At 64.5% G+C, this 57,318-nt stretch carries 52 protein-coding genes (1 of these 52 only partly in view); 14 read left to right on the top strand and 38 right to left on the bottom strand.

The annotated features are described in order from the left end of the window. Window positions 1-898, bottom strand: the 5' portion of a protein-coding gene (locus H1B27_RS07010) for a catalase family peroxidase (protein WP_197965476.1). It extends 155 nt beyond the left edge of the window; 898 of the gene's 1,053 nt are visible here — the first part of the coding sequence; its start codon is at window positions 896-898; the stop codon falls past the left edge of the window. A gap of 416 nt (window positions 899-1,314) precedes the next feature. Between H1B27_RS07010 and H1B27_RS07005 the strand changes: the two genes are divergently transcribed. The 3 genes from H1B27_RS07005 (at window position 1,315) to H1B27_RS06995 (ending at window position 3,088) form a co-directional block, all read left to right on the top strand. Further along, window positions 1,315-1,557 carry a hypothetical protein gene (locus tag H1B27_RS07005; protein ID WP_061882075.1) on the top strand — a complete coding sequence of 81 codons (243 nt, stop codon included), beginning with the start codon at window positions 1,315-1,317 and terminating at the stop codon, window positions 1,555-1,557. Between the two features lie 232 nt (window positions 1,558-1,789). Further along, on the top strand, window positions 1,790-2,023 hold the full coding sequence (locus H1B27_RS07000) for a hypothetical protein (protein WP_082822188.1): 234 nt from the start codon (window positions 1,790-1,792) through the stop codon (window positions 2,021-2,023). A 423-nt stretch (window positions 2,024-2,446) separates the two neighbouring features. Continuing rightward, window positions 2,447-3,088: a hypothetical protein gene (locus H1B27_RS06995; protein ID WP_246515233.1), complete on the top strand. Its 642-nt coding sequence runs from the start codon at window positions 2,447-2,449 to the stop codon at window positions 3,086-3,088. On the opposite strand, the gene H1B27_RS06990 is transcribed toward H1B27_RS06995, so the two are convergent. From H1B27_RS06990 to H1B27_RS06965, 6 genes are all read right to left on the bottom strand, one after another. Continuing rightward, entirely contained in the window at window positions 3,045-4,331 is a 1,287-nt protein-coding gene (locus tag H1B27_RS06990) for an efflux RND transporter periplasmic adaptor subunit (protein WP_197965474.1), read from the bottom strand. The genes H1B27_RS06995 and H1B27_RS06990 overlap by 44 nt on opposite strands. Continuing rightward, complete coding sequence (locus tag H1B27_RS06985; RefSeq protein ID WP_197965473.1) at window positions 4,328-7,510, bottom strand: efflux RND transporter permease subunit; 3,183 nt, start codon at window positions 7,508-7,510, stop codon at window positions 4,328-4,330. Before H1B27_RS06985 ends, H1B27_RS06990 begins: the two co-directional genes overlap by 4 nt. 60 nt (window positions 7,511-7,570) lie before the next feature. Beyond that, window positions 7,571-8,605 carry an RNA polymerase sigma factor RpoH gene (rpoH, locus tag H1B27_RS06980; protein WP_376708975.1) on the bottom strand — a complete coding sequence of 345 codons (1,035 nt, stop codon included), beginning with the start codon at window positions 8,603-8,605 and terminating at the stop codon, window positions 7,571-7,573. Between the two features lie 147 nt (window positions 8,606-8,752). After that, a complete protein-coding gene (locus tag H1B27_RS06975) occupies window positions 8,753-10,177 on the bottom strand; it encodes a sensor histidine kinase (protein ID WP_197965472.1) in 1,425 nt (474 codons plus the stop codon). A 16-nt stretch (window positions 10,178-10,193) separates the two neighbouring features. Further along, entirely contained in the window at window positions 10,194-10,871 is a 678-nt protein-coding gene (locus H1B27_RS06970; protein ID WP_061882070.1) for a response regulator transcription factor, read from the bottom strand. 74 nt (window positions 10,872-10,945) lie between these two features. Further along, window positions 10,946-11,125 carry a hypothetical protein gene (locus H1B27_RS06965; RefSeq protein WP_197965471.1) on the bottom strand — a complete coding sequence of 60 codons (180 nt, stop codon included), beginning with the start codon at window positions 11,123-11,125 and terminating at the stop codon, window positions 10,946-10,948. Between the two features lie 230 nt (window positions 11,126-11,355). On the opposite strand from H1B27_RS06965, the gene H1B27_RS06960 reads away from it, so the two are divergent. Together H1B27_RS06960 and H1B27_RS06955 are read left to right on the top strand one after the other, a co-directional pair. After that, window positions 11,356-11,601, top strand: a complete 246-nt coding sequence (locus H1B27_RS06960; protein ID WP_197965470.1) for a hypothetical protein — start codon at window positions 11,356-11,358, stop codon at window positions 11,599-11,601. 268 nt (window positions 11,602-11,869) lie between these two features. Then, window positions 11,870-12,256: a hypothetical protein gene (locus H1B27_RS06955; RefSeq protein WP_197965469.1), complete on the top strand. Its 387-nt coding sequence runs from the start codon at window positions 11,870-11,872 to the stop codon at window positions 12,254-12,256. Window positions 12,257-12,407: 151 nt separating this feature from the next. Here the strand turns inward: H1B27_RS06955 and H1B27_RS06950 are convergent, their stop codons facing one another. The 6 genes from H1B27_RS06950 to H1B27_RS06925 all read right to left on the bottom strand — a co-directional run bounded on the left by H1B27_RS06950 (window position 12,408) and on the right by H1B27_RS06925 (window position 19,584). Continuing rightward, entirely contained in the window at window positions 12,408-14,462 is a 2,055-nt protein-coding gene (locus H1B27_RS06950) for an acetoacetate--CoA ligase (protein WP_197965635.1), read from the bottom strand. Window positions 14,463-14,558: 96 nt separating this feature from the next. Then, window positions 14,559-15,254 carry an ABC transporter ATP-binding protein gene (locus tag H1B27_RS06945; protein WP_061882067.1) on the bottom strand — a complete coding sequence of 232 codons (696 nt, stop codon included), beginning with the start codon at window positions 15,252-15,254 and terminating at the stop codon, window positions 14,559-14,561. Beyond that, window positions 15,254-16,003: an ABC transporter ATP-binding protein gene (locus H1B27_RS06940; protein WP_061882066.1), complete on the bottom strand. Its 750-nt coding sequence runs from the start codon at window positions 16,001-16,003 to the stop codon at window positions 15,254-15,256. The genes H1B27_RS06945 and H1B27_RS06940 overlap by 1 nt, the downstream gene beginning before the upstream one ends. After that, the gene (locus tag H1B27_RS06935; RefSeq protein ID WP_061882065.1) at window positions 16,000-17,298 is read right to left on the bottom strand and encodes a branched-chain amino acid ABC transporter permease; all 1,299 of its coding nucleotides are present in this window, start codon (window positions 17,296-17,298) and stop codon (window positions 16,000-16,002) included. The genes H1B27_RS06940 and H1B27_RS06935 overlap by 4 nt, the downstream gene beginning before the upstream one ends. Next, on the bottom strand, window positions 17,295-18,242 hold the full coding sequence (locus H1B27_RS06930) for a branched-chain amino acid ABC transporter permease (protein ID WP_197965468.1): 948 nt from the start codon (window positions 18,240-18,242) through the stop codon (window positions 17,295-17,297). The genes H1B27_RS06935 and H1B27_RS06930 overlap by 4 nt, the downstream gene beginning before the upstream one ends. A 109-nt stretch (window positions 18,243-18,351) precedes the next feature. Next, window positions 18,352-19,584, bottom strand: a complete 1,233-nt coding sequence (locus tag H1B27_RS06925; RefSeq protein WP_061882063.1) for a branched-chain amino acid ABC transporter substrate-binding protein — start codon at window positions 19,582-19,584, stop codon at window positions 18,352-18,354. A gap of 325 nt (window positions 19,585-19,909) precedes the next feature. Here H1B27_RS06925 and H1B27_RS06920 point away from each other — a divergent pair, with 325 nt between their 5' ends. Further along, complete coding sequence (locus H1B27_RS06920) at window positions 19,910-20,770, top strand: alpha/beta hydrolase (protein WP_197965467.1); 861 nt, start codon at window positions 19,910-19,912, stop codon at window positions 20,768-20,770. Between the two features lie 123 nt (window positions 20,771-20,893). Here the strand turns inward: H1B27_RS06920 and H1B27_RS06915 are convergent, their stop codons facing one another. The 10 genes from H1B27_RS06915 to H1B27_RS06870 all read right to left on the bottom strand — a co-directional run bounded on the left by H1B27_RS06915 (window position 20,894) and on the right by H1B27_RS06870 (window position 31,956). Continuing rightward, window positions 20,894-21,226 (bottom strand): Rieske (2Fe-2S) protein, encoded by a 333-nt coding sequence (locus H1B27_RS06915; protein ID WP_376708970.1) that lies wholly within the window; start codon window positions 21,224-21,226, stop codon window positions 20,894-20,896. Next, entirely contained in the window at window positions 21,219-21,923 is a 705-nt protein-coding gene (locus tag H1B27_RS06910; RefSeq protein ID WP_197965466.1) for an ABC transporter ATP-binding protein, read from the bottom strand. Before H1B27_RS06910 ends, H1B27_RS06915 begins: the two co-directional genes overlap by 8 nt. Then, a complete protein-coding gene (locus H1B27_RS06905; RefSeq protein WP_061882060.1) occupies window positions 21,916-22,698 on the bottom strand; it encodes an ABC transporter ATP-binding protein in 783 nt (260 codons plus the stop codon). The genes H1B27_RS06910 and H1B27_RS06905 overlap by 8 nt, the downstream gene beginning before the upstream one ends. After that, window positions 22,698-23,741: a branched-chain amino acid ABC transporter permease gene (locus H1B27_RS06900; protein WP_197965465.1), complete on the bottom strand. Its 1,044-nt coding sequence runs from the start codon at window positions 23,739-23,741 to the stop codon at window positions 22,698-22,700. Before H1B27_RS06900 ends, H1B27_RS06905 begins: the two co-directional genes overlap by 1 nt. After that, window positions 23,738-24,610 carry a branched-chain amino acid ABC transporter permease gene (locus H1B27_RS06895; protein WP_025035388.1) on the bottom strand — a complete coding sequence of 291 codons (873 nt, stop codon included), beginning with the start codon at window positions 24,608-24,610 and terminating at the stop codon, window positions 23,738-23,740. Before H1B27_RS06895 ends, H1B27_RS06900 begins: the two co-directional genes overlap by 4 nt. A gap of 420 nt (window positions 24,611-25,030) precedes the next feature. Then, entirely contained in the window at window positions 25,031-26,185 is a 1,155-nt protein-coding gene (locus H1B27_RS06890) for an ABC transporter substrate-binding protein (RefSeq protein ID WP_197965464.1), read from the bottom strand. A gap of 73 nt (window positions 26,186-26,258) precedes the next feature. Then, entirely contained in the window at window positions 26,259-27,446 is a 1,188-nt protein-coding gene (locus H1B27_RS06885) for a xanthine dehydrogenase family Fe-S subunit (protein ID WP_197965463.1), read from the bottom strand. Next, complete coding sequence (locus H1B27_RS06880) at window positions 27,443-28,279, bottom strand: FAD binding domain-containing protein (protein ID WP_197965462.1); 837 nt, start codon at window positions 28,277-28,279, stop codon at window positions 27,443-27,445. The genes H1B27_RS06885 and H1B27_RS06880 overlap by 4 nt, the downstream gene beginning before the upstream one ends. Continuing rightward, on the bottom strand, window positions 28,276-30,669 hold the full coding sequence (locus H1B27_RS06875) for a xanthine dehydrogenase family protein molybdopterin-binding subunit (protein WP_197965461.1): 2,394 nt from the start codon (window positions 30,667-30,669) through the stop codon (window positions 28,276-28,278). The genes H1B27_RS06880 and H1B27_RS06875 overlap by 4 nt, the downstream gene beginning before the upstream one ends. Before the next feature lie 9 nt (window positions 30,670-30,678). Continuing rightward, window positions 30,679-31,956: an amidohydrolase/deacetylase family metallohydrolase gene (locus tag H1B27_RS06870; protein ID WP_197965460.1), complete on the bottom strand. Its 1,278-nt coding sequence runs from the start codon at window positions 31,954-31,956 to the stop codon at window positions 30,679-30,681. 183 nt (window positions 31,957-32,139) lie between these two features. Between H1B27_RS06870 and H1B27_RS06865 the strand changes: the two genes are divergently transcribed. Both H1B27_RS06865 and H1B27_RS06860 read left to right on the top strand, forming a co-directional pair. After that, window positions 32,140-32,634: a MarR family winged helix-turn-helix transcriptional regulator gene (locus H1B27_RS06865; protein WP_246515231.1), complete on the top strand. Its 495-nt coding sequence runs from the start codon at window positions 32,140-32,142 to the stop codon at window positions 32,632-32,634. Window positions 32,635-32,900: 266 nt separating this feature from the next. Then, entirely contained in the window at window positions 32,901-34,319 is a 1,419-nt protein-coding gene (locus tag H1B27_RS06860) for a cytosine permease (protein WP_197965459.1), read from the top strand. A 27-nt stretch (window positions 34,320-34,346) separates the two neighbouring features. On the opposite strand, the gene treZ is transcribed toward H1B27_RS06860, so the two are convergent. Next, window positions 34,347-36,176: a malto-oligosyltrehalose trehalohydrolase gene (treZ, locus tag H1B27_RS06855; RefSeq protein ID WP_246515229.1), complete on the bottom strand. Its 1,830-nt coding sequence runs from the start codon at window positions 36,174-36,176 to the stop codon at window positions 34,347-34,349. Window positions 36,177-36,360: 184 nt separating this feature from the next. On the opposite strand from treZ, the gene H1B27_RS06850 reads away from it, so the two are divergent. From H1B27_RS06850 to H1B27_RS06835, 4 genes are all read left to right on the top strand, one after another. Beyond that, window positions 36,361-36,642 (top strand): DUF3606 domain-containing protein, encoded by a 282-nt coding sequence (locus H1B27_RS06850; RefSeq protein WP_061882051.1) that lies wholly within the window; start codon window positions 36,361-36,363, stop codon window positions 36,640-36,642. A 20-nt stretch (window positions 36,643-36,662) separates the two neighbouring features. Beyond that, window positions 36,663-38,900 (top strand): glycogen debranching protein GlgX, encoded by a 2,238-nt coding sequence (gene glgX, locus H1B27_RS06845; RefSeq protein WP_197965457.1) that lies wholly within the window; start codon window positions 36,663-36,665, stop codon window positions 38,898-38,900. 232 nt (window positions 38,901-39,132) lie between these two features. After that, window positions 39,133-39,366, top strand: a complete 234-nt coding sequence (locus tag H1B27_RS06840) for a DUF3551 domain-containing protein (RefSeq protein ID WP_061882049.1) — start codon at window positions 39,133-39,135, stop codon at window positions 39,364-39,366. Between the two features lie 36 nt (window positions 39,367-39,402). Next, window positions 39,403-40,413, top strand: coding sequence for a patatin-like phospholipase family protein (locus H1B27_RS06835; protein ID WP_245312162.1), 1,011 nt, complete (start codon window positions 39,403-39,405; stop codon window positions 40,411-40,413). Between the two features lie 34 nt (window positions 40,414-40,447). Here the strand turns inward: H1B27_RS06835 and H1B27_RS06830 are convergent, their stop codons facing one another. Further along, window positions 40,448-42,760, bottom strand: a complete 2,313-nt coding sequence (locus H1B27_RS06830; RefSeq protein ID WP_197965456.1) for a TonB-dependent receptor — start codon at window positions 42,758-42,760, stop codon at window positions 40,448-40,450. Between the two features lie 484 nt (window positions 42,761-43,244). Here H1B27_RS06830 and H1B27_RS06825 point away from each other — a divergent pair, with 484 nt between their 5' ends. Then, on the top strand, window positions 43,245-43,454 hold the full coding sequence (locus H1B27_RS06825; protein ID WP_061882046.1) for a hypothetical protein: 210 nt from the start codon (window positions 43,245-43,247) through the stop codon (window positions 43,452-43,454). Window positions 43,455-43,480: 26 nt separating this feature from the next. On the opposite strand, the gene H1B27_RS06820 is transcribed toward H1B27_RS06825, so the two are convergent. The 10 genes from H1B27_RS06820 to H1B27_RS06775 all read right to left on the bottom strand — a co-directional run bounded on the left by H1B27_RS06820 (window position 43,481) and on the right by H1B27_RS06775 (window position 52,610). After that, window positions 43,481-44,482 carry a formate dehydrogenase subunit gamma gene (locus tag H1B27_RS06820; RefSeq protein WP_197965455.1) on the bottom strand — a complete coding sequence of 334 codons (1,002 nt, stop codon included), beginning with the start codon at window positions 44,480-44,482 and terminating at the stop codon, window positions 43,481-43,483. Window positions 44,483-44,522: 40 nt separating this feature from the next. Next, window positions 44,523-45,119 (bottom strand): formate dehydrogenase FDH3 subunit beta, encoded by a 597-nt coding sequence (fdh3B, locus tag H1B27_RS06815; RefSeq protein WP_027571966.1) that lies wholly within the window; start codon window positions 45,117-45,119, stop codon window positions 44,523-44,525. A gap of 13 nt (window positions 45,120-45,132) precedes the next feature. Further along, window positions 45,133-48,075, bottom strand: a complete 2,943-nt coding sequence (locus tag H1B27_RS06810) for a formate dehydrogenase subunit alpha (RefSeq protein ID WP_197965454.1) — start codon at window positions 48,073-48,075, stop codon at window positions 45,133-45,135. 13 nt (window positions 48,076-48,088) lie between these two features. Continuing rightward, window positions 48,089-48,298 (bottom strand): twin-arginine translocation signal domain-containing protein, encoded by a 210-nt coding sequence (locus H1B27_RS06805; protein ID WP_061882044.1) that lies wholly within the window; start codon window positions 48,296-48,298, stop codon window positions 48,089-48,091. Between the two features lie 29 nt (window positions 48,299-48,327). Continuing rightward, the gene (locus tag H1B27_RS06800) at window positions 48,328-49,107 is read right to left on the bottom strand and encodes a molecular chaperone TorD family protein (protein WP_061882043.1); all 780 of its coding nucleotides are present in this window, start codon (window positions 49,105-49,107) and stop codon (window positions 48,328-48,330) included. A 129-nt stretch (window positions 49,108-49,236) separates the two neighbouring features. Then, window positions 49,237-49,845 (bottom strand): DUF3306 domain-containing protein, encoded by a 609-nt coding sequence (locus H1B27_RS06795; RefSeq protein WP_197965453.1) that lies wholly within the window; start codon window positions 49,843-49,845, stop codon window positions 49,237-49,239. After that, window positions 49,842-50,360 carry a DUF3305 domain-containing protein gene (locus H1B27_RS06790; RefSeq protein ID WP_197965452.1) on the bottom strand — a complete coding sequence of 173 codons (519 nt, stop codon included), beginning with the start codon at window positions 50,358-50,360 and terminating at the stop codon, window positions 49,842-49,844. Before H1B27_RS06790 ends, H1B27_RS06795 begins: the two co-directional genes overlap by 4 nt. Beyond that, on the bottom strand, window positions 50,357-51,364 hold the full coding sequence (locus H1B27_RS06785; RefSeq protein ID WP_197965451.1) for a DUF6352 family protein: 1,008 nt from the start codon (window positions 51,362-51,364) through the stop codon (window positions 50,357-50,359). The genes H1B27_RS06790 and H1B27_RS06785 overlap by 4 nt, the downstream gene beginning before the upstream one ends. Continuing rightward, the gene (locus H1B27_RS06780; RefSeq protein WP_197965450.1) at window positions 51,361-51,906 is read right to left on the bottom strand and encodes a DUF6505 family protein; all 546 of its coding nucleotides are present in this window, start codon (window positions 51,904-51,906) and stop codon (window positions 51,361-51,363) included. Before H1B27_RS06780 ends, H1B27_RS06785 begins: the two co-directional genes overlap by 4 nt. Further along, window positions 51,903-52,610 carry a biotin/lipoate--protein ligase family protein gene (locus H1B27_RS06775; protein ID WP_197965449.1) on the bottom strand — a complete coding sequence of 236 codons (708 nt, stop codon included), beginning with the start codon at window positions 52,608-52,610 and terminating at the stop codon, window positions 51,903-51,905. Before H1B27_RS06775 ends, H1B27_RS06780 begins: the two co-directional genes overlap by 4 nt. A gap of 197 nt (window positions 52,611-52,807) precedes the next feature. Between H1B27_RS06775 and H1B27_RS06770 the strand changes: the two genes are divergently transcribed. Then, entirely contained in the window at window positions 52,808-54,778 is a 1,971-nt protein-coding gene (locus tag H1B27_RS06770) for a 4Fe-4S binding protein (RefSeq protein WP_197965448.1), read from the top strand. A gap of 201 nt (window positions 54,779-54,979) precedes the next feature. On the opposite strand, the gene H1B27_RS06765 is transcribed toward H1B27_RS06770, so the two are convergent. The 3 genes from H1B27_RS06765 to H1B27_RS06755 form a co-directional block, all read right to left on the bottom strand. Continuing rightward, complete coding sequence (locus H1B27_RS06765; protein WP_061882036.1) at window positions 54,980-55,294, bottom strand: hypothetical protein; 315 nt, start codon at window positions 55,292-55,294, stop codon at window positions 54,980-54,982. A gap of 591 nt (window positions 55,295-55,885) precedes the next feature. Further along, the gene (locus H1B27_RS06760) at window positions 55,886-56,137 is read right to left on the bottom strand and encodes a hypothetical protein (protein ID WP_061878821.1); all 252 of its coding nucleotides are present in this window, start codon (window positions 56,135-56,137) and stop codon (window positions 55,886-55,888) included. A gap of 255 nt (window positions 56,138-56,392) precedes the next feature. After that, a partial coding sequence (locus H1B27_RS06755; RefSeq protein WP_197965447.1) for an IS110 family RNA-guided transposase occupies window positions 56,393-57,318 on the bottom strand: 926 nt, incomplete at its 5' end.

Here is a 57,318-nt window from a genome sequence, read left to right as displayed (position 1 = left end):
GGCATGGCCCATCCCGCTCGGGTTCAATTCGCTGCACGACCAGCGTTCCAACCTGGACCTTACGCCGGTTCTCCGGCCAGGCTTTGCTCGGATCTGCGGTGGGATCGCCCGGATCGGCCACCGTGGTGACCATGGTCCACCGTTGCGGCGCCGACCGCACCCGGTTCGTGATCTCCTGCTCGAGAAAATTCGGGCCGCGCTTCTCCAGCTCCGCCTGCGCGATGGAAGTCGGCGCTGCCGTGGGCACCAGCGACCACCGCACAGCGTGCTCGTCGCCCTTCGCGTTCGTGAAGACAAAGCTGTTGAGACTGTTATACGAGTCCTCCGCGTAGCTTCCGGTCCAGGGCGCCGCCTTGGCCCAGGCCGCGAAAGCGGCGAACTCCGGATTTGCGCTGATGAACGTCTTCATCGCCTCCGGATCCTTCTTGCCGGCCGCAACCAGCAGATCGTGAAACGCGTCAGGCGTGGACACCGCAAAGAATGGCGGGTTGATCATCGCCATTCGCCACTCCTCTCCGTCCGCCGCCGATATCTGGAGCCCCATGCCGCGCACGCGCACGGTCGCGTCCACCGCGTTCGGATCGGCCGTACCGAGATTGAAACGGCCCAGAGCCGGATAGCGGCCCTGCACGAACACCTTGGCGCGGGACAGCTCGACACCACTTCCGTTCGCTTCGAACATGCCGGTGAAGCAGATTCCCTTGGCATGATTCCGCCGGTGCCCCAGCGGCGGGCCGCTCGGAGGCGTCAATGCTGCAATCATGCGATCCGGCGTAAGACGCCCCGGCGTGAGCCATCCCGCGGTATACGCAAAGGCGGCGGCGCTGCCGCCGACCACGGCGGCAATCAGAACGAGCCATCCAAGGCTCGAACGCTCTACTCTGCCTGGCTGGTTCATCAAGTCCTCTCGCAACGCGGCGGCCGCCCGGCGCTTGAAAGCGCGCAGCTCACCGCTCAATGACAGGAAGCCAACTTAGCGGACCGTCGCTATTCCAATCTTCCCAAACGCACCGTCAATTTCGTGAAGGCACGGCGGGCCTATCCGATAAGGTCACCACCGATATCGCACGTGAAGCGGCTTCGGGCCTTCCCGGCATCAACCGACGTCGGGTCGCCGCGCGGTCGCGTGCAGTCTTCGCCGGCAAGTACCTGGCGAAAGCCATCGCCTTCTCGCAACAGTGATGCACAATCACGGGCTTTGCGAACAAAGCGGCCTATATATCTCAACATAGAATACAATTCTGGAAACGCCGTCAGCCGAGCAGCGATCCCCGCCAAGCGACTCTCCGCACGAGAAAGCAATGGAGACTCGCTATGAATGCATTCAAGATCCTAATCGCCTCGGTGCTGATCTCAGCTGCGACAGTGTCGTCGGCCTCCGCCGCCTGGTCCTTCGCCGACCAGGAGCCCGCAACCTTTGCCTCCATGTATCCCGACCGCGACGTGCTGAATGGTGGCGCGTTGACCCCGGCAGGACGAATGGGACTCGAGCGCCCCGGTGGCGCGGCTCCCGTGTTTGGCGCGGTTCAGGTTCGCAACCACCACTGGCGCCGATGACAAGCCGGACGAGCAATCAAGTACAACTACCAGATCCAGATGACCATCGTTCACGCCTCGAACGGAGTACGACCGCGCGATGCGGCGTACCCGCGGCGTGGATGTACATGCATCCCTTCGTGCAACGACGAAAATGATCGTTCAATTGATACTTCCGATCCGGCGCACGCATGCACATGTCTGACGCGCGAGCCGGGGCGTTCCCGGCGTCGCTTTGTCAAGGAGATGTGCGATGACTACACTGAAGCTGTTCTCGGCCGGGTTGATCGCTGCGGCCATGGTTGCTTCCCCGGCGATGGCGCGTGAAGGCAATACGAACGCGCGGCGGACGAATGCCGATGCCTACGCGTCGGCTCAACGTGTTCCGGTTACCTCCAAGCGCGGTTGCACGCGGGCTCCGGACGTCGGCGCCTATGCATCTGCCCCGTGGCGTCGCCCGCCCTGCGAGCCCAAGTCCGGCTATTGAGCGCACCGGCCGGACAATGCTGCTTCGGCAGAGCGCAATTGCGTGTGCTGAACTGAAGCAGGCCGCTGCGCGTCTCGGGTCCTTCTGGCTTACGCGAAAAAGAGGAATGGCAGCTCCTCATGCTGTCATTCCTGAAATTCGATCGACAACTCTCGAGTCGTCCGCTCTGTCACCGCCGCTGCACGGGCGATGGAGGTGCCGACATCAGGAATGATTGCCGCCGCCCGGCAGAGCGACGACGATCGTTTCGTATGACGCATCCATCCTCTGTCGCGATGGTCGCGACATGGCGATAAGGCGATCGGCGCTGCACGGCTGCCCCTTCAGCACCCCGGCGGCAAGATTGGCGAGACTCCGGGCGTTGGCGCCGCACCTGACGCGTTGGCCGGTAGCACTGTCGCAGGAGATGCCAGATTCATCGTCATGCTTTCCGCGCAGGTCGAGGTGTTGGGACTGGGCGCGACGACAGCATTTGGATCAATGCCCGTTCCGACATCGCCGCTGATGACGACCGGGATCGTACCCGGGGGCGGCCCGGCTTGCACTCGCGGGATCGAGAGCGGCAAACTCGCAGAGCTCGCCACCACCCCGCCTGGCGTTGAGCTGCACGCCACCGACACCCCAGTCCCTGACGGCGCGAACGCGGAAATTGTCCCGATCGAGCTCCCGTTTTGTCCCATCAGCGGTATGATTGGAGCAACATTGCCCGCCGTCGGCGATCCCGTAGTCGATGCAGTCGGCATTGTCGGCACCGACGTCGGAGATGTCGATGGTGGCGCACAGACGACCACTGTCCCCGGCGTCGTCGGATCCGAAGCGAGCGGAACGGGTGCCAGCGTGGTGTCGGGCACGCCTTGCACGGTCGTTGCGGAGAACGGACCCGGGCTATTGAGCGGTGAGGTGACGATCGCGCCCGGTACGGTCGGCAAGCTCATCGCCGTGCTGCCGGTTGTTGCGACCTGGGCTTTGCTCGCGGGGCAGCCGAGCAGCACGGCGGCGAGCGCTGCGCAAGCGATCCGGATCATGTCTGGCTCCCCTCGCTCGTCTCATTCTTGCGAATGGTGACCTGGCTGCCCTCCGCCAGATTGACTGCCGGATTGAGCACGACTTGCTCGCCGGGCTTCACGCCCTCGCGCACTTCCACCGATGTGCCGAGATCTCGCGCGATCGAGACCTTCTGCAAGTGAACGGTGCCGTTGCGCACGACTGCGACATGAAGGCCGTTCTGGTCGAAGACCAGCGCATCGGCGGGAACCGACATCGACGGCGTCTTGCGCGGGATCGACAGTTCGACCGTACAGTAGATGCCGGGACTCAACGCGCCGTCGGGATTGGGCACGTCGATCTCGGTCAGCAGCGTTCGGCTTCCCGGCTGCAACGCGGTCGCGATGCGCGTGACCTTCCCTGGAAATGCCCGGTCCGGGATCTCGGGAACGTGAATCTCCGCCTCGACGCCCGGCGCGATGCCGAAGGCCTCGTCCTGCGGCACGAACACTTGCGTTCGGATCACGTTCGAATGCATCAGCGTGAACATGAAGGTCGATCCCGCCTGAACGAGGCTGCCATTGTCCACGTTGCGTTGCGTGATCACACCGTCGAACGGTGCCACCACGCGCTGATAGGCCTTCTCCTGTTGAAGCACGCGAATCTGCGCCTCTTGTGCCGTTATGTTCGACTGGGCGACGCCCACGGCCGCCTGCTGGGCGCGCAAGGTAAGACGGTCGTTGTCGCCCTGCTGAGCCGTCAACCAGCCCTGCTTGACCAGATTACTGTCCCGCGTATTGGTGACGTCGGCAAGCTCCCGGCTCGCCTGTGCCTGCTGCAACGCCGCCTGGTTCTGCGCCAGCGTCGCCTGCGCCTGCGCGATCTGCTGGTCGAGTTCCGGCGCGGTGATCTCCGCCAGGAGATCGCCCTTCTTCACGTGATCGCCGATGTCGACATAGCGCTTCTCGATGTAGCCGCTGGCCCGTGCGAAGATGTTCGCCGCCTCGAATGCCGTCGTCGTCGCCGGCAGGGTGACCTTCGTGATCTCGGGGCTGGCGCGGACCGTCGCCACCCGAACCTCCGGAACGGCGGTCCTGATCTGCTTTGCCGATACAGCCAGATCGCGTGCGGCCTGATAATGCCGCCAGCCGCCCACGCCGAGACCGCCGGCAAGGAGCAGGACCATGGCGCCGCCGAGCCATACGCCGCCGTAGCGGCGGCGCGGTCGCGCCTCCTTGCCGGGCAGCTCCACGATGCGGCCGCTTTCCGCATCGGGCCGATCACTCACGTCGTGGCTGTTGGTCCGCACGCGAACATCGCTCATTCCGGTGACTCCTCGAACACGCCGTGGTGAGGCTTGCCGTCGTTGCGCTTGCGCAGCCAGGCGAAGAGATAGGGCACGATCAGCAATGTCGTCGGCGTTGCGAACAGCAGCCCGCCGATCACGGCACGGGCGAGCGCCGCGTTCTGCTCCTCGCCCGGGCCTCCGATCGCCATCGGGATCATGCCCACGATCATCGCGGCAGCCGTCATCAGCACGGGGCGGATTCGCGTGCGGCCCGCGCTCAGCGCGGCCTCGAACGCGGTGTGCCCGTCCAATTGCGCGTCACGCGCGAAGGTCACGAGCAGGATGGAATTGGCCGATGCAACGCCGACGGCCATGATCGCACCCATCAGCGAAGGCACGTTCAGGGTCGTCCCCGTGATGAACAGCATCGTCACGATACCGCATAAAGTCGCGGGCAGCGCCATGATGACGACAAAGGGGTCGCCGAAGTTCTGGTAGTTCACGACCATCAGCAGATAGACCAGGATGGCGGCAAACAGCAGCCCGATCCCGAGATCGCGGAACGATTGACGCATGCTCTGGATCTGCCCCAGAACCTCAATCGAATTTCCCGGCTGGAGCTGCTTCTGAAGCGTCGACGTGACCTTGTCGATATCGGCCGAGACGCTGCCGAGATCGCGCCCCTGCACGCTCGCATAGACGTCATACACCGGCTGAACGTTCGCCTGGTTCAAATTGGTGGGTACAGTCCCGCGCTTGAAGGTCGCAACATTGCTGAGCAGCCCCGGCACCGTCTGCCCGCTTGCAGCCGACGAGGCCGACACCGGCGTGTTCTCAAGTGCGTTGAGCGAGTTGGCCCTGTACTCCGGCGTCTGAACGGCAAGATAATAAGGGATGCCCGACGTCGGGTCGGTCCAGAAATTCGGCGAGACCTGGGCGGACGAGCTGAGGCTGACATTGATGTTGGTTGCCACCGTGCTGGCATTGAGCCCCAGCTGTGCGGCCCTTGTGCGGTCGATGTCGGCGTAGAACGCGGGAGCGTCGACCTCCTGTTGAAGATGCGCGTCGACGACTCCCGGAATGGCCGCCAGGCTCTTTTGCAGCTCTTTTGCCACGGACAGGTTGTTGGCGCCGTAACCGACTGTACGGACGTCAATCTGCGCCGGCAGGCCGAAATTCAGGATCTGGGTGACGATATCCGCCGCCTGGAAATAGAAGACGTCCTCGGGGAATGCCGCGGGCAGGACCTGGCGCAACTTCCTGACGTAATCCGCAGTCGGCCTGTGGCCGTCCTTGAGCGATACCAGGATCGTGCCGTCGTTCACTCCTATCGTCGATCCGTCGGTGAAGGCCAGATTGTAGGGACGCGCCGGCAAGCCGATATTGTCGACGATCAGCCCGCGATCCCGGTCCGGAATGACTTCGCGGATCTTGTCCTCGACCGCCTGGAAGATGGCCTCGGTGCGCTCGATCCGGGTCCCGGCTGGCGCACGAACATGGAGCTGGATCTGACCGCCGTCGATCAGGGGATAGAAATCCCTGCCCACGTAGACGAACATGACGGCCCCGAGCGCCAGCACGAGCACGGCAGCAATCGGCACGATGCTGCGGCTCCGGAGCAGGGTCGTCAGGAGTCCGGAATAGCCATCGCGCAGGCGCTCGAAGCCGCGCTCGAACGCGGCGGATGCGCGCGAAAACATGCCGGACGAGCTCGCGCCCTCGCCATGGCGCCGCTCGCCCTTCAGCAGCAGACCGATCGTGATCGGCGTGAGAGTCCGCGACAGCGCGTACGACGCCAGCATGGCAAACACCACCGCAAGGCCGAGTGGCGTGAAGAGGTATTGCGCCGGTCCTTCGAGGAATATGACCGAGGTGAAGACGCAGCTGATGGCAAGCGTGGAGACGAGCGTCGGTACGGCGATTTCGGCCGCACCGTGCAGCGTCGCTTCCGACAGCGGCATCCCCTCCTCGGTCCAGAGCCGATGCGTGTTCTCGATCGTCACCGTCGAATCGTCGACCAGAATGCCAACTGCGAGCGCCAGCCCACCCAGCGTCATGGTGTTGAGGGTCTCGCCGAGAAAATGGAGCACGATGAGCGAGGACAGCATCGCGAGCGGGATGGAGATCAGGACCACGAGCGTCGACCGCCACGATCCCAGAAATACCAGGATCATCAGCGCCGTGAGACCGGCCGCGATCGCGCCTTCGCGCAGCACACCGTCGACGGAGTGGGTGACGAAGACCGATTGGTCGAACAATTCGCTGATCTTCAGCCCGGCCGGCGCCGACGCCCGAATCGACTTCAAGGCCCGCTTGACCCCGTTGACGACGGCGAGCGTCGAGGCGTTGCCATTCTTGATCACGCTGAGCAGAACCGCGCGGTGACCGTCCTCGCGCACGATATTCTGCTGGACCTGCGATCCGTCCCGAACCTGGGCGACATCCTTCAGCAGGATCGTCGCTCCGTTCGCGAACTTGACCGGGATCATGTTGAGATCCTTGATCGAGGCCGGCGTCGCGTTGGTTCGCACGGTGTACTGGGTATCACCGATCTTCGCCGTTCCGGTCGGCAGCGTCAGGTTCTGGGTGTTCACCGCATTGACGATGTCGAGCGGCGTCAATCCGCGCGACGAGAGTTTGTTCGGGTCGATGTCGACCATGATCTGGCGATATTTGCCGCCCGCAGGCGTCGGCAGCGTTACCCCCGGAACGGGCGCCAATTGCTGCCGGATCCGATAGATGCCGAAGTCGTATAATTGCTGCTCGTTCAGTTTGTTGGACTCGAGGCTGAGCTGCAGGACCGGCACGCTCGACGCATTGAACTGCACGATCACGGGCGGCTGAATGCCCGGCGGCATCAGGGCGCGGATGGCGTTCGTTGCCGATACGATCTGCGAGATCGCGAGATCGAGATTGACGTCCGGCTGGAAGTAGATCTTTTGAACCGACAGGCCATTGAGCGTCTGCGCTTCGATGTTCTTGATACCGCTGACATTGGCGCTGATCGAATACTGGCTGTACGTGGAGACGCGCTGCTCCATCTCCGGCGTCGAGAGGCCGGTATAGCTCCAGATGACGGTGACGACGGGGATGCGGATCTCGGGAAAGATATCCGTCGGCATCGACCAGACCGAGATGCCGCCCAGAAACAGGATCAGCGCCGCTAGCACATAGAACGTGTGCGGAAACCGGAGCGCAAAGCGGACAATTCCCATGGAGACAACTACTTCGAGCAGGTTGCGGGAAATTTTCAGATGGCGACGATGCTTGACCGTTCAAATGAAATCGAGTTCAGCATCGTGACCTCTCGATCGTTCACGTCGATGCGAACGCCTCACGCTCGAGATAGTGTCGGGACGGGTGGGTGGCGACAGAGACGACGCCGCGCGCCGCCCCTGTCCGCGGGCGGCCGCGGGCTCCAGGGTGGCACGGATGGCGGCACGCCTGACCTTTGCAAAGGCGCGAATCTCGATCTGCCGAACGCGCTCGCTGGAGATCGAAAGCTCGCGGGCGAGCTGATCGAGCGTCGGGGGATGCTCCGCCAGCCGCCTTGCCTCCAGCACGCGCCGCTCGCGCCCCGTGAGGCCATTCAGCGCAATGCGCAGGGCATCGGTCCGATGTTCCATCTGATCCTGATCGGCAAGGATGGTCTCGGCGTCGCTCGCCTCGTCCACAAGCAAGGCCTCCCACTCGGTACCCTGCTCGTCGCCGCCAACCCACGCATTCAGCGACAGGTCGCCGTGCAGGCGGCAATCCATCTCCATCACTTCGCGCGCCGAAACTTCGAGCCTGGTGGCAATCGCCTCGGCGACATCGGGGGTTAGCCGCGCCATCCCGCTCTGGCCAGCCTTTCTCATCTCGCCGCGAAGCCGGAAGAACAGTTTCTTTTGAGCGGCCGTTGTTCCGATCTTGACCAGCGACCAGGAGCGCAGGATGTATTCGTGGATGGCGGCCTTGATCCACCACGTCGCATAGGTGGAAAATCGCGAGTTTCGGTCGGGCTCGAACCGCGACGCGGCAATCACCAGCCCGAGATTGGCCTCGGCCATGAGATCGGCGAACGGAAGGCCGTATCCCCTGTAGCTCCGCGCGACCTTGGCGGCGAGCCGGAGGTGGCTCGTGACGAGCGCGTTCGCGGCGTCGCCGTCCCTCGTCTCCTGCCAGCGACGCGCAAGCTGCTGCTCCTGCTCGCGTTCGAGCAGGTCGTACCGGCCGATGACCGAGGAATACGCATTGAACACAGCGGCCGCCGTACGCCTGCCCGGCTCAGCCGTATCGATCCTGCTCAAACCCGCATGTCGCATTGGCATCTTTTGCTCCCACATTCGAACCGGCAAGCGGAACGTAAGAAGCCTCCGACTGACGGCGCCAGTAAACTGCACTTAACAAGCCTGAATTCGCTTTCAGAGATCCCACCGCTCTTTCCGCTTCGCACGTCTCGCACGTGGCATCGGCGGTCACATCGGCGCGAGGCTCGCGTGAAGCGAACGAACCGGCGCCGATGCCGCGGCTTCGTGTGATATCGCGCCCGTCGTGGCGAGGATCTCCACCCGTCCGCCGGGTGCCGGGCAAATGGTCAGGCAGAAGCCGTGCAGCTTCAGAATCGCAGCGACGAGGCTCAGTCCCAGTCCCACTCCCGGCGTGTTGCGCATCTTGTCGGAGCGATAGAACCGACGCAGCACCGCCTCGCGCTCCGACTCGCCGATGCCAGGGCCGGTATCGCTCACGCGCACGAGCGCGGCCCTGTCGTCCGACATCAGCTCGAGCGTCACTCGTCCGCCCGCGGGGGTGAACTTGACGGCATTGTCCACGAGATTGGCAACCGCCTCGAACAGCAGGTCCCGATCACCCCGCACCTGCACTTTGCGGTCGATCTCGACGTCGATGTCGATATCCTTGTCTTCGGCAATGGGTTCGTAGACGTCGCACACCTGTCGCAGGATCTCGTCGAGCGCGACATCGCCGAAGCCGGCCGTACGGCTGCTGCTCTCGATTTCGGCCAGGCGCAGCAGCGCAGTGATGATTGCGAGCGATTGGTCGATTCCGGCCATTGCCTTGTCCACGATGTCCTGAAGGTCCTCCAGCGTGGCCGCATGTGTGCGCCCGCGCTCCAGCGCCAGGCGGGCTCGCGTGAGCGGTGTCCTGAGATCGTGAGCGATATCGTTGCCGACACCGGCCAGCGCGTTGATCGTGGTCTCCATCTCGTCGAGCATGCCGTTGACGATCCTGGCCAGCCGCGCGAACGGATCGTCCGCGTTGGTCTGTGGGAGCCGCTCGCGGAGATCGCCGGCCACGATACGCTGGACCCTCTGGTTCACCTGCTCCACGCGCCTCTGGGCGCGGACGCTCAGCCAGGCCCCGGCCAGCAGGCAGAGGCAGAATGCCGGCAGCAGGCCGAGCAGCAGCGCTTGTCCGACGACGATGGATATCTCGCGCGTCTCATCGACATTCCGCCCGATCACGAGGATGTGGCCGTCGCCGAGCCGCCTGCCCGCGGCCTTGACGACGGCATCGTGGACCGCCGACGGCCCGTCCCGTATGAGCCGCACGCTCCGGACCGGTCCGCCGAAATCGAGCTTTGATGGCAATCGCGCGATGTTGCCGGCAAGCCGGGTCCCTGCGGCATCGAACAGGCCGGCATATTGCACGCCTCGCGAATCCTGCTTGAGATGATCGGAGATCGCGTCGATGAGACGGCCGGGCGGCAGCTCGGCCATGAAGTTGAGCTGCGTTGCAATCATGCGGTCGGATCGCATGATCAGGTAGTCGTCGATCTTCCAGTAGATGAAGGCGAACAGGGCGGCGACGAACAACGCCAGCGTGGCTGCTATCGCCGCGGCCCACAGGAACGTGTTCGAACGAATGAACTGAATCTGGCGCATCGATCCGCCGAACCTGTTAACGAGTTCGCAGCACGAAGCCGGAGCCGCGAACGTTGTGGATCAGCTGCGTCTCGCCGGGGCCGTCGACCTTGTGACGAAGGCGGCCCATGTGCACGTCGATGAGATTGGTGGTTGCCGGAACGAATTTGTAGTTCCAGACCTCCTCGAGCAGCATCGCCCGGGTCAGCAGCTGATCGCTTCGGCGCATCATGTATTCGAGCAGGCGGAATTCGCGCGGCAGCAGATCGATCTCGCGCTCGCCTCGCCGCGCGGTCCGCTCGATCAGGTCGAGCTCCAGCGGCCCGGCGCACAACGTGGTCTCGCGGCTGTCGATCGGACGCCGCAGCAACGCCTCCACCCGGGCGACGAGCTCGATCAGCGCGAACGGCTTGGTGAGATAGTCGTCTCCGCCGACGCGCAACCCGCGCACCCTGTCGTCGACCGCGCCGAGCGCGCTCAGCACCAGGACGGGCGTCCTGACCTGGTCCTTGCGCAAGGCCTCGATGACGGTCAGCCCGTCCATTCCGGGCAGCATGCGATCGACGATCAGGGCATCGGGAGACGATTCACGCGCCCGATCGAGACCGCCGATTCCGTCGGGCGCCCATCGCACCTCGAACCCGCGCTCGGTGAGTTCGGCCACGATCGCGTCGGCGGTCTCGGCATCATCCTCGATCAGGAGAATCCGCGTCATTGTGCTGGTTCCACGTCCCGCGAGGCCTCGAGACCGGCGGCGAAGCATGGGCTCGGTGATCTGCGACGACATGTTCAATGCCCGCCCGGGCCGAACACGCGAGGCAGGACCGGCATGCCACGCACCGCTGTCTCGCGACAGAAGTAATCCTGCGTGGGATAAAGCACCATTAAATTGCATTTCAGAGCGCCCGGCAGCACGGTCACTGCTGGCGGCGGCGCGAAGGCGATCGAATGTGCTGTCGCAGTGATCATCTCTCATCTCCATGCAGCAGGACGCTCCAGCAGATATGTCTTCAGCGAGGCTGCTGTTACGCGCCAGGATCGAAACGTTGCGAGTTTGCACGATCGTGCTTGCCGGCAAGGACGGGATCACGGTCCATTGAACACGGGTGAGCAATTCGTGCGTTTTGCCGCCGCGCGTTCGTCCGCACCTCCTTCACAGGCCGGCTTGGACTGCCAGCTTTCATCAAAGGAGAAGCCAAATGACCACTCTCAAGCTCTTGTCGACCGGACTGATCGCAGTCGCCATGCTCGGTGGACCCGCCATGGCGCGGGAGCGCCAAACCGACGTCCGCCCATCCGCAATGCAAGCCGATCCGGTTGCATCGTACGGGTCGGTCTATCAGACCGGCCGCGCCTGCGTTCCAGCGCCCCGTGTCGGCGCGTTTGCGACGGCGCCGTGGACCGGCAACAACGTTCCCTGTGAGCCGGGCACCGGCAGCTTCTGATCCCGACGACGTCGCGGCCGGCCGGGCGGGTGCCTCGCTCGGCCGCCGCCTTTCACGATGGGGTCGAGCCTGACGTTGACCCCGTCCACGCTCGGTAGTCGCGTCGGCGGATCACCTCGCCGATGCGCAGCGCCCCGCTCCTGAAATCGAATTCAGTGGGATTGCCGCACGACCTTCCTATCTTCCCTTCAAGACAGGATTTGCTGGCGGCACGACGCTGAGGCGACGGCATTGGCCGCCGGGCATCCGGACACGAAAGGAATCCCTCATGAAACGCGCATTGATGATCATGGCGACAGCGGCGCTTGCCTCAGCACTGGCGGTCGGAACGGCCGAGGCACATGGCGGCGGTGGCGGTGGCCACGGCGGCGGTGGCTTCGGAGGCGGGCATATGGGCTTTGGCGGCGGCCACATGGGCTTCGGTGGCGGCGCGCATTTCGGCGGCATGGGACATGCTGGCGGATTCGGCGGCGGAGCCCGATTCGGCGGCGAGCACCTCGGCTTCGGCCATCATGTCGCAACCGGCGGCTTCCGGCAGCACGCGTTTCACCGTTTTGACCGCTTCCGGTCCGGATATGGATTCTACGGCTATCCGGATTGCTATGACTGGTACGAGCTGCATCCGGCCCAACCCTTGCCGCTGAGCTGCAGCTAGGTCCGCGTGCACCGCGCCGATTGGTCCGGACCACGCAAGCTCGCGGCCCGGATCGCTCGAACTGCGCGCGCGAAGTCCACACAGCACCCTACGGGTGGAACCACTCCTCGGCGTGCCTGCGCAGTGGTCGCAGATGCCGTACCCATCGCGGTCAAGCCGCTCCTGCGACCCTCTTCAGGTGCATCGCTGCGAAATCGAGATACCAATCCAGACAGCCGGGATTGGCCATCGCTTCCCTGTTGATGACCTTCTCCACGGACTGGCCGAGCAGCAGCTTCTTGATCGGCAGCTCCTGCTTCTTGCCGGACAGCGTCCGCGGAATCTCGGCGACGGCGAAAATCTCGTTCGGCAGAAAGCGCCGCGACAGGCCGGTCTCGATCGCCTTGTTGATCTTCGCCTGCATCGCCGCATCGAGCGCAATGCCGTCGCGCAACACAACGAACAGCGGCATGTAACTGTCGCGGCCGAGATATTCGAGATCCACGACGAGGGAGTCGAGCACCTCGGGCAGCGACTCGATTGCGGAATAGAGCTCGCTCGTACCCATGCGCAGGCCGTGCCGGTTGATGGTGGCATCACTGCGGCCATAGATGATACAGGAGCCATCCGGATTGACCTTGAGCCAGTCGCCGTGCCGCCACGCCGGACCGCGCCCGCTGCCGTCGAAATCGTCCGGATAGGTTTCGAAATAGCTCGCGCGATAGCGCGCCCCACCCTCGTCGTTCCAGAAATAGAGCGGCATCGACGGCATCGGCTCGGTACAGACGAGCTCGCCGACCTCGTCGATGACGGCGTGCCCCTGTTCGTTGAAAGCCTCCACGGCCGCGCCCAGCAGCCGGCACTGCATAGCGCCCGGCGTCTGCGGCAGCTCGCGGTTGCCGCCGATGAAGGCGCCGGCGAAGTCGGTCCCGCCGGAAATGTTCGCCCACCAGATGTCGGCCTGAGCTTTGCTGCCGTTCGTCCTCGACAACGCAGCGAAGCGCGCGTTGAACCAAGCCTGCGTGTCGGCGCTAAGGGGCGAGCCGGTCGAGCCGAGGCAACGCAGCTGCGAAAGATCGCCGGCGGCGGCAAGGTCGATCTCGGCCTTGGCGCAGTTCGCGAAGAACGCCGCGCCCGCCCCGAAGAAGGTCGACTTCGATCGCGCGACGAAGCGCCACAGCGTGGTCCAGTCCGGCTTGTCCTTCGCGCCGGCCGGGCTGCCGTCGAAGATGCAGCAGGTGGTCCCGCTGAGCAGGCCGCCGACCTGGCTGTTCCACATGATCCAGCCGGTCGAGCTGTACCAGTGATAACGCTCGCCGAAGGAATTCTGGTGATAGGAACAGCCGATGTCGTTGTGCAGCCCCAGAAGCGCGAGCACCACGATGATGATGCCGCCATGGCCGTGCACGATCGGCTTCGGCAGGCCGGTCGTGCCGCTGGAATAGACGATCCAGAGCGGATGATCGAACGGCAGCCAGATCGGCTCGAAGGCATCGATGGCCGCGCCCGTTCTGGCGAGAATGTCGGAGAGCAGCGCGTCCGGCGCCGCAGCTGCGCCGGCTTCGCTGTGCAGGATGACGTGCTCGACGGTCGGCAGGGACCGCCTGAGCTCGCCGACGACGTCGCGACGGTCATGCCGCCGGCCGGCATAAGTGACGGCGTCGCAGGCGATCAGCACCTTCGGTTCGATCTGCTTGAAGCGGTCGATCACCGCAGGCGCCGCCATGTCGGGCGCACAGACGCTCCAGATTGCGCCGATGCTGGCTGTCGCCAGGAACGCAACGATGGTCTCGGGGATGTTCGGCAGATGGGCTGCGACGCGGTCGCCGGGGCACACGCCCTTGTCCTTCAGATCGAGCGCGAGCGCCGCTGCCTTGCGCCGCAGCTCCGGCCAGCTCGTCTCCGTGAGACTGCCGTCCTCACCGCCGCTGACGATGGCGGGCAGCCCGGCTGCGTCTGCTGCCGCGACATGCCGGAACACCTGCCTGGCGTAATTCACCTGCGCGCCGGGAAACCACACCGCATTCGGCATTTTGCGCTCGGCAATCACGGCGGCAAACGGCGTCGGAGATTGCAGATCGTAATAGTCCCAAATGCTGCGCCAGAACCCGTCGAGATCGCGCACCGACCATTGCCGCATCTCTTCGTAGCTCGAGAAGACAAGGCCGCGCGTATCCCCGAGCCATTGACGATACAGGGCCATTTGAGGAACGTAGGGAGCTGCCATCATCAAATTCCGAAGGTTCATGGATTGCGAGAGCTGCAGCCGAACTCGGGACGTGTGCGCTGTTGCACCCGTTGAACGATCCGTCTCACAATAGATTCAAACCTCGAGCCACTCCTGGCGAACCGCCGCGTTCGCCCTGAGTTGGTCCGGCGTGCCTTCAAAAACCACGCGACCGTGTCCCATGATGTAGACGCGCTTCGAGATGCGCATCGCGATCGATAGCTTCTGCTCGACGAGCAGGATCGCGACCCCGGCTTGCGCGATGCGGACGATGAGGTCTCCCACCTGTTGCACGATCAGCGGCGCGAGCCCCTCCGTCGGCTCGTCGATCATGATGAGATCAGGATCACCCATCAACGTGCGGCATGTCGTCAACATCTGCTTCTCGCCGCCCGAGAGGACCCCAGCAGGCGCGTCGGCGCGCGCGGCGAGGTTGGGAAACATGTCGAGCATGTCCTGCAGCCGCCATTTGCCCGGTCGTCGCGTGTCCTTGATGCCGAGCAAAAGATTCTGTCGCACCGTCAAGCTCGGAAAGATGTCGCGATGCTCGGGAACGTAGCCGAGCCCGAGGCGCGCGATCTTGTAGCTCGGCAGGCCCGCAATGTCCTTGCCCTTGAAGCGGATCGTGCCCTGCGGAACGACCTCGCCCATGATCGCCTTGACCGTGGTCGAACGCCCGACTCCGTTGCGGCCGAGCAGGCTCACCACTTCGCCAGCGGCGACATCGAGGTCAACGCCCTGGAGAATGTGGCTCTTGCCGTAATAAGCGTGGAGGTTCCTGACTTCGAGCATCAGTGTGCCTCCTCGCCAAGATAGGCTTCCCTGACCTTCGGATCGCGCCGGATCTCCTCGGGAGTGCCCGAGGCGATGATATGACCGTAAACCAGCACCGAGATGCGGTCGGCAAGGCCAAACACGACGCTCATGTCGTGTTCGACGATGACCAGCGTTCGCCCTTCGGTCAGGCGCCGGATCAACGACACCGCGCGCTCCGTCTCGGCGTGGCTCATTCCAGCGGTCGGCTCATCGAGCATGACGACGGTAGCGCCCCCTGCGATCGTGATGCCGATCTCCAGCTCGCGCTGCTCGGCATATGTCAACAGGCCGGCCGGAACGTCGCGGCGATGCGTGAGGTGAATGTCTTCGAGAATCCGCGCCGTCCGCTCGCGCACCTCAGGCAGGCTGTCCACGTTCTTCCAGAACGCGTAGCGATGCCCGGTGGCCCACAGCACGGCGGAGCGGACGTTTTCCCAGACCGTCATGCGGGCAAACACGTTGGTGACCTGGAACGAGCGCGACAGCCCCCGCCGGTTGATCTCGAACGGCTGCAGGCCGGAGATCACGTCGCCATTGAGCCGGACCTCACCCGAAGTCGGCTTGATATGCCCACTGATCAAATTGAACGTCGTCGACTTCCCCGCGCCGTTCGGACCGATGATGGCGTGCCGTTCGCCCTGCGCGATGCTGAGGTTCAGGTCGCGAATGATGCCAACGTTGCCGAAGCGCTTCTCGACGGCGCGGACTTCGATGGCTGCAGTCATGCCAGATACCCCCGATCACGCGCGACCGTGGCCGCCCGATCCCACGCTTCGCCAACCCGCCGCCACGTCAATCGCGCGATGACGAAACCACCGGCCACGAGAACCGCTGCGGCAATCCAGGTGGCCGGAGACTTGGGATTGAAGGCGATGCCGAACAGGTTGATCGCACTGGCCTCCCCGCCGGAATGACGCGCGATCGTCTCGATCACCAGAATGACGCCGCAAGCGAGCGCCACGGTCGGCACGATCGCGACGAGATAGGACGGAATCACCGTCCATAACGATCCGGCGCGAAGGAGCGGCCGGTGCATCATCACGAGCCCGGCGATGCCGCCGGGCGAGAACATCACGATGCCGATGAAGATGATGCCGAAATAGAGCTGCCAGACGCTGGTAACGCTGGTCAGCCCGAGCTGCAGATAGGTCACCAGGATCGCGCCGAGAATGGGTCCGAAGAAATAGGCGGTACCGCCGATGAAGGTTGCGAACAGCACCAGGCCGGACTGGATCGCGCCGAGATAGGCCGAATTCGCGATTTCGAAGCTGATCGCGGCAAGCCCCCCGGCGATGCCGGCGAAGAATCCTGCAAAGCAATAGGCGAGATAACGAACCACGTGAGGATCGTAGCCGATGAACTGGACGCGCTCGGGATTGTCACGGACGGCATTGCTGATCCGCCCCAGCGGGGTTCGGGTCAGTGCGTACATCGCGATCGCCGAGACCACCAGCCAGAACGCGATCAGATAATAGACCTGGATCTGCGGCCCGAAGGTCCAGCCAAACATGCGCGGCAGCGCTGTGCGGTCCGTCGTGATGCCGGCTTCGCCGCCGAAGACCGACCGGAGGATCAGAGACGAAGACGCCACCAGCTCGCCGATGCCCAGCGAGATCATGGCGAACACGGTGCCGGCACGCTTGGTCATGAGCCAGCCGACGAGGATAGCGAACCCGAGGCCACCGAGGCCGCCGAACAATGGGATGAACGGAAGCGGGATCGGCCAGCCGTGGGAGACGATCGCGTTCATCACATGGCAGGCCGTGAAGCCGCCGAGGCCGTAGTGCACGGCATGGCCGAACGACAACAATCCGGTCTGTCCAAGCAGGATGTTGTAAGAGAGCGCGAACACGATCGCGATCCCGATCAGGCTGAAGGACGTGAGGGAGCCGCCGGACGAGAACACCAGCGGCAGCACGATGAGGACGATCACGCCGGCCAGCCAGACGCCGTAGAAGCGCAGGTTCTCGCCGGCCGCGTTCGCTGCGGGTCCCGATACCGATGTCGTTGCCGTAGTCATGATTCGCGCGTCCCCATCAGGCCCATGGGGCGAACGATCAGGATGATGACCAGCAGAAGATAAGGAATGATCGGCGCGACCTGTGCGATTGTGACGTTCCAGATGTCGGAAAGAGCGGAAGGCCCCCCCGCCGCATCGAGCGGACCGAAGACGCTGGCCAGCGAGCCATTCAACGCCACTGCAAAAGTCTGCACCAGGCCAATGACGAGCGAGGCGACGAAGGCACCCGGCAGGGAGCCGAGGCCGCCGAACACGATGACCACGAACAGGATCGGCCCGAGCGCAGCCGCCATGTCGGACTGCGTCACCAGCGCCGGTCCCGCGATGACACCGGCAAGGCCTGCCAGCGCGCTGCCCACACCAAATACCACCATGAACACGCGCCCCACATTGTGGCCGAGGTGTCCGACCATGTGAGGATGCGTCAGCGCCGCCTGCACGATCAGGCCGACCCTGGTACGCCGCAGCACCAGCAGGAGCGCGACGAAGATGACCACCGATACCGCGAGCATGAAGATCTTGTAGGCGGGATAATTGGTGGAGAAGATCGTGAAGGCTGGGAAGTCGAGCAGCGCCGGCACGCGATAGTCGACCGGGCTCCTGCCCCAGATCATTGCGACGATCTCTTCGATCGCGAATGCGAGGCCAAAGGTCAGCAGCAATTCCGCGACGTGTCCATGCTTGTGGGTGTTGCGCAGGCCATAGCGCTCGACCGCCATGCCGATCGCGCCGACCAGGAGCGGGGCGAGCACGAAAGCCGGCCAGAACCCGATCCATTTCGTCAATTGAAAGCCGAAGAAGGCGCCGAGCATGTAGAAGCTGGCATGGGCGAAGTTGAGCACGCCCATCATGCTGAAGATGACCGTCAGCCCGCTCGACAGCAGAAACAGCAGCATGCCGAACAGCACACCGTTCAGGATCGAAATGACAATGAGTTCTAGCACAGCGTACTCGTGAACTATCCGGGGCAGGGCCCCGGTTTCCATCCAGGAAGCATTTCGGCCGCCACCTGCCCGCGACGAGAGTGCCGCGGGCCGGCGGCGTGTATGGCCCTTACGGTCGCGTCATCTTGCAGGTCGTGGTGACCATGGCCTGCGGGGTATCGACCTTGCTGACCAGGTGCCAGCCCCAGCCGGTGTTCTCCTCGTCGAACGGCTCGTTCGCGGCAAGCTTGCCGAAGGAGGAGATGTAGATTGGCTGGAAGAACTGATGGTCGTCCTTGCGCATGAAGCCGGTACCGCCATCCAGGACCTCGAACTTCAGGTCCTCGAGCGCCGCCGCCACCTTCACGGGCTCAACCGAGTTGGCCTTCTCGGCCGCGGCCTTGAACATGCGCATCTCGTTGACCGCACGCGGATACCAAAGCGACATGTTGACCTTGGCACGGAAGGCCTTCTCGTAATCCATCGCGGGCTGGTGGCCCGAATTGGCAAAACCTTCCGTCAGCTGGAATACCTGATGGTCGAGACCCGTCTGCTTGATCGCGGTCGGCCCACCGGCGCCACCGGCATAGTAAGTGTACCAATTGACCTTCAGACCAGCATCGGCGGCGGCCTTGAGCAGCAGCGCGATGTCCTGACCCCAGTTGCCGGTAATGACGCTGTCGGCACCGGAAGCCTTGATCTTGGCGATGTAGGGCGAGAAGTCCGTGACCTTCAGCAGCGGATGCAGTTCGTCGCCGACAATCTGGACATCAGGCCGCTTCGCCGTCAACATCTTGCGCGCATCGCTGCGCACCGACTGACCAAACGAATAGTCCTGGTTGATCAGGTACACCTTCTTGATCGAAGCGACGTCCTTGATGTAGTTCGTCAGCGCCTCCATCTTGATGTCGGAGCTGGCATCCCAGCGGAAGTGCCAGTAGCTGCACTTCTCGTTGGTCATGGCCGGATCGACGGCCGCATAGTTGAAGTAGAGCACTTCCTTGCCGGGATTGCGCGTGTTGTACTTCGTGACGAAATCCTCGAGCGCCAGGCCGACGGACGAACCATTGCCCTGGGTGATGTAGCGAACCCCGGCGTCGATCGCCTTCTGGGCTTGCACCAGGGCCTCCTGCGGATTGGTCTTGTTGTCGAAGGGCACGATCTCGACCTTGCGGCCCAGGATGCCGCCCTTGGCGTTGAGCTCGTCAGCCAGGTACTGGAACGTCTTCAGACCCCCCTCACCCACGCTGGCGCCGCCACCGGAGAGTGGATCGATGTAGCCGATCTTGACGGTATCCTCCGCCCGTGCCGCATGGCCGAGCATCGGGGCGATCACGGCGGCGGCCAAAATCAGTCTACGCATAATGTTTCCTCACTGATTGTCGACTTTAGTCGATGCATGCATGCGTGGATCGCATGCACGGTTTGGACGGACACTGAGCAGAATAAACCCGGGCTGACAAGCTCGCTCCGACATAGCTGCAGCCGCAGGTACGGCAAAATGTAAAAGCACCGGGGTAGTCCCATGACCAAATGTTCCCGGTCGTCGCGCGCCCGACCTGCCCCGCAGCCGGCAGGCCGAGCCGTCTTGTCCAAGGCTGGACACGGTTGATCCAACAGCTCAATAGAGGGTGACTGGCCGGTCCAAATCGACAAGAGTGTCGTCCAGGGCCGCAACGGAGAGTTTCATGGCTGAGAACGCGCGTTCGACGATTCGGTCGCTCGACCCCCGTGGCAAATGGTCCGAGCTGTCGCAGGCAGAACGCAATGCCGCCTATGACAACAACGCGGCGGTCAAGAACAGCGTGGCCCTGATCGCCGAGCGCAACGAAGCCTCCAGCCGGCTGCGGGGCACGCTGAAGTCCCACCTCGACCTGCCCTATGGCGAGCGGGCCAACAACAAGATCGACCTCTACCCCGCCGCCAAGCCGGATGCGCCCTGCCTGGTGTTCCTGCACGGCGGCTATTGGCAGCGCAATTCGCGCGAATTATTCGCCATGCTGGTCGAAGGCGTCGCTGCGCATGGCTGGTCGGTTGCCATCCCCGGCTATTCACTGGCGCCCGAGGTGTCGCTGACCGATATCGTCGGCGAGATCCCGCGCGCGCTCGACTGGCTCGCCGCACATGGTGCGTCCTACGGCGTTGCCGGGCCGGTCGTGCTGTCGGGCTGGTCCGCCGGCGCCCATCTCGTCGCGATGGCGCTGGATCATCCGCGTGTCCATGCGGGGCTCGCGCTCTCCGGCGTCTACGATCTCGCGCCGATCCGCGACACGGGGTTGAACGACGCGCTGAAGCTGACGGACCAGGAGATCGCCACGCTGTCGCCGCTGCGCCTGCCCGTCACCCAGAAGCGCCTCGACATCGCCTATGGCAGTAACGAGCTGCCGGCGCTCGTCTGTGATTCAATCGATCTCTCCGACAAGCGCGTGGCGGCGGGAGCGCCGGGCAAGCTCATCTCGGTCGAAGGCGCCGACCATTTCACCATTCTCGAGGCGCTGCGCCGGCCGGACGGCATACTCGTGGACGCTGTTCGGCGACTGCTGGATTAAAGCTACGAAAACAACCCCATGCACAGTAGAGACCCCGTTGTTTTCAAAGGCAATTTTTTCGAAGACCAATCGACACCGTCATGACCGCTTTGACTCGTCGGGCAAAACAGGGGCATGATGTCATCATCGCCCCGGCTGCCGCCCCTGCATCTCAATCCAGATTCGCTCGCCCGTGATCCGCACCGGATAAAGCCGCAGCGGCGGGCTCGGCCATCCCGCGGTGATTGCCCCATCGCGCAAATCGAACGATGCCGCGTGACGCGGGCAATACAGCCGCCCCGTGCTCACCTGCCCCAAGGCCAGATCCGCCTGTTCGTGCGGGCACGCACGTTCGCAGGCAACGACATTGCCCTCGTTCCAGATCACGAGCAGGTCGCGCCCGGCGACGCGGACGATCACCTCCGCCTTCAGCCGGTCGAGATCGCAGACGTCAATCCACCCGGCGCCATCACCCACCGAGATAGGCCTTGCGCACATGCTCGTTCGCGATCAGCTCGCTGCCGGCGCCGGACAGCACGATGCGGCCGTTCTCGAGCAGATAAGCATGATCGCACATCTCCAGCGCGGCGAAGGCGTTTTGCTCGACCAGCAGCACCGTGGTGCCGGCATCGCGGATGGCCCGGATGATCGCAAAGGTGCGCTCGACGATGTTGGGCCCAAGCCCGAGCGATGGCTCGTCGAACATGATCAGCCGCGGTCGCGACATCAGCGCACGCCCGATCGCGAGCATCTGCTGCTCGCCGCCGGACAACGTGCCCGCCGCCTGCCGGCGTCGCTCGGCAAGCCGCGGGAATTCCGTATAGATGCGGTCGCGGTCGGCCGCGATCTCGCCCGAACCGCGACGGAGGTAAGCCCCCATGTCGAGATTCTCCTCGACGGTCATGTGCGGAAACACGCGCCGCCCTTCCGGACAATGCGCGATTCCGCTCGCCAACACGCGCGGGGGCCTCGCCCCGGTGATGTCGATGCCCTCGAACCGCATCTGGCCGGAGCGCGGCGGCACCAGCCCGGAGATCGCACGCAACGTCGTGCTCTTGCCGGCGCCGTTGGCACCGATCAGCGCGACCAGCTGGCCGGCCTTCACGTCCAGCGAGATGCCGCGCAGCGCGGTGACGCCGCCATAGCCACAAACCATCTCGCGAATCTCAAGCACGTCCCGCTCCATGTCCGAGATAGGCCTCGATGACCGCCGGATCGTTGCGGATCACATCGGGCGTCCCTTCCGCGATGATGCGGCCATAGTTGAGCACGACGATGCGGTCAGAGACCGTCATCACCATCGGCATGTCGTGCTCGACCAGGAGGATGGTGATGCCGCGGTCGCGGATGCTGCGGATCAATTCGACGAAGCGATGGGTTTCCGAGGCATTCATGCCGGACACCGGCTCATCGAGCAGCAGCATCGACGGTTCTGCCGCAAGCGCCAGTGCGACGCCGACGAGACGCTGCTCGCCGTAGGACAGTGAGCCCGCGGCATCGTGCGCGCGGCGTTCGAGCCCAACCCATTCCAGCAGCTCACCCGCCCGCTGCCGCAGCCGGCGCTCCGAGACGCGCGCGCCGGGCAGGCCGAGAATGGCGTCGATCAGCCGGACGCGGCCCTGTCGATGCAGCCCGATCAGGAGATTGTCGTGGACGGTGTCGTTGGGGAATACACTGGTGCGCTGGAAGGTGCGGATCAGGCCGAGATCGGCGATCTGGTGCGGCTTCAAGCCGGCGAGCGCAGTGTCGCGATAGGTCACGCGGCCGGCGCTCGGCGTCAGGAAGCCGGTCATGACGTTGAAGGCGGTGGTCTTGCCGGCGCCGTTCGGCCCGATCAGGCTGACGATCTCGCCCTCGCCTACGGTGAAACTCATGTCGGATATCGCAACCAGCCCGCCGAAGCGGACGGCGACCTGGTCGATGGTCATGGCAATGCTGCGCGCCGTCATCACGCTGGTTCCTTGGCAGCGGTTTCCGCGAGAGTCACCGGCGCCGGCGACCGGCGCCGTCGCCGCTTCGCCAAACGCAGTGCGAGTGACGGCACGATGCCCTGCGGCAGCACGAACAGGATGGCGATCAGCACGCCGCCATAGGCAATCCATTGCGCTTCCGGCGCCATCACCGGACGGAGCGCGACCGGCAGCATTCCGAAGATGAGTCCGCCGACGACGGGCCCGGCCAGGGAGCCTTTGCCGCCGGTGATGACCATGATCACCATGGTGACGGTGTTGATGAAGGCGAACACTTCGGGGTCGATGATCCGGATGTAGTGGGCATAGAGGCTGCCGGCTGCGCCTGCGATCGCGGCCGAGATCACGGCTGCGATCGTCAGCGTCCTGGTCACGTCGATGCCGACGGAGACCGCCAGCGTCTCGTTCTCCATCAACCCGCGCATCGCGCGGCCGAAATGCGAGTGAACGAGGCGCGCGATCAGGAGATAGGCGATGAGCGCGACGACCAGCACGAGATAGTAGTTCTGCAGCTTGGTGCGCAGCGTCAGCTCGCCAAAGCCCGGCAAAGGCAGCGCGATCGAGGGAATGTTGGTCAGCGCCAGCGGCCCCTGCGTCAGCTCGACCCAGTTCAGCGCAACCAGCCGGACGACCTCGGCGAAGGAAATCGTCACGATGACGAAATAGGCGCCGCGAACGCGGAACGAGAGCAGCCCGACGAAATAGCCGCACAATCCAGCAATGATGATCGCCAGCACGAAGCCCACGATCGGCGGCCAGGGCGCGTGGACCAGGCGCACGTCTCCGGGCAGGCCGACGTCGAAGCCGAGCGACGTCAGCGCGCTGACATAGGCACCGATGCCGAAGAAGGCGATGTGGCCAAGGCTGAGCTGGCCGGTGAAGCCGAGCAGTAGATTGAGGCTCATCGCGCCGATGACGAAGATTCCGGTCGTGATCAGGGCGTTGAGCAGATAGGGATCGCGCAGCCAGAGCGGCACCGAGGCGAGAGCTGCGACCGCGACAATGGTGATGGCTGCCTTCATCCGACCCGCTCCGCGCGCGCGAACAGGCCCGTCGGCCGGAAGATCAGCACCGCAATGATGATCAGGAAGCCCATGGCATCGCGATAGCCCGACGAGACGTAACCCGCGCCGAGCTCTTCGGCCAGGGCGAGGATGAAGCCGCCGATCACGGCGCCGGTGATGTTGCCGAGCCCACCGAGGATGACGATGGCGAAGGCCTTGACGGCGGCGAGGTCTCCCATCTGCGGGAAGATGACGTAAACCGGCCCGAGCAGCGCGCCCGCCGCGGCTGCAAGGCTGGAGCCGATCGCGAAGGTCGAAGTGTAGATCATGTCGACGTTGACCCCCATCAGCGAGGCCGTGTCGTGATCCTGGAATGTCGCCCGCATCGCGCGGCCGAGGCTGGTCTTGTTGATCAGCAGATACGTCACCAGGATCAGCATCGCCGCTGCAGCGAGCACGAACAGGCGCAGCCAGGACACCGACACCGGTCCGAGCACCAGCGGTGCCTCGGGAAACGGCGTCGTCACCGATTTGGCGACCCCGCCCCAGATCCACAGCGTGCCCGACTGCATCGCGATCCAGGCCCCGATCATCACCAGCATCGTGGTGTCGATGTCGGAGCCGCGCAGCGGCCGCAGCAAGGTCAGCTCGATCGCCGCCCCGAGCAGCCATCCCGCCAGCACGGCCACGGGCAGCGCGAGAAAGAAGTTCAGCCCGAGCTGCTGCACCACGATGAACATGATGTAGGCGCCGAACGTGTACAGCACGCCGTGCGTGAAGTTCACGACGTTCATGATGCCGAAGATCAAGGTCAGCCCGATGCCCAGCAGCGCATAGGTGCCGCCGAGCACGAGCATGTTGATCAGATGCTGGAGAAATTCGCTCAAGGCTGGTCCCGAGTCACGCGTTTAAGTTGGAGCTAACGCATATGGTCTTTTGGAAGACCGGAGCGCGCGCCTCGTCCTTCGAGACGACCGCTTACGCGGTCCCTCAGGGCTAAGCGGCACCGGGCCTGCCAATTCAGCGGCCGTAAAACCCGACCTCATCCTGAGGGCCCGCCGGAGGCGGGCGTCTCGAAGGATGCGCCGCAGGCAAGTTGTCTGATGGATCTTGGTTGTGTCGATCTCGCAGCGGTCTCGGTCACCTCTCCCGCTAGCGGGAGAGGTCGGCGCATTTGCGCCGGGTGAGGGTTCTATCCTCTTGGGGAATCCCATCGCGGAGTCACCCTCTCCCCAGCCCTCTCCCGCAAGCGGGAGAGGGAGCGCACCTGCGTCGCGGCTTGCAATCGGACCTGACCTAACCATGCGCTAGAGCGTCTTCATCTCGATCTTGCCGTCGGCGATCTCGATCAGATAGACGTTCGGCTGGCTCTGTCCGCTCTCCTTGCCCTCGGGGCCGGACTTGCGGAACACGATGTCGCCGTTGAGGCCCTTCACCTTGATGTCCCAGAACGCCGCCTTGATTGCCGCAGGTTCGGCCTTGCCGGCCTTCTCGATCGCCGCCGCCACGGTGCGGATGCCGTCATAACCGCGGAAGCTCTCGGTGCAGCCGGCGAAGTCGAAGCCGCGCTTCTTCCATTCCGTGATGAAGTAGTTGGTGGCTTCCGGGTTCGGCGTCTTCTCCGGGAACCAGGGCAGGAACGTGGTCAGGTGCATGGTGCCGTTGGCGGCAGCTCCCGCCTGGGCAATGATCTGGTCCGGGTTCTGCGAGCCGCCGGTGGTAATGATGCGCTTCTTCAGGCCCAGCGCCGCGGCCTGCTTGAAGATCAGGGTGAGCTGATCCACGGCGGTGGTGACGATGACCGTCTCGGAATCCGAGCTCTTGATCTTGGAGAGCTGCGCGCTCATGTCCTGCGCGCCCTGGTCCATGGTCTCGACGAGGCCGATGCTGATGCCCTTTTCCTTCATCATCTTGCTGAAATCCTCGGCGGTGCCGCGGCCCCAGTCGTTATTGATGACGAGGAAGTCGACCTTCTTCAGCGCGAGCTTGTCGACGATGCCCTTGAACGCCGCAGCCTCGATCGCCGAGGGCGGCGAGATGCGGAAGATGAAGGGATTGCCCGTCGTGGTGATCTTGCCCGAGGACGAGGTCTCCACCACCATCGGGGTCTCATACTCCATCAGCTTTGGCATCACCGCAAGCGTCAGGCTCGAGCCCCAGGCGCCCATCAGCACCGGCACCTTGTCGCTGGTTATGAGCTTCTCGGCGACGGCGGCCGCTTCAGTCGGGTTGCTCTTGTTGTCCTCGATCACCAGCTCGATCTTCTTGCCGAGGATGCCGCCCTTGGCGTTGATCTCGTCAGCCGCGATCTTGGCACCGTTGACGACGTAAGTGCCTGACGCCGCGAACGCGCCGGTGAGCGGCTCGTTGACGCCGATCTTGATGGTCTGCGCCCCGGCCGTGCCGCCGATCAGGGTCGTCGCCAGCGCGAGTGTCCGAACCAATCCGAGTGCTCGTGTCATGTTGTCTCTCCAAATTCAACGCTGTTGATGTCTTAAGTCCAGGCTTCGTCACTTCCGGTGTGCGAGCACACCGTCACCCCGCTCCGCTTCGGTTCCCAAAGATGCGGGCAAGCCGCGCGCGCAACACATCCGACGCAATCGACCAGAAGCTCAGCTCGGCCTGCGTTGCCGACTCGGGCGTCAGGCCGGACATCCGGCGATCGAGATTGGCGGCGAAGTCCGCGACCAGGCGTTTGGCGAGATCGCGCACCAGGCCGGGACGGCCGACCTGGGCCAGCATCCCCGTCAGCGTGTAGCCGATCGACAGTTCGACGGCCGTCGCGGCGCCGCCGTCGAGCGGAAGCAGGCGGTAACGGATCTCGCCTTGCGTCGCCGAGCGGCTGCGCGGGTCGGTGCCGATGCCGACGATGCGCCCGGAGAGCGTCGCGGGATCGCGCTCGACGCGCGCAGCCCCCTCGAAGGCCGCGGCGATCGGCCCGAGCTTCACGCGGATCGATCCTTCCACACGCTCGGGCCTCGGCGGCGATCTCAGCGACACGCCGGGAAGGCAGGCGGCGATGCCCGCGATATCGTCGAACATCGCGAACACCTTCGCCGGCGCGTGCGGCAGCGTGAAGCGCTGGTCGAGAACGGTCGCCGGGGTGAAATCGGGAATGGTGCCACGCGCGACGCTCTCGGACGCCGGAGCCGCCACCGTGTGCGCAGGCTGTGGGTCGTAGCGGCCGGATTCAGCTCGCCCCGAGCCGGCCGGACCGAGGACGGTTCTGCCACCGTCGGCGAGCGGCGCGACATTGCGCGCACGCCTCGCCTCGATCACGGACTGCACCGCGCGCACGATGCCGACATAGCCGGTGCAGCGGCAGAGATTGCCGCTGAGACCGACGCGAATGCGCCGCTCGTCGGCATCGGGCAGACGCAGCACCAGGTCGCGGGCGGAGACCAGCATCCCCGGTGTGCAATAACCGCATTGCAGTGCATGCTCGCGGGTGAAGGCGGCGCGCAGCTCGGTCGTGACCTCGTCCTCGTCGAGACCCTCGATCGTGGTGACGTCGGCGCCCTCGCAGGCCGCCGCATAGGTGATGCAGGAGCGCGCCGGCACGCCGTCGAGCAGCACGGTGCAGGCGCCGCAGACGCCATGCTCGCAGCCGAGATGGGTGCCGGTCAGGTCGAGCTTGTCGCGGACGAAATCGGCAAGGCTGGTGCGTGGCTCGGCCGACAGCTCCACAGCGCGGCGATTGACGTGAAGCGCGATCGTGCTCATGCCGCGGCCTCCTGGACGGCGCGCCTCAGCACGCTGACATGGATATGGCGTTGCGCGGCATCGTCGATGCCGGCCTTGGCCAGAAGGGCGTCGGCAACGCGGACATCGAAGCGCGGCTTGTAGTCGGCTGTGACGCGGCCGCCGAACAGCTCGCCAGCGTCGGTGATGACAATGGGGGTCGTGTCGATCGCGCCGATCACGATGCGCGCCGAAGCCGCGGCGGGATCGATCAGGACCGCGCCGATGGCATGGGCGAACTCGCCGGTCTTGCGGCAGCTCTTGGCATAGCCCCAATGCGCCGAGGCCGATCGCGTCGGCACATGGACCGCCTCGACGATCTCGCCCGTGTGCAGCGCAGATTCCAGCGCACCTACCACAAACGTCTCGACAGGCATCGCGCGCACACCGGCAAGACTGCGCAGCGTCACGCGTGCGCCCAAAGCGGCAAGTGCCGAAATCCAGTCCGCGGCGGGATCGGCATGGCTGAGCGAGCCGCCGATCGTGCCGCGGTTGCGCACGGCGCGATAGGCGATGTTGGCGGCGACGCCGCGCATGGCGCCGCGGGTCACGTCGGCCGCCCGCCCGTCTTCGATATCGGCATGGGTGACAAGGGCCCCGAGCACGAGCTCGCCGCCGGAAATCTCCGCGCTTTTGAGTTCGGCCAAGCCGGAAATATCCACGATCAGCTCCGGCTGCACCAGCCGCAGATTGAGCATCGGCCCGAGCGACTGGCCGCCGGCGATGATTTTCGCCGAGCCGCTGCCGGCTGCCAGCATCGAGAGCGCGGTGGTGAGATCGCGTGGGCGTTCATAGGCGAAGGGAGCGGGCTTCATGCCGCACTCCTTTCGGCCGCACGTGCGGCCAGCACGGCCGCGACGATCCGGTGCGGCGTGATCGGCGATTGCATCAGCTCGACGCCGAGCGGGCGCAGCGCGTCGTTGACGGCGTTGGCGATCGCGGCCGGCGGCGCGATCGCCCCACCCTCGCCGATGCCCTTCACACCGAACTGGGTATAGGGCGACGGCGTCTCCATGTGGTCGAGACGCGCGGCCGGGACCTCGGTCGGGCCCGGCAGCAGGTAATCGGCGAGCGTCGTCGCCAACGGCTGGCCGGAGGCATCGAACGGCATCTCCTCATAGAGCGCGGTGCCGATGCCTTGCGCGAGGCCGCCATAGATCTGGCCGTCGACGACGAGCGGATTGACCAGCACGCCGCCATCCTCGACGATCACATAGTCGAGAATTTCCACCTCGCCGAGATCGGGATCGACCGCGACCACCGCCGCATGCGCGGCGTAGCTGAAGGTGCCGCTGTCGCGCACCGGCTTGTAGCCCTGCGTCACCTCAAGCCCGCCTGGATCGACGTCGGCAGGTAAATCCTGCGGGCGGCGATACCAGGTATGGGCGATCGCCTTCAGGCTGACGCTGCCGTTGACGCCGCGCACCTCGCCGTTCTGTAACACCACCGAGGCCGGATCATGCTGCAACAGCTTGGCGCCGATACGCCGAGCACGTTCGCCGAGCTCGCGGCAGGCAGTGGCCACCGCGCCGCCCGCCATCACCATCGAGCGCGAGCCCCAGGTGCCGGTCGAATAGGGCGTCATCGCGGTGTCGCCGAGGATGATGCGGATCTTCGCGACATCCACCCCGAGGATCTCATGCGCGACCTGGGCGAGCGTGGTCTCCATGCCTTGCCCGTGCGAATGCACGCCGACGCGCAATTCGAGGCCGCCATCGGGCGTCAGCCGGGCCGAGGCCTGCTCATGGCCCGGCACCATCGGGATGCCCCACCCGGAATAGACTGAGGTGCCGTGCGCGGCCTGCTCGCAATAGATGGAGACGCCGACGCCGAGACGGCGGCCGTCGGCCTCGCCTCGGCCTTGCTTCGCGCGGATGGCGTCGATGTCGATTGCGGCGAGCGCGCGCCGCATCGCCTCCGGATAGTCGCCGCTGTCAAAATGCTTCCTGGTGATGTTGTCGAACGGCATCTGCTCCGGCCGCACCAGATTGCGCAGCCGGACCTCGCCGGGCTCGAGCCCGGCCTCCGCCGCCACGAGGTCGAGCATCAATTCCAGCGCGAAGCAGACGCCGGTGCGCGCCACGCCGCGATAGGGCAGGATCGGACACTTGTTGGTGGCGACCGAGAAGGTGCGGCAGCGATAGGCCGGCATCTTGTAAGGACCCGGCAGGATGCTCGCGACCTGGGCGGCCTCGAGGCAGGCCGAGAACGGATAGGACGAGTAGGCGCCGGAATCCACGGTCGCCTCGCAATCGATGCCGCGCAGCGTGCCGTCGCGGTCGGCATAGACCGTGATCCTGTAATGGTGCTCGCGGCAGTTGGAGCTGGCGACGAGATGCTCGCGGCGATCCTCGATCCAGCGCACCGGATGGCCGCGGCGCATCGTCAGCCAGGACAGGCAAACCTCTTCGGGCAGCAAAATGCCCTTGTGGCCGAAACCGCCGCCGACGTCGGGCGAGATGACGCGGATCTGGCCCTCCTCCATGCCGAGGCATTCGGCAAGACCACTGCGCGTGATGTGCGGCATCTGCGCCGCGGAATGCAGCGTGAGCTGGTCGAGCCGCCGGTCGAACGTCGCGACCACGCCGCGGCCTTCGAGCGGCGACATGCACTGCCGCGCGGTTGAGATCTCGCGCGTCACCTTGATCGGCGCACCCAGCGCGGCTGATATGTCGACCTCGAAATTGGTCTCCAGGAAGACGTTGTCGCCCCAATGATCATGCACCAGCGCCGAGCCGGGCTCGCGCGCCTTCAACATGTCATAGACCGCCGGCAGCTCTTCGAGATCCAACGTCACGGACGCCGCGATGTCCTCCGCTTCGGCGCGTGTCGGCGCGAGGCACATCGCGACGAGCTCACCGACCTGCCGCACCTTGCCGGTTGCGAGCACCGGCTGCTCGGAAATCTTGAAGCCGGGAAGCCCCGAGACCGCGCGGATGGGCTTGATGCCGTCGAGATCGGCCGCCGTGAACACGCTGCCGCGATGGCGTTCCGGCACATGAATCCCGCGGATGCGTGCATGCGCCAGCGGGCTGCGCACGAAGGCGATGTCCTGAAGGCCGGCGAGCCTGATGTCGGCGACATATTGGCCGCGGCCGCGCATCAGGCGTTCGTCCTCCTTCCGAGGCAGCCGCGCGCCCACGCCCTGGCCGGACTTGCCCGAAGGAAATTCTCGTTCGTTGCGCACGCCCACCTTCTCCTTCACCGCCCGGCCTTATGCCGCGACAGCTTGCGGCAGGATCGGCGCAACCGCGTCGAAGCGCGTGCCGGCACGCAGGCAGAACGCCGGCTGCAGCAGGCGCTCGGCGATCACCTCGTTCTTCTCGTTGTCCGTGAGGACGAAGCGGCCGTTCTGCTCCGAGAGCACGGAGACATCGGCATCCATGCCGACCTTGAGCGCACCGATCTCCCCGCTGCGGCCGAGCATCCTGGCGGGATTGGAGGTGACCATCGGCACCACCTGTTCCAGCGACAGGCCGAGCGCCATCATCGAGCTCATCGCCTGGACCAGGCTGAACTTGGCCTGTCCGGCGAAGGGATGATTCTCCTCGTCCTCATGCTGGTCCGGCGTTCCGGCCGGCGCGGGCACATGGGTGTTGTAGCCGTGAATGTCGGCGCCGAGCGTGGTCGGAACGATGCCGGCGGCGATTGCCTTCTTTGCCAGCCGGTAGGAGAAATGGCTGCCGTGACCGACGTCGACCTTCAGGCCGCGGTCGAGCGCGGCCCTAATCACCGGGTGCACCTCGCCCTCGCGATTGACGAAGCCGCCGGGATGGCGCGTGAAGGGATGGGCGAGAATGTCGCCCTCGCGCAGGAGCGGAATCACGCGCGTCAGGATCGTGTCGGCATCCTCGCCATTGGCGCCGCTCTCGGGCAGGCCCCAGAGCTGGCCGAAATGCACATAGACCGGCAGATCGGCGCGCTTGCCGATCTCCGCCGCCATCTCGATGACGCGAATGCCCCAGCGCGCGAAGCCGCCGATCTCGGCATGCGCCTTGATGCCGCGCACGATGTCGAGATTGGCCGTCGCCGCCTTCACGGTCGCGTCGACGTCGACGCCATCGGGGCTGTAGAGCTGCGGATAGAAGTGTCCCTCAAGGCCGCCGACGAGATAGGCGGAGATAAATGCATAGACGCGCGAGGCCGAGGCTTCCGCGATGAAATGGCGAAAGCCCGGCAGCGTCATGCAGGACGGACCGCCCTGATCGACCAGCGTCGTCACACCCGATTGCACGCCGACCATGTCGGGGTTCATGCCGAAGCGGCCGGAGACATATTGATAGACATGGGCGTGCGTGTCGATCAGCCCAGGCAGCACCAGCTTGCCGCCGACGTCGACGACCTCCCTGGCGCTGGTCGGCAGAATGTCGGACGCGACCGCAGCAATCTTGCCGTTGCGGATCGCGACATCCTTGATGCCATCGACGCCGGAGGCCGGACAAATCACGCGACCGCCTCGCAGCAGAAGGTCGAAGCTGGCAGTGACGGACATGGTGCTCTCCTCTTCTCGCGCGGGCGACGGCTTCGCCCGAATTACGAAGCATGCTTCGTATTTTGACATTACGAAGCATGCTTCGCATTTTGACAAAAGCAAGCATCGTGCCATGATCCTGATGTGGCAGGCGCACTCGAATCGAGCTAAGCGCGGCAGGGTTTCGGCTTGGGAGAGTGTGCATTGCGGCAGGCGAAGACACGTCGCGGCGGGACGAGGCACCGCCCCTGGCCCTTGTCGGAACGGCCCGGCTATCTGATCCGCCGGCTGCACCAGATCCACGTCGCGCTGTTTCAGGAGGCCTGCGGCGAATTCGAGGTCACGCCGCTGCAATACAGTCTGCTTTCGGCGCTGGCGGTGCGTGAAACCGCCGATCAGACCACTTTAGCGGCCGATATCGCCCTCGATCGCACCACGACGACCGGCGCCTTGAAGCGGCTCGCCGCCCGCAACCTGGTCGAGCGCGCAGTGAACAAGGACGATCGCCGGGCCCGGCTGTGCCGACTGACACCGGCCGGAGCCGCGCTGCTGGTCAAGATCGAGGGCGCGGCGCGGCGGGCGCATCGTGCGACGCTCGGCGATTTGATCCCGCGGGAGCAGGCGCTTTTCATCGACATGATGCAGCGCATCGTGGCCGGCCATCCCAGTCGCGACAGCGCTGCTGCCGTATTCGATTAGGAGCCAGTGCTGCGCTTTTGAGTTGGGCTGCTCAATTTATCATCGTACCGCTGCCCGGCCGAGCAACATCGCCCGCCTCTCGCCGGCGCGGCAGACATGCCGAAGCGTACGCTCGCGCAAGATCGGCCAACGCTTGAAAACGCAATCGCATCCGGCGCGATGCGCATGACCCCCGGCATCGACGCCCGCCCGCTCGGCCGCCCCGCAATTCCATGGCACGATTTATGCTGCGGTGATGCGAAGCGTGCTTCGTATTGGGGGATGTCATGACGGATTCCGAACTTCGCGCTGATATTCACAGCATCGAGCCAATTCCCGACGCGGACCGGGACTCCAGCGGGCCGCAGCAGATGTGGATCTGGGCCGGCGCCAACATCGCGCCGGTGAACTGGGCGCTCGGCGCGCTCGGCATCATCCTCAAGCTCGGCCTGATGGAGACGATCGCGGTCATCGTGCTCGGCAACATCGTCGGCTGCGCGATCTTCGCGACTTTCACCGTGATGGGACACAAGACCGGCGTCAACCAGATGGTGCTGAGCCGGTCCGCCTTCGGCGTCCGCGGCGCCTACCTGCCGAGCATCCTGATGTTCCTGATGACGCTGGGCTGGATCGGCGTGAACACCTATTTCCCGGTCAAGGTCTCGATGGGCATCCTCGGCCAGTTCGGTATTCCCGACACCTGGCTGATCGAGCTCGTCGTCATCACGCTGGTGATGGCGGTGCAGGTGATGATCGGCGTCTACGGCTTCTACGCGATCCGCACCTTCGAGAAGTACACGGTGCCGCCGACCATCGCCATCATGGTGCTGATGAGCGTGCTGGCCTGGACGCGGCCCGGCGTCGTCAACTGGAGCCTGACCACCTCGCTGCCAGCAGGTGCGCATCTTGCGACGCTGACGATGCTCATGACCGCGATCGGTGTCGGCTGGGGCATCTCCTGGGTCACCTGGGCCTCCGACTATTCGCGCTTCGTGCCGCGCTCCACGCCATCGAAGGCCGTGTTCTGGTACAGCTATGTCGGCATGTTCGTGCCGACGGTCTGGCTCGGCATTCTCGGCGCGACCATTGCCTCGACGACGCTGGACACCGACCCTGCCAAGATGGTCAGCGCGGTGTTCGGCGGTCCCGTCAGCATCCTGGTCCTGTTGATGGTGCTGCACGGCCCGATCGCCACCAACATTCTCAACGTCTATTCGGCGGCGCTGGCGGCCCTGAGCGCGGGGCTGAAACTCTCGCGCTTTTGGCTCACCGTCATCGTCGGCGTCGCCGGCTATCTGGTTACCCTCTACTTCATCTTCGCGCCGTCGTTCGCGAAGGCGTTCGACCATTGGATGATCAGCCTGCTGTTGTGGATGAGCCCGTGGGCCGGCGTGGTGCTCGCCGACTTCTTCATCAAGCGCAAGGGCAAGATCGAGGTGGCCGAGCTCTACCGGTCGCCGGAGAGCAGCGCCTATGGCGACATCAACTGGGCCGGCATGATCGCGTTCTTCGCCGGCCTCGTTTCCGGATGGCTGGTGCAGGACGGCCTCGTCAGCGCGCTGCAGGGGCCGATCTCGATCAATCTTCTCGGCGGCGCCGATCTGAGCTGGCTGTTCGGGATCGGTGTGGCGGGCCTGGTCTATCTCGGGCTCGGCAAGTTCGCGACCTCGCCCACACCGGCGGTCGCGAGCCGTGCCGGCAGCTAGCCGCAGAGCGCTGACCTCGTCTCTTCGTCAGCGCTTGCGGCCAAGCCGCACGATCATGTCGCCGGGCCCAAGTCCTCCGGCGACATGAGCGCGCAATCGCCACAGGCTTTCGCCCTCGACCAGCGGCGGCATCGGCAGTTCGTGGTCGGCGAAATTGGCGACGATCTGCAGGACGTCGCCCTGCTCCGTCTGCCAGCGCACATCCACGCCGCCCATGCGGGGATCCGTGCCGAGCAATTGTCGCTGCGCCGAAACGAACCCACGTTTGATCAGCGGCACGATCTTCTCGCGCCGGATCGTCAGTAACTGCGCCGTCAGCGCTCGAAACCTCGCGCCAGCGGCTGATTGGTCGATGCTTGTCCAGTCCAGCTTTGAAGCCAGGAAGGTTCCTTCGTCGCACGGGTCCGGGATTCTGGCGCGCGTTTCGGGAGTTGCGAAAGCCTTGAAATGCGAAAACTCCCTGCGGCGGCCGTCCCGTGTCAGCTCGGCCGCTTCGCCCGTCCAGTCTGCAAAGAACAGGAAGGGCGTGTCGGCTGCCGCTTCCTCACCCATGAACAGCATCGGAATATGCGGGCTCAGCAGGACCAGCGCCAGGGCGAGCTCCAGCTTGTCCGGGCCGACCAATCGGGACAGCCGCTCCCCAAAGGCGCGGTTGCCGACCTGGTCGTGGTTCTGGGCGAAGAAGATGGTCGCTTCGGGCGGCAGATGCGCGCTCGGCTCGCCGCGCGGCGCCTCGTGCAGGGGAAAAACCTCGCCCTGATAGGCAAAGCCCTCGGTCAGGGATCGCGCGAGATGTTCGAGCGGCTTGTCGGCGAAGGCCCGGTAATAGCCTTCGTCCTCGCCCGCGAGCAGGACGTGGAGCGCGTTGTGAAAATCGTCACCCCACTGCGCGTCGTAATACCTCGCCCGTCCCTGCGAACGCGCGAGCAGGTGCGCCTGATTGGCCTCGTTCTCCAGCATCAGATGGACGTGCCGGCCCCCGAGCTGACTGCGCACGGTCTCGGCCAGCTCGATCAGGAAATGCCGCTCGGAATCGTCCTTCAGCGCGTGGACCGCATCGAACCGCAGCCCGTCGAAGCCATAATCGCGCAGCCACATCAGCGCATTCTCGATCAGAAACCCGCGCACGAAAGCGCCGTCGGGTCCTTCGAGATTGACGGCAGGCCCCCAGCCCGTGGTGTGGCGCGCCGTGAAGAAGTTCTCCGCATAAAGATGCAGATAGTTCAGCTGCGGCCCGAAATGGTTATAGACGACATCGAGATAAACCATGATGTCGAGGGCATGCGCGGCCCGCAGCAGCCGCTTGAGATCCTCCGGCCGGCCATAGCGGGCATTCGGCGCGTTCAGGAGCACGCCGTCATAGCCCCAATTGTGCCGGCCGGGGACGTCGTTGAGCGGCATCAGCTCGATGGCGGTGATGCCGAGATCGCGCAGATAAGACAGCCTCTTCTCGACGCCGGCATAGGTGCCCTCCTCGCTGAAGGTGCCGACATGCAGCTCGTAGATCACGGCCTCCGCCCAGGGACGGCCCGGGTAGAGAACCGGGTCCCTCAGCGCAGCCGTATCGATCACCTCGCTGGGCGCACCGACGTCGTCCGGCTGGAAGAACGAGGCGGGATCGGGAACGACGAGACCTTCGTTGATCCTGAACTGATAGCGCGTGCCGGCACGCGCGGTCGGGCTCAGCAGTTGATACCAGCCGTCGTCGTCGCGCGGCATCCCGCGGGGCGACTGGCCGACTTCGAGCAGTTCGACCGATCGGGCCGTAGGCGCCCACAGGTTGAACGAGACCCCATGATCGAGGACCTGTGGGCCGTGGCGCCGGCTCTGCTCGGCCGTTCCCAGTGTTTGCCTCAAGCCCGTTCCCTTTCGCCTGCATGCCCTGCGCCTCGGCATGCTTCAAGATCGCTTGCAAGCGTCGGGGCGACAAAGCGGAGCCATGAGCGTTCGTTCCTCGGTGGCGGCGACGCCGGACATTTGCAGCACGCAGGGAACGGAATCACTGGCGCAACGGTTAGCGTTCCAGACAGGAGCCGCCGCCATGCGCCGCCCGAGACCGCAGACCATCCGTAACAAGCTCGACGTGACCGACCGCGCCCAGGTGCGCCTGCTCAAGAAGCGCCTTGGACTATCGGACGCAGAGCTCACCGCGATCGTCGGGCGGATCGGCAATTCGATCCCGGCCATCAGCAAGGAGGCAGCTCTGCAAAGGGCCAAGGTGCTGACCAAGCCGGTCGCTGTGCCTGCCGCCGCGTTGATCACTTCGGCCAGCGCCGGCGAGCCGGTCACGACCGAGGTCGCGGCAACCGTGACGACGTCCTGACGGGCTATTCGGGGGGAAGGATGGATCAAACAGTACAGTCGGACGATGCCCTAACGCGGGCGGCCTCGAGCCTGCGTCGCACCCGGATCACCGAGGGCAGACCATTCCCGCTGGGCGCCACCTGGGATGGGCTCGGCGTCAATTTCGCGCTGTTTTCGGCTCACGCCGCCAAGGTCGAGCTCTGCCTGTTCGACGACACCGGTGAAACCGAGCTCGAGCGTATCGAGCTTCCCGAATATACCGACGAAGTCTGGCACGGCTATCTGCCTTCCGCCCGCCCCGGGACCGTCTACGGCTACCGAGTCCATGGCCCTTACGAGCCCGACGCCGGCCACCGCTTCAATCCCAACAAGCTCGTGCTCGATCCCTACGCCAGGCAGCTGGTCGGCCAGCTCCGCTGGGGACCGGAGCTGTTCGGCTACCGGCTCGACCATGCCGACAAGGATCTCTCCTACGACGAACGCGACAGCGCGCCGTTGATGCAGAAGTGCCGCGTGATCGATCCCGCCTTCACCTGGGGCGCATCGCGCAAGCCGGAAGTGCCTTGGGAGCGGACGATCGTCTACGAGATGCACGTCAAGGGGTTTACCCAGCTGCATCCGCTGGTGCCGGAAGGTGACCGCGGCACGTTCTCGGGCCTGGCACATTCGGAAGTCCCGGCTTACTTGCGCTCGCTGGGCATCACCAGCGCCGAGTTGCTGCCGATCCACGCCTTCGTCGACGACAGCTATCTCGTCGAGAAAGGCCTGCGCAACTACTGGGGCTACAATTCCATCGCCTTCTTCGCGCCTGATCCGCGTTACCTCAAGACGCCGGCCGCGAACGAGTTCAAGGCCATGGTCAACCAGTTTCACGCCCATGGCATCGAGATCATTCTCGACGTCGTCTACAATCACACCGCGGAAGGCAACGAGCTCGGCCCGACCCTGTCGTTCAAGGGCATCGACAATGCCAGCTACTACCGCCTGCTGCCGGACCAGAAGCGCTACTACATCAACGACACCGGCACGGGGAACACCGTCAATCTTTCGCATCAGCGCGTGCTTCAGCTCGTCGCCGATTCCCTCCGCTACTGGGCGACCGAGATGCGGGTCGACGGCTTCCGTTTCGATCTCGCCACCATCCTTGCGCGCGAACCCTATGGCTTCGATGAAGGCGGCGGCTTCCTCGATGCCTGCCGCCAGGATCCCGTGCTCTCCAGCGTCAAGCTGATCGCGGAGCCCTGGGACATCGGTCCCGGAGGCTACCAGGTCGGCCAGTTTCCGCCCGGCTGGGCCGAGTGGAACGACAAGTTCAGGGACACGGTGCGCGCCTTCTGGAAGGGCGACCCGGGCACGCTGGCCGACTTTGCCAAGCGCGTATCGGGATCCGGCGACCTCTTCAACAAGCGCGGGCGGCGGCCCTGGGCCAGTGTCAACTTCGTCACGGCCCATGACGGTTTCAACCTGAACGATCTCGTCTCCTACAACGACAAGCACAACGAGGCGAATGGCGAGGACAATCGCGATGGTCACAGCAACAACCATTCCTGGAACTGCGGCGCCGAGGGGCCGACCGACGATCCGGAGATCACCGGCTTGCGCGAGCGCCAGAAGCGGAATCTGCTGGCGACGATGCTGCTGTCGCACGGCACGCCCATGCTGCTCGCCGGCGACGAGTTCGGGCACACCCAGAACGGCAACAACAATGCTTACGCCCAGGACAACGAGACCACCTGGCTCAGCTGGATGGGCATCACCGCGAACGGCCGCAGCCTGCGCGAGTTCGTGCGCAAGCTGATTGCCACCCGCAAGGCCTTTCCCATCCTCTACCGCAGCCGCTTCCTGGTCGGCTCGCACAACGAGGAACTCGACGTCAAGGACGTCACCTGGCTCTCGCCCTCCGGCGAGGAGATGACGACGGAGCAGTGGCAGGACGGCAATGCCAAATGCTTCGGGATGCTGCTCGACGGCCGCGCGCAGGAGACCGGGATCAAGCGCCGGGGCTCGGATGCGACCATGCTGCTGGTCTACAACGCGCACCACGACGTCGTGAACTTCACCCTGCCGGAGGTCACCGACGGCCGCAGCTGGCTGGGCCTGATCGACACCAATCGGCCTGACGCGCCCATGGCCGAATTCGAGTTCGGGCACGCCTACGCGGTGACCGGGCGATCCCTGCTGACGTTGGGCCTTGCCAACGATAACATCGCGACGCGCCGCCTGCGGCAGGGTCTCGGCGCCCTGCTGGACATCGCCGACACACCTCTTCCGGGCTGAAGCGCGATGCGATGAGGATGAATCGTCATCACGCTCCAGGTTGTTGTTCAAGCACGATCTTTTCGGAAAACCTCTGCGCACTTTTCCCGATTATGCTTTAGACTGTCGTCCGCAGCACGCCATGGACTGCGGGGTGCTGGGACCAGGCATGGTGAAGCCTCCGAGGCGGAGGACTGATCAGCTTGGAACACCCGGTCACGGGCCGCGTTCATTGTCGAAATTGGAGGTTTCGATGAGACCTTTGTTGATAGCTGCCGCCGCGCTGTCGATCCTGACGAGCTTCGGCTTTTCGACAGCCGCGGTGGCGCAAGACCGCTACTGCCTCCAGGGCCGGATCTGGGGCTATCCGGGTAACTGCCAGTTCGCCAGTTACGCGCAGTGCATGGCAACCGCATCGGGAACGAACGCCTATTGCGGCATCAATCCCCGCTACGCCTATGCGCGCCACTACAGAGGATACCGGTGATCAGCCTGACGTCCAGGCTGGCAAGCGGAGGCGGTTTTGCCTGATCGTGGCGCCGAGCCGGGCGGCGCAATGGCAGCCGAGCTTCCGCTCACCGCTGTCGCCTTCTCCGGTGGTCTCGGCCTCGGTGCGTATCATGCCGGCGTGTTTGAAGCGCTCAGCTCTCTTCGATCGCCGATCGACTGGGTGACCGGTTCATCGGCAGGTGCCATCACGGCGGCACTGATCGCGGGAAGCCCGAGCGGCGATCGGCTGCGTAACCTGCGGAGCTACTGGCACGGGACGGATCGCGCGCCTGCGATACCGAACGCCGGCCGCCATCTCTTCGCCTGGTTCAGCTCGATCAACACTCGCCTCCTCGGTCATGCCGGTTTCTTCCATCCCCGCCTCCCGATCCCGGCATCTCACTTCGGCGGCCTCTACGATCTCGGCCCGACCCGCGAACGCCTCCACCAGCTGATCGATTTCGGACGCCTGAACGGCGGCGATCCGCGCATCACGATCTGCGCCACGGACCTCGAAAGCGGCGATGCCGTGCTGTTCGACTCGTCGTCGCAGCGGATCGAAATGGACCATATCCTGGCCAGCTGCGGATTCCTCCCTGAATTCGCTCCGGTGCAGATCGCCGGCCGGTGGCTCGGCGATGGCGGGTTCGCGCTGAACGCGCCTTTCGACCCGATCCTGGAAACTGCGGGCCCGCTCCGCCTGTATGTCATCGATCTCTTTCCGCGCGACGGCAAGGTCCCGGACGGGCTCGAGGCTGCGGCCGAACGCAAGAGCGACCTGACCTTCGGCAACCAGACCTTCCAGCGCCTTGGCTACGCCCTGGAAGCCCGTCAGCTCCGCGCCGAGCTTCAGGACCTTGATTACGACGACGAGGTCTATCTCCTGAGCTATCGCCCGGGCCGCGAGGAAGCTGGTCCCGAAAAGTCGTTCGATCTGTCGGAGGCAGCCATGGCGCAGCGCTGGCGGGCCGGCTTCCTGGACATGCAATATGCCGCAAGCCTCGCCCCGATCCCGAACGGAATCTGCAGCGTACGGCGGCCATAGCGATGTCTCTCAACGGGCAGGGAGCGAGCTGCTCTTAGAACGTCCCCGCCACAGTGACCCTGAACGTCAGCGGCTCCACCGGGTGCAGCACGTAATCCATCACGCCGTTCTGACAGACTGCCGTCGGCGCTGTGCCAGATGTGCAGAGATTGTAGAGCGAGTCGGTCTTGAGCAGCGACCCATAGGCATAGGTGATCTGGTTCGCCTTCGTGTTGAAGAGGTTGAGCACGTCGAGCTGGATGCGCCAGCCATTGTCGATGCGATAGCCGAGGCGGCCATTGAAGAGGCTGGTCGCAGAGGAGCGGAACGCATTGTCTTCGGTCAGCGGGCTCGAGGCCAGGTAGCGCCAACGCACGGTTCCGAACCAGCCGGTCTTCTCGCCCAGCGTGACGCCGGCTGACGCCACCATCGCCGGTGCGTTCGGGATGTAGTTGCCTGGGGCATTGCCGATCTGCGCCTCGGGATAGCCGGCAAGCGAGGCATAGACCTCCGCCTGCTCGCTGTCATAGCCGCGAAACCGCGCATGCGTCATTGCAAGATCGGCGTCGATGTCGATCCAGGACCTTGGCCGGTAATGGTTGGTCCACTCGAAGCCGTAGCGGCGGCTGGCGCGGGTTGCCGAAGTATCGCCGGCATCGCCGGAGAACAGGATCTCCGAATCCTGATCCAGGATGAAGAGGCTGAGCGAAGTGTCGAGGCCCGCAACGATCCTGCTGCGGACGCCCACCTCCGCGCCTCTGGTGCGCACCAGCAGCGGCGACGGCGTGAGCCTTGTCGCGGGATCGGTCGGATCTTCCGTCGTGGTCGCGCCGCGGGCGTCGTTCGAATGCATGCCGTAGCCGGCACCGAGGAAGAATTCGGTCTGGTTGAACGGACCAAGCACCATCCTGAATTTCGGGCTGCCGAGCGCGGCGTCGGCGCGGCCGGAATTGGCGGTGTTGAACAGCGAGGTGACATCAGCGGCATAATAGTCGCCGCGCCAGCCCAGCGTCGTCCTGAGCCAATCGGTCCAGCGCACCGTGTTTTCGGCATAGACCCCGACGCTGCCCTCGCCGACCTTGTCGCTGCGGACATTGGAGAGAAAGCCGCGCTGGAAAGTGTCGGTCAGCGCGAGGTCGATCGCATCATAACGCGATTGCAGGCCGACCGTGGTCTGCGTCGGCAGGCCCGCGAATGAACCGTTCAGCGTACGCGAGACGTTGGCGCCGGCCATCAGGCGGTCGTCGTGCTGGTGAAACTGGTCGCCGAGCACGGGATCGTCGAGGAAGTAAGTGAAGTTGTTGAAGAGGTCGAGCTGGCTCTTCACCACATAGGCATTGGCCTTCCACGACCCGAGATCGTCGCTCTGCGCGATGCGGCCCGACAGTGCAAAACGGTTGGTGTTGCCGCCGTCGGTCGGATCCTCCGAGCCGAAGCGGTCGAACAAGCCACCCGTAATCGCGCGCTGCGGCACCTGGTCGGTCGAATTCCATCTGTTGACGTAGGCCATGCCGGTGACGGACAGGCCGTCGGTCGCGGTGCCCTGGCTGTAGCGCACGAGGCCGTTGAGCTTTCGCACATTGTCCGGATTGTCCCACGGGCCGTTGTAGGTCCCAACTTCGCCAGCCACCAGCAGCGAACCGTCACCGACTTTTGCGGAGTCCATGCCGAGCAGGCGGCGATAGCCGAAACTGCCGACCGTCACCTGGGCGAGTCTCCTGGTGCGGTCGATCAGGCCGATATGAACGCTTCCGACCGAGGCGAAGTCGCCTTCGTCCGCGAAGTAAGGCCCCTTGCGCACGTCCATGGCGGCGATGGTTTCCGGGATCAGCCAGTTGAGATCGGCATAACCCTGGCCGTGCGCGTGGGTGCGCATGTTGACGGGGACGCCGTCGACCGTAATCGCAAGATCCGTGCCGTGGTCGAGATTATAGCCGCGTAGGAAATACTGGTTGGCTTTGCCTTCGCCGGAATGCTGCGTCACGATCAGACCCGGGACGGCTTCGAGCACCTCACCCGGCCGCGAGACCGGGCGCGCGTTGATCTCATCGCCGGAGACGGTGATCTCGCTGGCCATGCCGGGCTCGTCCTTTGCACCCGAGCCGGCACTGCGCGCATCCGACGCCTGCGTCGGTGCAGGATACAGGATGATGCGGTGACTGGCCGCAGCCGGTCTGCCGGTGCGGCGCGATGCGGCCGGCCTCTTGCGCCCCGGCGTCTCGCTGCCACTGACCTGGACCGGCGGCAGCTCGCGTGCGGCGCTATTGCTCTGCGCAAGGGCGCGGCCGTCATCCGCGAGCAGCGCCAGGGCCGAGAGTGCCGTCAGCGCGCCGCCACGACGGCCGGACTTAGGCCGTCTCAATCGCATCGGCGCATTCCAAAACCTTCGTCCCGGCAGTCCCAGGTTCGACCGCCCGCAAATTCCGCCTCGCCACTCGCTCCATCAGCCCCGCCTTCACAGTATGACGTTTATCAAACTTTCTCATACTGACAAGAGCAAGAGCCGGACCACTTTCGACCTCACGGCCGAACGCCGACGAGAACGGAAGCCAAATGGCTGCTCTCATGGAGGAATTCCGCGCCGGCCCTTGACCACGCCGGGGCGGGACGGAGCGCTTCTATTGGCAAGCTGATATCCACCCTGACGAGCAAGTTGACGGCTGGCAGGGGCTCACGGATATGCCCGCCGCACCATCCGATCTGAGGATGGATTGCATGTTGATGCCGCAAGTGCGGCCGCCTCCAGAACAGGTCCGTTTCAACGGTCGTGGAACCGATCGCTGTGAAGTGGCTCACATGCGGCTGGACAATCCGGATGTATTCGTCGTGCCGGGTGGAGATGGCAGACGGAGATGCGCATGAAACCCCTCATGCTTTCGCTCATTGCAGCCATGCTTCTCGCCGGTGCGGCCAGCAACCTGTTCAGGTCGCATGCAGTTCTCCAGTTCGGTCAGCACGGCATGGCGTCCATTCAAGACATGCAGACAGGCCAGGCGAACAAGCTGCCCGAGCAGGAGCTGCAGGACCGCTCCGTCTTGTTTGCGAAAGAGCCGGCTCAGTAGGCTGAAGCGCCCGCGTCGGACTCCGCTTATTCGGCCGCGGCCGTTGCGGGGCGCGGTTGCCCGTCGTTCGGTCCGGTTTGCGCCTTCTGCTCGTCAAGCCAGAGGCTATGGTGCTCGCGAGCCCAGTTGACGTCGACTTCGCCCGAGCCCATGGCCTCGAACGCGCCTTCCATGCCGATGGTGCCGATATAGATGTGCCCGATCATCGCCGCGACGAACAGGACCGCGACGATCGAGTGGACGATCTGGGCCATTTGCATGCCCTCGATCCCCGTGCCGTAGAACGGGAACATCAGCGCGTAGCCGGACGCTGCGACGAGTCCGCCGCCGATCACGACGATCCAGTAGATCATCTTCTGGCCGCCATTGAAGCGGTAGGCCGGCGGATGGTCATGTCCGATCAGGCCGCCGCCGCGCTTCGCCCATTCGATATCCACCTTGCTCGGGATATTGCCTCCGATCCACATCAGGAAGATCAGGACGACGCCGATGGTGAACGGGAAGCTCAGATAGTTGTGCGCGTATTTGGCCCATTGCGACCATTCCGAGAAAGCCTCGAAACCGATCAGCGGCAGCAGCAATGGCCGGCCGAACGTGATGTTCAACCCGGAAATGGCGAGCACGATGAAGCAGGTCGCCGTCAGCCAGTGCACGAACCGCTCGAAGGCGTTGAAGCGTACGATGGTCCGGCCGGACCGTCCGGCTTCGAGACGCACCATCCCGACGGTGAGATAGAAGATCACGATGGCCGCGGTCATGCCGAGGATCGCAATGCCGCCGATCCAGGGCAGCGTCACATTGCGGAATTCCCGCCATTCCCGTCCCTGCGGCTGCTCGAGAACGCCGGAGCGCTGATCGGGAATGCTGACGCGGCCCTGAATGCGGTTGAGCTCCTGCAGAAGCTGCTGCTCCTTGACCGCGCTCGCGGTCGGGTTGACCTGCTGAGCACTCGCGGGCACCGCCGTCACCAAAAGAAGCAGCGCCCAGGCGCCGAACGCCAGACGAATGAACCTTCCAAACGACGCCATCACGTCCTCCCCGGTCTTGCGCGCCCTTCGGCTGCCCACGTCAGGACTCGATTGTCTCGCGATATGCGGTCTTCCAGCCCCACGCACCCGAGCCATAGCCGCGCTTCATGACGCGCTCCTTGTAGATCTGCGCAATGATCTCGCCGTCGCCCGCAAGCAACGACTTGGTCGAGCACATTTCAGCACACAGCGGCAGCTTGCCTTCGGCCAGCCGGTTCGCACCGTATTTCTCGTATTCCTCCTTGCTGCCGTCGGCCTCCGGACCGCCGGCGCAATAGGTGCATTTGTCCATCTTGCCGCGTGAGCCGAAGTTCCCGACCTTCGGATATTGCGGCGCGCCGAACGGGCAGGCGTAGAAGCAATAGCCGCAACCGATGCAGAGGTCCTTGGAGTGCAGCACCACGGCATCGGCGGTGGTGTAGAAGCAGTTCACCGGGCAAACGGCCGCACAGGGCGCGTCCGTGCAGTGCATGCAGGCCATCGAGATCGAGCGCTCGCCCGGCTTGCCGTCGTTGATGGTGACGACGCGGCGGCGGTTGATGCCCCAGGGCACCTCGTGCTCGTTCTTGCAGGCGGTGACGCAAGCGTTGCACTCGATGCAGCGATCGGCGTCGCAGAGAAATTTCATCCGAGCCATGTGCGTGCTCCTCTCAGGCTGCGACGATCTGACAAAGCGTGACTTTCGGCTCCTGCATGCCCGTCGCAGGATCGTAGCCGTAGCTCGTGATCGTGTTGGCGCTTTCGCCCAGCACGATCGGATCGGTGCCGGCGGGATAATTCTTGCGCAGGTCGTTGCCGCCGAGCCAGCCGCCGAAATGGAACGGCATCCAGGCGACGCCCTTGCCGACGCGTTCGGTCACCAGCGCCTTCATCCTGGCACGTGAATTGTTCTCGGCACCGCTCACCCAGACCCAGCCGCCGTCCTTGATGCCGCGATCGGCGGCATCAGCCGGGCTGATCTCGATGAACATGTCCTGCTGCAATTCGGCGAGCCATGGATTGGTGCGGGTTTCCTCGCCGCCGCCTTCGTACTCGACGAGACGCCCGGAGGAGAGGATCAGCGGGAACTGCTTTGCGATCCCCTTTTCCACCGCCGCCTTCTGCACCGAGAAGCCGATATTGGGCAGGCGGAACTGCTTGGCGTCGGGCAGGGTCGGATATTTCTCGACGAGATCGACGCGCGGCGTGTAGATCGGTTCGCGATGTACCGGGATCGGGTCCGGCAGGCCGAACGCATTCATGCGCGCCTTGCCGTTGCCGAAGGGCACGCAACCGTGCTTCAGCGCGACGCGCTGGATGCCGCCGGAAAGGTCGACCGCCCAGGACACCGCATCCGGATTGGCCGGGTTGACCCTCTGGATCGTCGCCATCTCGGCCTCGGTGAGATCCTTGTCCCAGCCGAGCTTCTTCAGGCTTGCCAGCGTGAACTCGGGATAGCCGTCCTCGATCTCCGAGCCCCTGGAGAAGGATTTGTCGGCGAGCAGGCTCACCTTCCGCGTCGTGCCGTCCGGCAGCTTCTCCTCGCGTTCGATGCCGAAGCGCGGACGGAACGCGCCGCCGCCGTCCATCACGTGCAGATTGTTGTTGTAGAGCAGCGGCGAGCCGGGATGCTTCACCTCGGGCGAGCCCCAGCACGGCCAAGGCAGGCCGTAATAATCGCCGCCGACCTCCGGATCGTCCTTGGGCGCACGCAGCGTCACCAGGTCGAACTTGTGCTGGTTCTTCATGTGCGCCTTGATGCGCTCCGGCGACTGCCCGCAGTAGCCGGTCGACCAGCTTCCGCGGTTGATCTCGCGCAGCACGTCCTCGGCGACCGGAAGATTGTTCTCGACCTTGATGTTCTTGAACATCTTGTCGGCGAAGCCGAACTTCTTCGCCAGCAAATAGATGATCTCGAGGTCATCCTTGGATTCGAAGATCGGCTTGACGATCTGCTCGCCCCACTGCATCGAGCGATTGGAGGCGACGCGCGATCCCGTGCATTCGAACTGCGTGGCCACGGGCAGGATGTAGACGCCATCCTTGCGTCCCGCCTCGACCGCCAGGGATGCCCAGGTGGTCGGGTGCGGGTCGGCGATCACCAACAGCTCCAGCGCCTTCAGGCCCTTCAGCGACTCCGGAATGCGCGTGATGCTGTTGCTGGCGTGGCCTTGCACGAATACGGCCTTGACGTTGTCCTTCTGCGCGACATCGGCCTTCGGCAACAGCGCAGCATCGAACCATCGCGTCAGCGGGATGCCTGGCGTCTCCATCAGCTTCTTCTCGTCGAAGCGGGAGACGAGATAGTCGTAGTCGACCTCCCAGACCCGAGACCAGTGCTTCCAGGCGCCCTCCGCAAGGCCGTAGTAGAACGGCAACGTCACGATATCGAGGCCGACGTCGGTCGCGCCCTGCACGTTGTCATGGCCGCGCAGGATGTTGGCGCCGGCCCCGGCTTTTCCGACGTTGCCGGTCATCAGCAGCGCGATGCAGCTCGCCCGCACGTTGGCGGTGCCGACCGTGTGCTGGGTCTGGCCCATGCACCAGATGATGGTCGCGGGCTTGACCGTCGCGAACGTCTTGGCGACGCGCTCGAGCTGCGCGGCGGGCACACCGGTGACGCGCTCGACCTCCTGCGGGTTCCACTTCTCGACCTCCTTGCGCAGGTCGTCGAAGCCGTAGACGCGCTGGGCGATGAATTCCTTGTCCTCCCAGCCGTTCTTCAGGATGTGCCACATCATGCCGTAGAGCACGGGAATGTCGGTGCCGGGACGGATCCGGACATATTCGGTGGCGTGCGCCGCGGTGCGGGTCAGGCGCGGATCGAAGACGATGAAGTTCGCCTTGTTGAGCTCCTTGGATTCCAGCAGGTGCTGCATGCTGACGGGATGCGCTTCCGCGGCGTTGCTGCCGATGAACAGCATCGTCTTGGAGTTGCGCATGTCGTTGATGCTGTTCGTCATCGCGCCGTAGCCCCAGGTGTTGGCGACGCCGGTGACGGTGGTGGAGTGGCAGATCCGCGCCTGGTGATCAGTGTTGTTGGTGCCCCAGAACGCACCGAGCTTGCGGAACAGGTAGGCTCCTTCGTTGGTCATCTTGGCCGAGCCGAGCCAGTAGACGGAATCGCTGCCCGACTTCTCGCGAACCTGGAGCAGCTTGTCGCCGATCTCGTTCACCGCAATGTCCCACGACACACGCGTCCATTGCCCGTTCACCAGCTTCATCGGATAGCGCAGGCGGCGATCGCTGTGCACGAGCTCGCGCACCGAAGCGCCCTTGGCGCAATGCGAGCCGCGGTTGATCGGCGAATCCCAGCTCGGCTCCTGCCCGATCCAGACTCCGTTGAGCACTTCCGCCGTCACGGTGCAGCCGACTGCACAATGCGTGCAGATGCTCTTCTTGGCGATGGCGCCGGCCGCGAGCGGGCCGGCAGCGGCCGCTTCCGCCTTGCGCACGCTGACGACCGGCATGGCCCCGAGCGCTGCGAGAGCGCCGCCCGCCAGACCGGATTTGCGCAGGAAGGTGCGGCGATCAAGTCCCGCGGCATGGCCCGCAAGGGATTCGGCCACGGAGCCTCGGCGATCGGAACGCTGGTGTGTTCGCTTGATAAGCACGGCAGCCTCCCTCTCAGGCCGGATAACGATTGACGCGGTAGAACGTCTTCACGTGTTCGGATTCCTTGTAGCGCGCCTTGCGCTTCTCATCGTTGCTCTCGCTGTCCGCCTGCGCGGACCCGACCAGCGGTGTCGCCAGCGTCGCGCCGACACCGGCCGTGCCCAAGCCGACCCTGCGAAGGAAATCGCGGCGTCCGACCTTTGCTTTCGTCTCGTCACTCATCGCAGCTCTCCCGGACCAAGGCGCCTCGGTCAGTTGGCGAATGTGAATGCTTCCGTCTCGATTTCGATAAAGGTGCGGCCGAGCGCGCCGACCGCTCGATAGAAACGGGCGTCGCCGGCGCTCTCGATGTCGGCGAACAGCCGCCCCATCCAGGGCGACACATGTTTTTCGAAGAAGGCGCGCTGCGCCTCGGGCGAGGCATCGAATCGGCCGTCGGCAAGGCCGGACATGATCTCGCACAGGATGGCGGCGTGATCTTCGGGTTCGGAATTGTCGGCTACCCGCGCGATACCGAGCGTCGCAAGGTCGCCGCGCAGGCGCGACAACGGCCGTTCGTTGAGGAAGCCCGTGAGATAATAGGAGGCATAGGGCAGCAGTTCGCCGCGGCCGAGCCCGACGAACAGATCGAAATACTCGCGCTCGACTTGCGCTGCGACGGCGCTCGAGGCCGCATCGGCCAGCGCCTCATGCGCGCGCCCGAGCGGCGTCGCGTCACCGCTGAGCGCGGCGAGCTGATCGAGCAGGCGTTTCGACGGCGGCGCGGACAGCAGCGTTGCCAGCAGCGCATATTCCTGCGCGCGCGCCGCATCGACGGGATCGATGAGGTTCGCTGGGACGGCTTGCTCATTGTAGAGATCTGGCCGCAGATCATTCCGGGAAACGCCGGTGGCAGTCTCGACTGCAACCACCCGTTGTGCGGGCACGCGAGTCCAATTCGACACGGAGGGCTGGCTGATGCCTATTTTGCGCGCAAGTTGAGCGATGCCGCCTGCGGCGTCGATCGCGCGATCAAGCCCGTCATCACGCACGTGGACCTCCCATCCAAGTCCCGTCTGCTTGATTATCGCTTTTGTTACAAAGCAGTAGACAGCGTAATCCCGGTTCCAGCGCCGGTCAATCGCCTGCCATAGCCTGTACCTATAGTCTTTGGTCGTGGTTCACCGCGGCAGTGCACCACCATGCGTGCGGGACCTCACCGGCTCCGCGGAATCCGCAGGTCTTTCGCCCACTGTCGGTTGCACTGCAGCAGGGATCGCCGGGTGCTGCCTCTCATCGGGCTCAACGACATTGGAAACAAGTGCCACATCGGCTTGATGCGAATCCGCCGGAGAATCCCCGCTTTCAGTCGATGCCTCGGCAAGGGACTGGGCCGCCTCGCGCACGCCGCCGACAATGCGATCGACCAATGCGGCCAACTCCTCCGTCGAGCAATCCAGCGGGCCAAAACCCGGCATCGCAGTCGGATCGTTGAAGTCCCATGCATTCTCCGCAAGCCCCACAAAGTCGCGAATGGCGGGATCGGTCGCCCAGGCGCGGCGAAGGGCCGCACGGCTCAAGTCCCGAGGAATCCTCTTGCCGAGGAAGGCCGTGATGTCGCTCGCAGCATTGATGTCGTCGATCGACGGCAGACTCGATAGATCGAACTCAGCCTCGTCCTCCGTGACCTCGGACGGCGGCGCGGGCTGCGCCGCGGCAGGCTTCGCCGGCTCCGCTCGCGATTCGCGCTTGCGGCGGGACCAACGTGCAAGGAACTCCTCCTCACTCATTCCTGTCCGCCTTCATGCTCGCGCCGTGCCAGTGCCTCCGGGTCGGCGCGGCGCCGCTTGCGCTTGACGAATTCCCGCTCGACATGGTGCTCGGCCACGAAGCTTTCAATCGCTTCGCGCAGCACCTCCGGCATCGGCACGGCCTCGACGAGATTGTCGGCGGCTTCGGTGAAGCCTTCGCCCTCGGCGGGGTCGGCCGTCACCGCGGCGACGGCATAGGGCCAGGCGCCGTCCGAGGGCGACAGCACGATCCAGACGCTCGGACTGCCGGAGGCGAGATTGTCGCGATAGCGCGCCGTCTCGGAGGGATAGAGATCGACGGTCGCGCTTCCGGCATAAAACAGCGTCGTGCCGTCCTGCTCGCGAAGCACGGTCCACGGCGGTGTCATCACCGGCTTGTCCGGCAGGACGGCAATTCCGCGCCAGATGAAATCGACCCACGGCGAGTCAGCCGAGCGCCGCTCGACCACGACGCCGACGGCAATCGAGAGGGTGGGCAACGCCGCAGGGCTCATGTCGCCATCTCCAGGTGCTTAACCGGCAGCCCGGTCAGCAGATTCTGTGGCTTCATCCGGAGCTTCTGATCCGCCGTCATCGACAGGATCAGGTAGACCGGTTCACCCCCGACATCGTCAAGAGCGCTGCCTGAATCCGCAAACGTCAGGCGGAACAGCGCGAGGACGCGATCGGCGTCGCGCTCGCCGAGTTCTTCGCCGTGCCACAGCCGGTCGCCGAGCCTCGTGGCGTCGGCATCGAGCCCGACATACCAGGTGAGCCTTGCCTCGTGCAGCGCGCGCAGCGGCTCGATCACGACGTCGATGCCGAGCAGATGGGAGACCCAGCGCGTCATCGCCTGCGCCAGGGCAACCGGCCCGCGGCCGCCGGCCGTAAGGTCAAGGGCCATGTCGAACTGGTCGCTGCGCTGCCAATAGGCCTCGGCATTTTCCTCGCCCAACACCTCGACCACGGCATCGGTGGTGGCGCCCAGCATCGACATCAGAGAGAGTACCGGGGTCGGGCTCCGGCCTCCAACGACCTCCTCGTCTCCGAGCAACAGGGCCTGCTCATGCGGCAGGATGCGCTGGGTCCGGAAGAACAATTCGGCCGCGCGCAGCACGAACGGGTCGTCGCAGCCATCGAGCGCATTCCGCAGGATGACGTGAACGAGCTGGTTGACGAACAGCGGCGGCAAATCGTTCGCACCCGATCTCACCGATGCAAGATAAGCGGCTTCGAGCGTCGGATGCCGCAACAGAAGATCGCGGAACGCCAACACGAACTGCCAATTCTCCCGCGCATCCGTATCGACCATCCCGGCGATTTCGCCGGCGCTGACCGCCTGGCGCGGGTCGGCGAGCAATTCGCGGTGCAGCCGGCGTTCGACCGGGCACGCATCGTCCGGCGGCATCAGCTCGGGGCGGGCAAAATAGGCCTTGAGGAACTCGTCCGTGACACGGAGCCCACCGCCCTCGTCGCGATCGAGCAGGTGATGACCACAGGCGATCCAGAAATCGTTCATCGGACGGTCGGCTCCCGCCCCAGATCCGCAATCCTGAGATCGCCGTCAGGCTGGACCTCGTCCTCAATTTCCATGAACGAGAATGCCTTGCTGTGTCCCTGACCTTGCCCTTGCCGGAGTTGCAGCCGGCGGAACGACTCGCGGACTTCGCCGTCGCTCGAGGTGCGGTGCACTGCAATGAGAGAGCTGATCGGATGGCTGCAAAGCGACTGCGCGAAAGCGACCTCCTCTTCCGCGGCCGTCTTCGCCGCCGCCATGTCCGGCGCACCGAAGCGATCGACGAGTTGCCTGGCAAGGAGATCGACCAGGCCGCGACGATCGTCTTCGGTTGCCGGAACGATCTGTGCCAGCGTCGACCAGCCCCAGGACTGCACCCCGAGGAAACCGCCGCGAAACGCCGCGCGCGCCTTGCCCTCGAGCCTGGCAGCGTCGTGATCCCAGAAGCGGAAAGCGCCTGAGACGGCCCATTCGGCCGGTTCCGCCGCCACGTCGAACACGAAGGTGTCGGAGGGATCGAGCGCGATGGTGCGCAAGAGCTTCACAGGCGCGGTCCTCCGAGGGCCGGATCGAGCCAGGACGGCGTCGCGAGCGCCCGCACGAGATCGCTTCGCTGGACCCGATCCGTCCCGATGCGGCGTGTCAGGACATCGCCGCGATCGTCAATGCGTTGAACCGTCTGTCTTTCACGCGGAATCCGCGTGAGATAGTCGCGCGCGACGCTGTCAAAGCCGTCGACCCGCCAGCCATCCAGCGCCAACATCAGGTGCCGGGCAAAGCTCTCCGTGATCTGCGCCGCGCCGGCCTCGCCAAAGCCTTCCTGGTCGAGCGCCGAGGCCAGCGGGTGGACGCCCGGATCGTCATCGTTCATGGCAACCGTCCTTATCATGGCGCCGAAGACCAGCCAGGGCGGCGGCGCGTCCTCGTCAGCTCCGGTAAGCCAACCCAACCGTCCGCCGCCGACCAGGCCCCCGTCGATCCTGACCGCGTCCGGCCAATTGAGCGTGATCGGCTTGCTCGGCGGCGCATAGGCGCTAAGGGCATCGGTGAGAGCGACCATGCCGGCGTAAAAGGCGCGGCGCGCGCTGCGCAACGGCTCGGCCGGCTCCAGCACCACGGCGAACTCTGCGAGGTCGAAGCGCCCGACATAGACCAGCGTGCCGGCACCGGCCTCCGGTGCGATGCGGCATGCATGGGCAAAGGCATCTCCGCTCTCGCGCAATCGCACCAACGTGAACGGCGGCGGCAAGTGAATAGGTTCCGCCAGGGAAACATGGTTGACTGGGGTCGACGACAGGCCGTCCTCCGCTTTCCTTTTCTTCCCGATGGATAATGTCTATACGAGGCGAAGGGCCGGCGCGAGTCCGTCGTCGGCGTCCGAATGGCGGAGGGGTTAACCTGGAGCAGCCGTCGAAGACCGTCCTGATCTGCTCGTGCGAAGACACGATGTCCCTCGACGTGGCTGCGATCCGGCGCGGATGCCCGAACAGCGAGGTCAAGGGCTTTCGCCACCTCTGCGGCGCGGAGCTCGATCACTTCCGCAAGACCGCCGCGGCAGACGGCGTGTTGACGGTCGCCTGCACGCAGCAGGCAGCGCAGTTCTCGGACGAGGCCGGTGAACGGGCTGATGCGATCAGTTTCGTCAACATCCGCGAAACGGCCGGCTGGTCCCGCGACGGCGCGCGCGCCGGTGCGAAAATGGCCGCCCTGCTCGCGTCCGCCGCCATCCCGGCCCCGGACTATCCGCTCGTCACCCTGTCGAGCGAGGGCGTGATCCTGATCTACGGGCGCGATGAGGCCGCGATCGAGGCCGGCCGCCTGCTTGCCGATCACCTCGACGTCACGGTGATGCTGAAGCAGCTCGACGACACGGTGTTGCCAACTGCAACGGTCTTTCCGGTCGTGAAGGGCACGATCCGCTCCGCGACGGGACATTTCGGCGCGTTCGAGCTTGTGATCGACGACTATGCGCGTCCCCGTCCCTCCTCGCGCGATCGTTTCGTGCTGGACCCGCCGCGAAGCGGAGTCACCTCGCGCTGCGATGTCATCCTCGATCTTTCCGGCGATCTGCCGCTGTTTCCCGCTCACGACCTGCGCGACGGCTATCTGCGCGCCGACACGAAAGATCCCGCCGCAGTGCTCCGCGCCGTGCTGACCGCGCGCGATCTCGTCGGCAGCTTCGACAAGCCGAAATATGTCGACGTCGCGCCCGCGCTTTGCGCCCATTCGCGCTCGAAGCGCACCGGCTGCCATCGCTGCCTCGATCTCTGCCCGACCGGGGCGATCACCCCCGTCGGCGATCATGTCGCAATCGATCCGAACATCTGCGCGGGCTGCGGCCAATGCGCGGCTGCCTGCCCCACCAGTGCGGTATCCTACACGCTGCCTCCAGCCGATGCGCAGCTCCAGAAAATCCGCGCCATGCTGCTCGCCTATCGCGAGGCCGGCGGCGCGAATGCAGTGCTGCTCTTTCATGACAGCCCGCACGGCACACCCCTGATCGATGCCCTCGCGCGGCACGGCGACGGCCTGCCGGCGAACGTGCTTCCCTTTGCCGTCAACGAGCTCACACAGCTGGGGCTGGAAGCGATCGTCGGCGCCTTCGCCTATGGCGTATCCGCTGTGCGCTTCCTGCTCCGTACCAAGCCGCGCCACGATGTGACCGGACTGTCGCAGACGATCGCGATGGCCGAAGCGATCCTCGGCGGCCTTGGATTTGCGGGCCGTCGCCTCGCCACCATCGAAACCGACGACCCCGATGCTCTGGGCGAGCATCTGACTGACATCGGCACGCTCACTGCGGTCGCGACGCCCGCGACCTTCAGGACCGTCGGCAAGCGGCGCGACCTCCTGCGGTTCGCCCTGAGCGAGCTGCATCGGCTGGCGCCGCAGGCGGTCGACGTGATCGCGCTGCCACAGGGGGCGCCGGTGGGCGCAATCACCGTCGACACTGATGGCTGCACGCTGTGCCTCTCTTGCGTCTCGGCCTGCCCGACCGGCGCGCTACGCGACGATCCCGAGCGGCCCGTGCTGAAATTCATCGAGGATGCCTGCGTGCAGTGCGGCCTGTGCGAGAGCACCTGTCCGGAAAAGGTCATCAGCCTCAAGCCGCAGATCGATTTCCGCGCGGCGCGCGCTCCCGCGACGATCATCAAGGAAGAGGAGCCCGCACTCTGCGTCCGCTGCGGCACGCCCTTCGGCGTCAAGAGCACGATCGACCGCATCGCAGCCAAGCTCGAGGGCCGGCACTGGATGTATCCGGCAGGCGACCGGCGCATCGAGGCACTCAGGATGTGCGCAGACTGCCGCGTCATCGTCATGAGCGAACAGCAATTCGATCCGTTCAAGGGCGTTCCGGAACGAACGCCGCCGCGGACGACGGATGACTATCTGCGCCAGCGCGAGGGCAAGGACTAGCGCATGTACTCATAGATGTCGGCTCACCAACGTAAAGCGGAAGTCACCCACCTTGAGCGTGATCTGCGGCTTGTGAACCAACAAAGCCGAAACTGTTTGCATCCTTGCTCCCACCGAGGAGCAATGTGGCGGCCACCACGGATATCGCTACCATCCCAACAAGCTTCGCAAAGGACTTCGCATTCACGAGCCTGATCCTCCCTAAGGCGCTCTCGCCTTCATCAAAATGAACAGGTGAGAACCGGCGGCGATTAGCGAGAAGATGACTATTCCTAATTCAACACCGTGCACATGCTGCGGTGCATATGTTGAAGCCAGCCAAATGAAGAGCCGAACGGCCGCCATGAAGGCAATCATCCCCCACATTGCGAGCCATTTTGGGGCGTACCAAGTCGGCTCGCTGTTGGGACCCCATTGCATGGCAACACGCTCGCTTGCGATACGCGGGCCAAAATATAGGTTTAACCCGACGACCGACGCGATGGCGAAGCCAAAGACGTAGTCTGCTGGCACCATGCTTTCCGCCTTCCCAGATCCAGCCGAGACTACCCGGAGATGGGGACGCAATCCATTCTTGTTTAGATGGAACTTCTCGCGTCCGCTTCTTTATGGTTGCTGTTGAATTGACTGGACGCTACGACCGCTATTGGGCCCGTAGCTGGCCTTCACAGCGCTGCCGGCTGCGGCCCGCTTCTGACCCCTTAGCTGACCTGGGCACCTCACCGTCAGCTCCGTTTGGGAATAAGCCTCAGAAGAACCCAGCCAAAGAAGCAGGTCCCTGCAAGTGAGCCGGTTAGCACGAAACTGAATACACCCGGTTCAGCCTGATAATTCACCCAATGTAGGGGGGTGAACTTATCTCCGTAAAATACTCGCCGCGAAAAAACGGCCGACAAGACCTCAGCAAGAAAAAGCAGCCATGCCGCAGCGAGCAGACTCCATGCCGCAACCGACTTGGCCTTGCGCATCCTCGCATTGGCCCTGCGCGGGATTGTGACTTTCTGACGTGTCATGGCGCCATCTCACCCGACCGCGCCTTCGCAGCGCCGCGAGAATAATGAAGACGAAGTGTACTGCCGGCAGGCGAAAAGCTGGTGCGGGGTGAAGTCATTTGGCAGCCCCGTCTTGCTTCATGGCTGACTTCATCTCGGCCATGGTCGCGCTCGCGGGAAGACGCCTCTCCTTGAGAACCCAAACGCCACATAGCCAGCCCAATCCCGCTCCAATGACCAGAGAGACGATCAACGGCAAGAGTCCAAAATTGAGAACGAGATTTCCCAAGAAGAAGCCGAAGGCCCCAAGGGCCGCGATAACCCCCGCATAGGAAAAATTGTCCAGAGACTTGTTCAGTGATCCCATGCGCCGCCAATTGTAGTTGTATTTTGCAACTTAGATCATCCTAAAACAACTAAATGATGGTTAGCGGAATGCCTAGGTTTGCATGACGAAAGATTCCGCTTCTGGCCCATCTGCGACCTCGGAGGCCATCCACTCTTCGGCCGATGCTGGCACTGGGCGTGTAACGGCTTCACCGGATCCACCGTCCCGGCGACGGGACTTCGGGCACCGGGCTTCAGTTCAGCCCGGTTGCATTCTCAATCCTCTCCACAGGTTCTATGCTGCGATCGACTCCGCTTCACCCCATCGGTAAATTGTACCATCGACCCAGATCCGATGCAGGATCACTGCGAGCTTGCGCGCCAGAGCGACTTTGGCGCGCTTCGAGCCTCGCCGCTTGGCTACGTCCATCCCCCAGCGCTTGAGTTTTGAGAATCGCGTGATGCGCGATAGCAGAACGTTGGCGGCTTCATACAACACCGTGCGGACTATCTCGTCACCGGCCAGCGTGATCCCGCCCGTGACGTCCTTTTCTCCCGATTGGTATTTCTTTGGCGTTAGCCCAAACAGCGCGCCGGCTGATTTTGACTTCTTGATGCGATTGGGGTCGTCAATCGCCGATTTGTATGTGATAGCCACCAGGGGACCAACGCCTGGCACTGTCATCAGCCGGCGACAGACCGCATCGTCACGCACGGTTGCCAGCACAGCCTTGTGTAGCCTTCCGTACTCTGCCTTCAGAGCCGATCGTGCCGAAAGCATCGCCGTGGCAATGCGCTCCAATGTTGCCTGACCCGCGACCAACTCTCGGATCCGCGCTTCGAAGGTTTTTCGCGTCACAGGGCCAACCTTCAGCCCAAAACCACGCAATATCCCGCGGATACTCAATTCCACATCGATAAGTCGCCCAAGAAGCTGCTTGCGCGCAACCAGCAGCGCTCGAATTTCTTGAGCCCCTATCGACTTCGCGTGCACCGGGCTGAACCATCCCATCCGGATCAACTGGGCAATCCCGCGTGCATCCTTGCGATCAGTCTTCACTGTCATCGCTGACAATGCTGCTTTCACATGCCGTGTTTCCAGCAGAACCGTCTCGAAGCCCGCTTCTTTCAGCCCCGCATGCAGCCATTGCGACAGCGGCCCAGCCTCCAGCCCGATCCGCTTCACTGCAAAGCCAAGCGTTTCAAGGAACTCAACTAAGG

Source organism: Bradyrhizobium diversitatis, assembly GCF_016031635.1.
GTDB lineage: Bacteria > Pseudomonadota > Alphaproteobacteria > Rhizobiales > Xanthobacteraceae > Bradyrhizobium > Bradyrhizobium diversitatis.
The sequence above is the reverse complement of the archived record's forward strand: the minus strand, read 5'-3'. Positions and strand labels throughout refer to the sequence as shown.

Excerpts from the sequence above, each read along its gene's own strand:
- H1B27_RS07005 (WP_061882075.1), top strand. The coding sequence starts at position 1,315 with ATGAATGCATTCAAGATCCTAATCGCCTCGGTGCTGATCTCAGCTGCG.
- H1B27_RS07000 (WP_082822188.1), top strand. The coding sequence starts at position 1,790 with ATGACTACACTGAAGCTGTTCTCGGCCGGGTTGATCGCTGCGGCCATG.
- H1B27_RS06995 (WP_246515233.1), top strand. The coding sequence starts at position 2,447 with ATGCTTTCCGCGCAGGTCGAGGTGTTGGGACTGGGCGCGACGACAGCA.
- H1B27_RS06990 (WP_197965474.1), bottom strand. The coding sequence starts at position 4,331 with ATGAGCGATGTTCGCGTGCGGACCAACAGCCACGACGTGAGTGATCGG.
- H1B27_RS06985 (WP_197965473.1), bottom strand. The coding sequence starts at position 7,510 with ATGGGAATTGTCCGCTTTGCGCTCCGGTTTCCGCACACGTTCTATGTG.
- rpoH (WP_376708975.1), bottom strand. The coding sequence starts at position 8,605 with ATGCCAATGCGACATGCGGGTTTGAGCAGGATCGATACGGCTGAGCCG.
- H1B27_RS06975 (WP_197965472.1), bottom strand. The coding sequence starts at position 10,177 with ATGCGCCAGATTCAGTTCATTCGTTCGAACACGTTCCTGTGGGCCGCG.
- H1B27_RS06970 (WP_061882070.1), bottom strand. The coding sequence starts at position 10,871 with ATGACGCGGATTCTCCTGATCGAGGATGATGCCGAGACCGCCGACGCG.
- H1B27_RS06965 (WP_197965471.1), bottom strand. The coding sequence starts at position 11,125 with ATGATCACTGCGACAGCACATTCGATCGCCTTCGCGCCGCCGCCAGCA.
- H1B27_RS06960 (WP_197965470.1), top strand. The coding sequence starts at position 11,356 with ATGACCACTCTCAAGCTCTTGTCGACCGGACTGATCGCAGTCGCCATG.
- H1B27_RS06955 (WP_197965469.1), top strand. The coding sequence starts at position 11,870 with ATGAAACGCGCATTGATGATCATGGCGACAGCGGCGCTTGCCTCAGCA.
- H1B27_RS06950 (WP_197965635.1), bottom strand. The coding sequence starts at position 14,462 with ATGGCAGCTCCCTACGTTCCTCAAATGGCCCTGTATCGTCAATGGCTC.
- H1B27_RS06945 (WP_061882067.1), bottom strand. The coding sequence starts at position 15,254 with ATGCTCGAAGTCAGGAACCTCCACGCTTATTACGGCAAGAGCCACATT.
- H1B27_RS06940 (WP_061882066.1), bottom strand. The coding sequence starts at position 16,003 with ATGACTGCAGCCATCGAAGTCCGCGCCGTCGAGAAGCGCTTCGGCAAC.
- H1B27_RS06935 (WP_061882065.1), bottom strand. The coding sequence starts at position 17,298 with ATGACTACGGCAACGACATCGGTATCGGGACCCGCAGCGAACGCGGCC.
- H1B27_RS06925 (WP_061882063.1), bottom strand. The coding sequence starts at position 19,584 with ATGCGTAGACTGATTTTGGCCGCCGCCGTGATCGCCCCGATGCTCGGC.
- H1B27_RS06920 (WP_197965467.1), top strand. The coding sequence starts at position 19,910 with ATGGCTGAGAACGCGCGTTCGACGATTCGGTCGCTCGACCCCCGTGGC.
- H1B27_RS06905 (WP_061882060.1), bottom strand. The coding sequence starts at position 22,698 with ATGACGGCGCGCAGCATTGCCATGACCATCGACCAGGTCGCCGTCCGC.
- H1B27_RS06900 (WP_197965465.1), bottom strand. The coding sequence starts at position 23,741 with ATGAAGGCAGCCATCACCATTGTCGCGGTCGCAGCTCTCGCCTCGGTG.
- H1B27_RS06890 (WP_197965464.1), bottom strand. The coding sequence starts at position 26,185 with ATGACACGAGCACTCGGATTGGTTCGGACACTCGCGCTGGCGACGACC.
- H1B27_RS06885 (WP_197965463.1), bottom strand. The coding sequence starts at position 27,446 with ATGAGCACGATCGCGCTTCACGTCAATCGCCGCGCTGTGGAGCTGTCG.
- H1B27_RS06880 (WP_197965462.1), bottom strand. The coding sequence starts at position 28,279 with ATGAAGCCCGCTCCCTTCGCCTATGAACGCCCACGCGATCTCACCACC.
- H1B27_RS06870 (WP_197965460.1), bottom strand. The coding sequence starts at position 31,956 with ATGTCCGTCACTGCCAGCTTCGACCTTCTGCTGCGAGGCGGTCGCGTG.
- H1B27_RS06860 (WP_197965459.1), top strand. The coding sequence starts at position 32,901 with ATGACGGATTCCGAACTTCGCGCTGATATTCACAGCATCGAGCCAATT.
- H1B27_RS06850 (WP_061882051.1), top strand. The coding sequence starts at position 36,361 with ATGCGCCGCCCGAGACCGCAGACCATCCGTAACAAGCTCGACGTGACC.
- glgX (WP_197965457.1), top strand. The coding sequence starts at position 36,663 with ATGGATCAAACAGTACAGTCGGACGATGCCCTAACGCGGGCGGCCTCG.
- H1B27_RS06840 (WP_061882049.1), top strand. The coding sequence starts at position 39,133 with ATGAGACCTTTGTTGATAGCTGCCGCCGCGCTGTCGATCCTGACGAGC.
- H1B27_RS06830 (WP_197965456.1), bottom strand. The coding sequence starts at position 42,760 with ATGCGATTGAGACGGCCTAAGTCCGGCCGTCGTGGCGGCGCGCTGACG.
- H1B27_RS06825 (WP_061882046.1), top strand. The coding sequence starts at position 43,245 with ATGCGCATGAAACCCCTCATGCTTTCGCTCATTGCAGCCATGCTTCTC.
- H1B27_RS06820 (WP_197965455.1), bottom strand. The coding sequence starts at position 44,482 with ATGGCGTCGTTTGGAAGGTTCATTCGTCTGGCGTTCGGCGCCTGGGCG.
- fdh3B (WP_027571966.1), bottom strand. The coding sequence starts at position 45,119 with ATGGCTCGGATGAAATTTCTCTGCGACGCCGATCGCTGCATCGAGTGC.
- H1B27_RS06805 (WP_061882044.1), bottom strand. The coding sequence starts at position 48,298 with ATGAGTGACGAGACGAAAGCAAAGGTCGGACGCCGCGATTTCCTTCGC.
- H1B27_RS06795 (WP_197965453.1), bottom strand. The coding sequence starts at position 49,845 with ATGAGTGAGGAGGAGTTCCTTGCACGTTGGTCCCGCCGCAAGCGCGAA.
- H1B27_RS06790 (WP_197965452.1), bottom strand. The coding sequence starts at position 50,360 with ATGAGCCCTGCGGCGTTGCCCACCCTCTCGATTGCCGTCGGCGTCGTG.
- H1B27_RS06785 (WP_197965451.1), bottom strand. The coding sequence starts at position 51,364 with ATGAACGATTTCTGGATCGCCTGTGGTCATCACCTGCTCGATCGCGAC.
- H1B27_RS06770 (WP_197965448.1), top strand. The coding sequence starts at position 52,808 with ATGTCCCTCGACGTGGCTGCGATCCGGCGCGGATGCCCGAACAGCGAG.
- H1B27_RS06765 (WP_061882036.1), bottom strand. The coding sequence starts at position 55,294 with ATGGTGCCAGCAGACTACGTCTTTGGCTTCGCCATCGCGTCGGTCGTC.
- H1B27_RS06760 (WP_061878821.1), bottom strand. The coding sequence starts at position 56,137 with ATGGGATCACTGAACAAGTCTCTGGACAATTTTTCCTATGCGGGGGTT.